The organism is Mastigocoleus testarum BC008 (assembly GCF_001456025.1).
Taxonomy (GTDB): Bacteria; Cyanobacteriota; Cyanobacteriia; order Cyanobacteriales; family Nostocaceae; genus Mastigocoleus; species Mastigocoleus testarum.
In genome coordinates, this window is sequence record NZ_LMTZ01000165.1 from 1 (window position 1) to 49,179 (window position 49,179).

A 49,179-nucleotide genomic window follows, 5' to 3' on the forward strand; every position below is an offset into this window, starting at 1 on the left:
AATTCGGGATAAGTCCTCTTCTAATCCTTTTGGTTGGTCATGGATACCTGAGTAACTCCTTACCCCGGAATTTTGAGGGGATACTATAAAACTTTGTGTTTAAAAACGTTTAGAAAATTTTTTTTCGCGCAAATATAGCCAAATAAATTTAGAAAACAGGAGCTACTTCTATCATTTTGCACTAGTTGACTGGGCAGTAATAACTTGCAGTAAATTTTGGAGTTTGAAATCATTCCAACTCAAAGTTTCAGAAGTTTCAATTCTTAAATCTCCCTGCTTAAGATGAGTTATTAACGCAGAATCATTTTTAAGGGTGTGAAAAAGAGCATCTGCAAGCTGTAATTGATTTCGGGGAAAAGTGTAGTAAACTCTATCTTTCTCAATCCTAACTTCTTTTGGTAAGGCTCCATTAGGAATTTTTCCTCCCAAAAATACTTTCCAACCTGCAATTAAAGAACGATAAATAATTGATTCAGTTTCAAACTGAGGAGATTTTGATAAGCGAATTTCACCTTCAAGGGAATCTTGGTTAAGAGTTATTTTTTCTGGAGTGAAATGTAATTGAACTAGAACTTTCTGATGTTCGATTGTTGCAGTTAATCCTTCTTCTGGGTGTGTTTGTAAACTTTTTAGTTGCTCAACTCTAGATTCGGCTTGTTGACACAGAAGTAAAACTGTTTTCTCCCTTAAAATCAATTGCTTAGCTTCTAAGCTAAATTTAATATATTCTTCAAGAGTTTTCTGTAATAATTTTCTGGACTCTTGAAATGTCGCTTTAAGTTTGTTAAATACGCTCATATTTAAGTTAATTGAAAAAAATAAAGCTCTTGAGTTTAGGGAAAGAATTTATTTAAAGTATAACTGTCTTGATTCATTAAATTGATAGCACTTCGGACTTACGCAACTGACATATTTTTATATTCCTAGTAAGCGATTTATCGCTTCTTCTTGTTACTAAAGTGCCAACTATAAACTGACTTATTAGATAAATCGGGGATCTTGTTCTTCACAACTTCCAAGTGAGAGACTCTAAAAAACTTGCCGCACTCCATCCTTGACCTGCTACTGCCACTGGAAAATGCCCTAATGGTGCATTGAGGGTGAAGTTTAGGTAAGAAGATAGCAGACAGCCATTGATTACACGCCAGCCTACAGCCTCGCAGAAACGTGCATAAATTTTATTATTATCAAATTCACCTAATTTGTCAGACTCTTCAGACTCTTCTTGCCAAATACGCTTTTGAACACTAAAACCAAAGCGCCCCTTACTATATTTAAGCCAAAATTTGTCAATAATGCGGAAGTCATCAGCAGAAACGTTGTTGGCATATTCTGAACTCATTTTATATTCTTGTTTAGATAGTTGAAATATTATTTCTGCTGTTTCATTGTCAGCTTCTTGCCAATTCTCAGTTGCAAGTAAATCACATAGTTTTGTATATATTCCTAACTCTTCTTCCTCTGAATTATCTATGATTTCCGATTCATCCCGAATTTTGAAGTAGTAATAGAGATTTGCTATCGCTAAATCGGAAGCTTGCTGTAAATTCTTTGGAACTAATGTTTTGTAACCAGCAAGAGCACCTTGTTCATTAATGTGGGCTTTATAATCTTCGCGCAGTTCTGGCTGAAACATAAATCTTAACTGGTCGCGGAGGGAGTAGAAGTGAGATTTTTCGCTTAGGTTTTCGTATGCAAGTTGTTCGGGTGGTACTGCTAATGCGATTGTGCTTTGATCGGTTTGTGGGGTGTCTTTATACTCTGAAGAATTGAATTCTGAAGTATTGAAATCAGCACTGCTTAAAAGTTTAAGTCCTGAAGGGGAGAGCGATCGCACCCAATTAACTTGGTTTTTCCATGTTTCCACAACTGCTAAATCATGGTTGCGAATGCGGCTAAGTTCTGGAAATAGAAAATCGAGTTCATCATATGATTCACACTTAGCGACCGTCATACAGGCGCGATCGCGAATATCCTCTTCTAAATGACCGAGTCTGTCGCTAACTGCTGATACTTCGTTTTGCACTTGGTAAGTAACAACAATTGTCTGTTCTATAGCCCAAGCACATTCTAATCGACGCAGTTGTCCTGCGATACAATTTTCTTCCAATAATTGAGGGTTTGTATAACCTGCTAATGCTTCAAATAACATTCCTCGTACTGCATCGATTTCAGCATTTCTACGATCATCATCTTTGATTTGCATCGCTGACCGAAAACGTTGCAAAGCTTGGGAAAACAGCCCATATGCTTGTACTAAAATTACCCGATGTTGTTCAAATTTAATATCTTGAGCTACTTCTTCAATAATTTGTCTAATTTCGGCTCCTTGCTTTTTAAGAGCTTGTTTTAAATCAATAAAACCATTTTTAACCTCCAAACGCATTTGCTCAACTTCTTTACGGAGTTTGAGGGTTTGCTGTAAATTAACTGCACCCAGCGCCACACTAGCTACAGTACCTACACCAATTAATGCGGTGGTAGCTTGCAGTACTCCCACGCTATTTTGTAAAGTTTGTAACCCAGATTGTAAAGCACCAATTTGTTGGTAGGTCTCTTGAAAACCCATGTGAGTTTGAATTATATTTGCTCCCTTCGTGACGAACTGGAGCGGAGAAATTAGAGGTGACAAGGGATTACCATCAACTGTAGCTGCAACAGCATGAGCAACAAATTTACCTGTTACAGCGTCTCGCGCCATACCAATAGGTATTCCATTGCTAAAAACTTGTGCATATTTTCCTGCTTCGATACCAGCTTCAATTGCAGGTGAGAAGTTAAACAACATATTAAATATTCTTTGCTTGTTAAAAAATTAATAATTTGTTTAAACCTAGCTGCTACTGATAAATAAAAGTAACCGTATTTACTCAGTACATAGATAAATATTCCTTAAAGACTGGGAATACTAAGCACGAGAAATTTGAATTTTGGTTTGGTAGATAAACATCATGGATATGTCACTAGTTAGCACTGAACAACAGTTTGCTATATCTTACGAAGAGTTGAAAAAATTTCGAGAAAATCGAATGACCAAATTAAAAGAAAAATTGTGGAGGAAGGACTCAAAAAGTTTTATGAGTCTCCAGAAAAAGTTGACGAGAAATTGAAGGTATTTATTAATACAGTATTTAATAGTAAAATTAAGTCAGTGAGCCACGTCATTGATCAAGCGATTTCACTCTACGAAAACCTCCTAGAACAACAAGAAAAAGCTCATCAAGGAACTTTAGAAGAACGTGAAGCTGATAAGACGTGGATTTCTCAAAAGCGTCAGGAACTTGAACAGGTGCATAAAGATATTCAATCAGTTACCAAACTTTAAATATTCTCCTTAATTACCGAGAAAAATTCTGTTCAACAAGCCTTGAAAAACTCTCAAAATTTCGCCTAACCCAATCCATTCCAACTTCATTATTAAGTTTGATATGTTGGGGCACATTAGGATAAAGTTTTCCCAAAATATCAGCATCCTGTTCTAAAACTATTTCTACAAGTCGTAGAAGACTTTTTTTAATGAAATGAGGAATGGGAATATGCGCCTTCATAAACATCAAAATAAATACACGAGAGTATTTTGATGATTCTGGAACATAAAAATGACACTCTTTGAGACTAAAAATTGGACTTTCACCGTGCATCACCGCCATACAAGGAAAAAAGTTTTCTAAATGAGCCTCAAGCACTTTTGGCATAATTAGCAGGGCTGGGTTTTTAATAATCTCACCAAATTTGGGATTTTTTCTCGGTTGTTCGACGTAAGCATGGGAATGAAAACCTTCGTCAATGAACTGCTTCAAATGTACTTCTTCAATCTCAAACAACTGGCGATGAGTACCATTTTGATGGTTATAGTCGTGCATGTTCAGCAGCAGAGTTAGGAAGTCGGTCCTAATACTGCGATCGCAAAAACCAATAAACTCATGTTCTGCTGCAATCTCATTCATAATGGTTGGAATCGGAATCTTAGGTTCACAACTACCATAGGACCAGATAAATTCCCCTTGAACGATTAACTCTAGTGGTTTTATCAAAGATTTAGTTGGTTTGTTGGAACCGGGTATAGTCGTGCAACCTGCAGCATCAAATTCCAATGCATGAAATGGACAAACCACCACACTATTTCTATCCCGATTAGTTGCGCACCATCCCTCCGATAGCATTGCTCCCATATGTGGACAAGCATTTGGTAAACAATTAATGTTACCCATGCGATCTAGCCAAAGGACATAATCTTTATCTTGAAGTGAAACTTTCACTGGTTGATTAGGCTTAAGCATGGCGCGATGTGCTAACAACCACGGTGCTCCTTGCAACATATTCATAACCTAGTACATATAAAATGTAAGTCTGTAGAGACGCGACAGAGACTAACGCCGACTTAGCAGGCTTCGTCGCGTCTTTAGATATCATGTTTCTACAATAAAATTAAATTTATTAGCGCCAATAATTAATTAGTTTAGCGTTGCAAATATAACCTTGTATCGCGCAATATTCCGAAAATTAGCGTAATCTTCCAACTAAATAAAATTTAGAGCGCCTTCTTAAATTCTCGAGGAGTAACGCCAACGTATTTCCGAAAAACCTTTGCAAAATGACTTTGACTTTGGAAACCAACCAACTGGGAAACTTGTATTACTGAAAATTCTTCGTCACAAGCAAGTAAATGCTTTGCTCTCTCAACTCGACATTTGGTCACATATTGATGAGGCGCTATTCCCATAGATTGCTTAAACAAAGTGGCAAAATAATGGGGACTCATGTGCACAACGTGACTCATTTGGGCTAATGATAAATTTTGGTCTAAATTATCGTTGATATAGGCAATAGCTTGTTGTAATTTCTGCTTCGATAGTCCACTCGCGTATTCTCTAATGATAATTTTTTGCGTCGAATAACGTTTCAACAAATGTATCGCCAGCATATTTGCTGCAGACTCTACATAAAGGCGACTATCAAACACACTAATTTCTAATTCTCTTTTAACTGAAAGTCCAATTTGTTGAATCAGTGGATCGTGAGTTTGTAGTTGCTTTAAAATTTCAACCTCATCAAAGCTAACCGATTCACAAGCAGCACGGAGGATAAATTCTGGTTCAAAGCAAAGAACAATAAATCCTAACTCCTCCTCGAACTCTACCGCAGGTGTAATTTGATTAGCTGGAAAAATGCCTACATCACCAGATTCATAGTATTTACGTTGCCATTGTCCATTGATATTAAATTTTGCCTGAAAATTATTAGTACCAATACCAATAACATGTTGGGGAGCACAAGTTTGAGAAACCTGCAAATTCAATTGGCGATGATAGGCGAAATAAAAACCATTCCACAAAAGTGATGGGCTATAAATAATCAGGGGTTTGGGTAGGATTTGCTTTATACTCTCTGGTTCGGCTGCATTAATTTTCAGAGGCTGCTTTCCCATTACTATTTACACTTCTGATTTTTATGTTTTTGGATTTTTATTTTTTTATTTAATTATCTCATTAATATAAATAGTGATTATTTGCGATCGCAACTGAAATTTTCCTGATTTCCCAAATTTTGCATCAATTCTCGAGGAAGATTTAAGTCAAAGATTAAACACATATTAACTTTTTTGTCGTAAATGTTACTTTTTTTAATATTGGAATGTATAAAATTTCAAAATACGTGTTGTATATAACACTAATGCATCAATAAAAGCCTAATTACATGTAGTGTATATCTACAAATGCAAATCAAGTTTTTGAAATATTTATTAATATAAGTATATGTATCTTTTTGTCTTATTCAGTTAATCAAGGTGCAGGAGTATTTGAAATCAGTCAGTTAGCCGCTCGATTTAATTATTCAGCAACGGAATAAATGGTCATGGAAAACCAGCAAAAACAAGATTCTAAGGATTTTGTAGGTAATCTCAAAAATGGAATTTGGTTATTTGGTGTCTCTAGTTGGTTGTTTGGGATTACAGACAGAAGTATTGCTTCTTTTTCCGATGGTTACCTATCTGCGTTAGATTTGACACAACTATTTACAGCAGCAACTTTCTTTGTTGCTTGGTTGTTTTTAAAACCAATGTCTAAGGTTTAGGGTCAGTTGTCAGTTAACAGTTAACAGTTAACAGTTATGAGATATCAAATATCAATTAACTGTTGGTGATTCACAATTCCCAATTCCAAGTCGCATATGCCGCAAGGCGTATCTCCAAAAAACTAGGGTAGTTCTCAGCTCAAATCAAAATTGAGATGTGAGAACTACCCTGAATTTTTAAAGTTAGGAATTTAGAGTTAGGAATTTTCCTAACTCTTATTTGATTTTGGTTAATTAAGCAAATGCTGCAGTTTTGACATCATTATTTGCGAGGATATCCTGCAATTCTTCCGCGTCAACGGTTTCTTTTTCAACTAACATATCAGCTAGTTGATCGAGAATGTGGCGGTTACCTTCTAAGACATCTTTAGCACGCTTGTAAGCTGAATCAACTAATTTGCGAACTTCTTCGTCAATTGAAGCTGCTGTTTCTTCAGAAAAATCACGTTCTGACATGATGTCGCGACCGAGGAACATGTTACCTTGCTGGCGACCCAGAGCAACTGGTCCTAAGCGATCGCTCATACCAAAACGAGTAATCATCTGACGTGCAACGCGAGCTACTTGTTGTAAGTCGTTGGAAGCACCGGTAGTAACTTCTTCTTCACCGAAGATGATTTCTTCAGCAATTCGACCACCTAAAGCCACAGCCATTTGATTTTCTAAATAGGAACGGCTGTATAAACCAGTATCCATTCTGTCTTCGCTAGGGGTGAACCAAGTTAAACCACCAGCACGACCGCGAGGAATAATACTGATTTTTTGTACGGGGTCATAATCAGGCATTAAAGCACCAACTAAAGCGTGACCAGCTTCGTGGTAAGCAACCAAAGTTTTGCGCTTCTCGCTCATTACCCGATCTTTCTTCTCTGGTCCAGCTAAGACGCGATCGATGGCATCATTGATTTCGTCCATCGAAATTTCAGTTAAATTGCGTCTTGCAGCCAAAATAGCAGCTTCGTTGAGTAGGTTAGATAAATCCGCACCTGTGAAACCAGGGGTCCGACGAGCAATTTTATCCAAGTCCACATCTTTCCCTAAGGTTTTACCACGGGCATGAACTTTAAGAATTTCGCTACGTCCGGAGTAGTCGGGGCGATCTACAACTACTTGACGGTCAAAACGACCGGGACGCAATAAAGCAGCGTCTAATACATCTGGACGGTTGGTTGCAGCAATAATGATGATACCGGTGTTACCTTCAAAACCATCCATTTCTGTCAGTAACTGGTTGAGTGTTTGTTCTCTTTCGTCGTTACCACCACCTAAACCAGCACCACGTTGACGACCTACAGCGTCAATTTCATCGATGAATACGATACAAGGAGCATTAGCTTTCGCTTGTTCGAACAAGTCACGGACGCGAGATGCACCCACACCCACAAACATTTCTACAAACTCGGAACCAGAGATGGAGAAGAAGGGAACACCTGCTTCGCCCGCAACAGCACGAGCCAATAAAGTTTTACCAGTTCCAGGAGGTCCAACGAGTAGAACGCCTTTGGGAATTTTTGCTCCTACAGCAGTGAAGCGATCTGCATTTTTTAGGAAGTCAACAACCTCGTTGAGTTCCAACTTGGCTTGATCGATACCAGCAACATCACCGAAAGTAACCTGGGTTTGTGGCTCCATTTGTACTCTGGCTTTGGACTTACCAAAGTTCATTGCTTGGCTACCAGGACCATTTTGGGCACGACGTAGCAAGAAGAACAAACCAACCAAAAGCAAAATTGGGAAGAAGAGGCTGCTGAGTACTCTAAACCAAACTCCTTCATCAGATGGCGGTAAAACAGAAATATCTACACCCTTTGCACTCAAGGTATTGATAAGTTGCGGATCGTTAACTAAATTAACAATTCTCTTTTCTGTATCATCACTTGGAGTAACTACGGCTGTAGTCCTATCCGAGCTAATGCTAACTTTTTCTACCTTACCTTCTTCGACTTTTTGAATAAATTGACTGTATCGCCATGTCTCTTTACCTTGGGGTTGCTTTTCAAAAAATGCTGTCCCTAAAGCAATGACAACAATAAAAAGCAGCACGTACAGCCCCGCATTTCTCCATCTTTTATTCACCGAGGTCGATCCTCCTATTAATTTGCGTATGAGGGCGTTTATAAGAAATATGTTAACTTATCTTAAGGTATACCAGAATGCCTACACATTATGATATTAAAAATCTCCGTAATTGTGGGAAGCAACAATGGTAAGGATTATATTTTAACGATCCTGCTCCTTGAATGACTTCACACAAGGGGATAATTTCTACTACGCAATTGCTGTATGCTAGTGCCTCCAAGCTTCTCACGAATTCTGGAGTAAATGCTTCTTCTTTCACCGATTGTCCTGAAACTTTAAGGCACTCGAACAAGTGCGATCGCATAATACCTGGTAAAATTCCAGCACTCAGTGGAGGAGTCCACCAAGTATTTTTTCCCCAACCCCAAAGATTCCCAGTACTCGTTTCCAGCCAATATCCCCGATAATCGGCGAAAATTGCTTCTTGAGCATTATATTTGTCGGCGCTCAATTTGGATAGCCAAGGAACTAAGTAATTTCCTGTTTTATGAATTGGTAAACTACGATGGAATTTGCTATTTGCCACGTAAGCTTTTACACCATTATTTTGTGATTCTTTTAAGTTGGATGGTAGTAATTTGCCAAATATCAATTCTCTACCATCAGGAAATATAGTAATTCTGAGAATAGGAAAGTGTTCTGCAATCGATTGTGCACCTTGACGTAATTGTTTCCAATCGGGTGAAGACCAACCAAAATCTTGTAAGCTCGAATTGAGGCGATCGCAATGTGCCTGCCAATTAGTTAATGGGAAATCGAGGGAATTATTATATACCCGCAAGGTTGTAAATACTGTTGCGCCATAAAGCAAACCTGGGTCGTAGATGCTTAATTCCAGAGTTTCAGACTCAATTAATTTTCCCCTGTACCAGTAAATAATAAAAACCTCAATTTGATATTGTTTTATTTCCTATACGACTAGCGCCATAAAAAACTTACATTACGCTTATGCGTTTGCATTGACGCTAATCTAATACCCAATCTCTAGTCCTGCTGAGAAAGCTTAATTTTATAGGTACCATCTGGAGTTTTTATTACCTTTCCTCCTAAAGCTTCTATTTCCATTATTGCTCTTTTGTGGGTCTTCTCATCAACACCTTGATTTAAGACCATTGACCAAGCAGCAATTTGAGCGTTTTTACTGTTAGGTTTACGACTAATGTAATTAGCCGTACGTTCTGATATGTATGCTGTTTGTCGACTCTCTGCATCAGAATGATTACTAGCCCAGTCTGCTGCTTTTGCAAAAGATTGCTGGGCTGCTTTAGAATCGCCTAAAAATAATAATTCATCTATACCCTTGTAACGCCAGACAAAATATGACCGTTTTGGAATCCAAGGAGATAGAGATTTTAATCCTTTATTAGTCAATACTACAGACCTTTCTGGCATTCCTGCATACATCGATGTACTGGTAGAAAGGGCAAGATAAGCTTGAATAAATCGCGGGTCGCGCTTAAGAATAACTTCAAAATACTCAGGACTAAGACTGTAACCTGTTTCAGCCCGGGTTTCATCATCACCAAAATACTGTAAAAAACCAAGATAAACCCAATTAGCAATGACATTATCAAAACCAAAACTAGGCAACTGTTTGAGGAGTTGCAAACGTAGTTTTTCTGACTGAACTTCTTGCTCCATCTCAAATACAGAGTATTTATTTTTACTTTTTGTTAATACTTGCATTCGTGGAAATTGCAGAGATACAATTCCGAAAATACTCAACAAAAATGCTAGGAAAGCACCTATAGCTTGACGAGAGAAAAATACCATTCCCGCTTAGTCGCAATTTATTATCCAATTACGAACTCATAGTTCCCGTATGTCATGGAAAACTAACAAATATAGCGCTTAAGCTTTTCGGATTTTGACTTTTACCCATGCATTGCGGAACTATGCGGAACTAGGCTTAGGCTAGTAATTGCCAACATTCCTGAGCTATAGCCCAATCTTCTTGTGTGTGAATAACTAATACCCGTATGGCTGAATCATCAGTTGCGATATCTTCATCTACTGGTTTTTGGGCATTTTTCTCAAAATCTAACTTCAATCCTAAAAATTTAAATCCTTCGCAAGCAGCTTGACGCACTTTAGCAGCATTCTCACCTACGCCAGCTGTAAATATTAATGCATCTAAACCTTGGAGGCTAGCAAGCATCGCACCAATCTCAGAACGTAAACGATGTATATAAATATCAAAAGCCAATTGCGCGCGTTTATTACCTTGGGAACTAGCTTCTAGTACTCCTCTTAAATCGCTGGATATACCTGATATTCCCTTCAATCCAGAAGATTTATTTAATATACGATCTAATTCATCTGCAGAGTAGTTTAATTCTCGCAACAGATGAATTAAAATTCCTGGATCGACTGAACCGGAACGACTACCCATCATTAATCCATCTAGGGGTGTAAAACCCATTGTTGTATCAATGCTCTGACCATTTTTAACAGCACTTAAAGAACAACCATTACCTAAATGACAGGTTATTAAGCGCAAAGATTCTAAGTCTCGACCCAAAATATCAGCAGCACGACGAGCACAATACTGATGGCTGATACCATGAAAGCCATAGCGACGAATTCCTCGTTCTACCCATTCATAAGGTCCGGGATAGATAGCAGCAGCATCAGGTAAATGAGAATGAAAAGCTGTATCAAATACTGCAACTTGTTTGATATTTCCCAAACATTTCTCGATTGATTCTATACCCAATAAATTCCCTGGGTTGTGGCTAGGAGCTAAAGCTTTGAGTCGAGCGATCGCCTGCTTCACCTCTTCAGTAATTACCACGCTTTGACGGTAATCTATACCTCCATGAACTACCCGGTGCCCGACGACATCAATTTCTGATAATTCATTAATTACCTGAGTGGGAGCGCTAGTTAAGGTAGCAAGTAAATAGGAAATAACTTCAGACTGAGAATCTGTAGAAATTTCTTCGCATAAAGTACTTTCAGAAGTTTTAATTTCAATTTCTGCAACACCTGAGCGATGAGTCCAGTCTACATTTGCTTTCCACAAAGGTTGGGGCGCTTTTGTGGGAAGAGACTCGCGACTAACTTCGTACAGACAACTCTTTTGGCTACTTGAACCCACATTTAATACTAGTATCTTCATTTTAGTTGTCACTGATAAATATATCTATATAAGGACTGTGGAGAAAACTTGAGGTGAACAATAAAAGTTTTACAAACCTCAATAATTTATTTTTTTCTCACTCTTGAAGTCTTTTTTAGAACTCTAATCACTGTGGTAAATATTTACTTTATCCTTTTCTCCTCTTTGAGATGCTACAGAAACACCCTTGAATTAGCCTTTTTCCACTGACTACATATTGACGGAGACGTGTTACGGTTCCATGATTTTCCGAATTAAATTTCCTTTTTTTATCTGTATCTCCTTGTATATATTCTAAAATTCGCTTCCAAATTAGAGTTTTGTGCCACCCAGAACCGTATTACAACGCTTCGCGACTCACTACAGCTTTCTAGCAAGTCTTACTATGGCGCTCCTGTCATCAATATCCATAGTACACATGTGAAAACTGTGGGGTGGTCATTACTTAGTTTAGCTGGATAAGATTTGTGTATAAGTAGTCACACATCTAAATTTATGCTGCTTATTATTTGATTCTCCTCAATTCACAATTTCAGGATTTTGAAGTTTCAGGATTTTGAAGTTTCAGAATTTTGAAGTTTTAGATTTTTAAAATTTCAAACTCTTGAAGTTTCAGACTCTTGAAGTTTCAGGCTCTTGAAATTTTAGATTATTTGAACCTCCCAATCTTTCTCCAGCACGGTCAGAAGCGACATGAAAAAAAATATTCATCAAGGTGAAAAGTTGAATGCGCATACTACACATATTGAACGAACTTCGCATTATTGGTAACGGTATTGTTAATGTTGCTGTGGACCTGTCGTGCTTACAAGCAAACACCGGTCATGACGTTGCTGTAGTTTCTGGTGGTGGAGAATACGAAACTTTGTTAGCACAATATGGTGTGAAACATTTTCACCTAGACCAGAGTCGAAAACCTATTCAAATAATGAAAGCAGCTTTAGGTTATCGCAAAATTATTCAAGAATTTCAACCAGAAATAGTCCATGCTCATATGATGACTGGGATAACACTGGCTAAACTTTTAAAATGTTCGTCTGGTTACGGTCTTGTCTCTACGGTACATAACGAATTTCAACGCAGTGCTATTGCTATGGGTTTAGCGAACCGCGTTATTGCTGTCAGCAAAGCAGTTGCTGATTCAATGGCGAAACGTGGCGTACCCAAACAAAATTTACGCGTAATATCTAATGGAACTTTGGGTAGCGTTCGCACACCCAAAATTTCAGAATATCAACCAATCAAACTGAAACATCCAGCAATTGTTACCGTTGCAGGTATGTATAAACGTAAAGGTATCAGTGAATTAATTGAAGCTTTCGCAGAAATTGCTAATGATTTCCCCCAAGCTCACCTCTACTTAGTGGGGAATGGTCCCGATAAGGAAATATTTGAAACCCAAGCTCAAAGTACTTCTGCTTGCGATCGCATACATTTTGAAGGCTTCCAAGCAGAAGCCCAACGCTACATGCTTGGTTGTGACATTTTTGTCCTTGCTTCCCACAAAGATCCTTCTCCCCTGGTCATACCAGAAGCTCGTGAAGCCGGTTGTGCCATTATTGCAACAAACGTTGATGGTATTCCAGAAGGTCTAGATAACGGAGAAGCAGGTATTTTAGTACCACCAAAAAATCCTGAAGCTTTAGCAAATGCTTTAAGAAAATTACTTGGTAGTGTGGAGAATTTGAGTAATTGGCGATTTAAAGCTAAACAAAATCTTGAAAGACTTACTTTGACGCGAGTGAACGAAGAAACAATAAAGGTGTATAGTGAATTAACAAATTAATTTTCAATATTTACACTAGTTTAAAATTGTTAGCTTAAATTTATTTAATTCAATTTATCTAATCCAATTTACCTAACAATTTTGATCTCACAATTTTAAGTTATGTATTCCAAATTCGAAGAATGGTAAATCCACAATTCTTCGAGTTTTTTTTGCGTTAGTTGGGATAGTTGATTTTTTTATATTGTCATATAGTGATAGGATTAATACAATCACAAAAGCAGTAAATACCGATCTGTAAAAAGTTACAAAAAGTAAATAAACACTAAAATTTGTACTATATACAACGGATGCTTTTCTATAACCTTGATGACTTTAGATGCTTCCTGATTCAATCCTGTTTCATTTCCACAAGATTGATGTAATTATTGCAGTATCTAAGATAGCGATTTATTACTTGTATAGCAGTTAATATTATTTCAGAAACTGCTATGTATTTTTAGTTGCACGTTCACAATGTTTAGCTACATGACTTTGAGTTCAAAAGACACAAAAATGTAAGAAAAAAGGGTAAGAGTTAGATTTTGCAAGAAGTTACATATTTTTCAACTAGAGCCAAAGAGAAATCTGTAAACCTGGAAAAATTTGAAATCTAGAAAGTCCGAAATCTAGAAAGTCCGAAATCTATAAATTTGAAATCTATAAATTTCAAAATCACGTCTAATGTGAATTCGATTTAACCTTTTAATATCAAGTGTTTCAAGGACCGGCGTAAATCATATTGATTATTTCCATGAATTTACGTTATTTCTGCTTCTAATTCACATAAGGTGTAAATCTAGAAATTTCCAAAACCATAAGTTTCAGACTTAATTAGTTTTCAGTTCCAAATTCCATAAGTTTTAGGTAGTAGCGGAAAAGGGAATAAATTAGTTCGGAATGAAACCAGACTATTTTATTTACCTTTGATTGTAGTGTTTACACGTAAGAGGAAGGGTGGTAAATCATGCGTAAACTGTTCAAAAGAATCCGGGAATCTGGCAGAGATGAAAACTTTTTATCTATGGTTGAAAACATAGAAGTACTTGCATCTAAAGCACTTTCTTTAGCAATGATTTTAGTGATACTCATTGCAATAATTGATTTATTTTTCTACCTTCTCTTCTTTCTAGAAAATCATTTATTTATTTCGAGTATAGGTAAGTTTAACAAAACATTGTTTACGACTTTTGGGTTATTTCTGAATATATTGATTGCCTTAGAAATATTAGAGAATATTACAGCTTACCTAAGAAAACATGTTGTCCAAGTAGAATTAGTAATTGTAACTTCATTGATTGCTGTAGCTCGAAAAATCATTCTTCTAAATTTGAAAACCACCACAGGTACTCATGTAATTGGCTTGGGGGTAAGTATTCTCGCTTTATCCATTAGTTATTGGATTGTTCGTAAAAGTAACAGCAGAAAAAGTTAATTCACAATATCCTAGCTCTACATAATTATTTATGTATTGAGAAGTAAGTAGATATAGATAGTGGCTAAAACTCATCCAAGAAACATGTTTAATATAAAATATAGTTTGTTCTTGGTTGAATAACTTATAAACTAATTATATTTACTTACTATACCTAAATAAAATATTTTAACAGCTACAATATTAAGATTTCAGATTAAATTAACCCACAATAAGTTATTAAATACGAAGCAAATTTAGGCATGACAGGAATATATCTAAGTTGGGCTACATTAAGAATATTTTGACGTTTGTAAGTTGTTTAGATATAAAAAATAAATTTTACTGATATTTTATTGCTTTTTTATTTCTGGAACCAAAATATTCAAATTAATCAATTAAAAGTTTTATTTATTGTTTTCTTGTTTCGTAGTTTTGATTTATAAATTAATCTGGATTTTTCTAACTAAAATTAGAACAATTTAAGCTCTCTGACTTAACATAAAATATATTATTTTAAATAAATAATATATCTTTAATAAAGGCTTTAGCTTATACTTTCAAATAAAATTCGTACTATTCCAATAATATATAGCAAATCAACACATCAATCCTATATTGCCCCAAGGTACTGTACGAGAGGAAGATTTGCAGGTAAATTATTAAAAATTACGATATCTCCATCAAATTAAGGAATATAAAGAAAATGACAGCCAAAAAAATCTTGATGCTTGTCGGAGATTATGTAGAAGACTATGAAATAATGGTACCTTTCCAGGCGTTACAAATGGTCGGACACTCGGTCGATGCTGTTTGCCCCGATAAGAAAGCTGGTGAGAAGATAAGAACTGCTGCTGTTCATGACTTCGAAGGTGACCAAACCTACAGCGAAAAACCAGGTCACAACTTCATATTAAATGCAACCTTTGCTGAATTAGAAATACAAACTTACGACGCATTAGTTATACCTGGAGGTAGAGCTCCAGAATATATTCGCTGTAAATCAAAAGTAATTGAAATTACCCGCGTATTCGCCCAAGCGGATAAACCAATTGCTGCTATTTGTCATGGATTACAACTACTAGCTGCCGCAGATTTACTCCAAAATAAAAAATGTACTGGATATCCTGCTTGCGCTCCCGAAATCAATATTGCAGGTGGTACATATATTGATGTGCCTGTTGACCAAGCTGTAGTTGATGGAAACCTAGTCACAGCGCCTGCCTGGTCTGCTCATCCCCAATGGCTGGCAGAGTTTCTAAAGCTACTAGGTACTCGAGTCGAGCATCACTAAAAACCTAGAATTAATTATTTTTCATAAATAGATATTTGATTAATTGGCAATTAATTATTGTCACTCTTACTGAAGAATTTAGATTGGATAAATAACTTGAAATTTTTTCCAATTAGTACTACCTATTGTCAATAAAGTTAAAGCTGATAATATTTATAGGTCGATTATTGGTTAAGTCACAATCAAAAACAACAAAGACTTTTTATTTTTATTTAGAATTTTTAATTTGTAAGCAATGAGTGAAGTTATAGTGTAGTAAGTAATGCTGCCATAAATCTGGTCGGTGCTAAATCCCAGTACCAAATAATTTTCAGTAATTGTTTAGAAATGCCCTCTAACTCAATGACAGGCAAAAACGCAAGACAGAATGCATTTCTGCGGCTAGTGTCTGGGAATGGAGTGACTGTTGAATCAGAATCTCATTATTCGCTACTTAATCATGAAGAGGTGGTAATTGGAAGAGACCCAAGCTGCCAGTTTGTATTGGATGCCCTTAAGTATCGCACCGTCTCCCGCCGTCATGCAATTATTCGCCCCCTCCCTTTGTCGCCCGATGGTCAATGTGATTGGGTCATTTGTGACTTAAATAGCGCGAATGGTACTTATTTGAATAGAAGACAACTTCAAGGCTCTCAACAATTACAACCTGGCGATCGTATTACTTTAGGTCATGATGGACCACAATTAATTTTTGATTACGAATTTCCAGAAGAGCAACCAGGGGTAACAATTCAAGAAGCAGTTACACCTTCCTATTTCTCAACAAGTTATCAAACTTCTACCAAAAATAATGATTCGGTTAGCTTTACCCAGCTTTTCCCTATTATTTCCACAGGTAAAGATTTAACTCGAAAAGCTTATTTGCTACCTGGAATTATCACAGTAATATTTGTTGTCTTAATGTTTGCGACTGTCGGTCAAGAACAGACAAATCAGATAATTGTTGCAATGTACATTGCATTTGCTGCTTATTACTTCATCTATCGTTTATGCGGCAAAGATAAACCTTGGTGGGAATTATTAATCTGCGTATTTCTAACGATGCTAATTTTACGCAGCCCTATTTTGCCTGGATTTATTCATATATTTAGAGAGCGTCTACCTGGTAGCTTACCTTCCAATCAAGAGTCAATCACTTTTACAGAATTGCTGATACGAATGTTTTTTGGTGCTGGCTTGATGGAAGAATTACTCAAAGCTTTACCACTTTTAGCTGCTTATTTAGTTGGTAGGGGATTACCATCTCCCTGGCGAGAACGAATTGGTGTGTGGGAACCCTTAGACGGCATACTACTAGGAACCGCTTCAGCCTTGGGTTTTACTCTTGTAGAAACTTTGGGTCAATACGTGCCACAAATAGCTCAATCTGTACAAGCAGAATTTGGTACAGAAGCTGGACAGTTAGCTGCTTTCCAGTTACTAATCGCCCGCATACTAGGTTCAGTTGCCGGACATATGGCCTATAGTGGATACCTAGGTTATTTTGTAGGCTTGGCTGTACTAAAACCGAGCAAAAGTTGGCAAATTTTATTAGTTGGGTATTTTACTGCATCTGGGCTCCATGCCTTGTGGAATACAACAGGAGCTTTATTTGGTTGGGTATTATTAGTAATTGTAGGAGTTTTATCCTATGCATTTTTAATGGCTGCAATCCTTAAAGCCCGGGCTCTTTCTCCAAATAGATCGAAAAATTTTGCCACCCGTTTTTTCAATCCCAAATAATTTAGTCATTTCATAGGTGTCGATGACTCAGCATTTACACCTATAAGAGACTAAAATTATTACTAAAATTATTTAATTTAACAGATTTAATTTTCATCCCCACATCGATCAAATAGGTATTTTACCCTGCTTGAACTCTGGCTATAAGATACAGCTAATAACACACTATTGCCAACTTATGCCTCAAAAGAAGATAAATGCCTCTTGCAGGCATTATTATCCTGTCGGATCAATTAGATAAATAAATATAAAAAGCTTAATCTTTTATTCTGGAGACTCAGAATCTTGTAGTTCTTGCAGCGCCTGATAAGCAACCATTAGACTTACTCTGGCTTGCTCAACTTCTGACAAAGCAGACCACTTGCGTTCGTTCAAAGATTTAAGTGCAGATTTTGTTGAAGGAGTTTCACCATCTCTCATCGCAAAAGCATAGGGACGTGCCATTACGTTTAAATCTTCTGCAGCCCATTCGGGTAATACAGCTTGGACGCACTTAACAAGTTGTTCTCCCAAAGATTCTCTCGACTTAAACGTATTTGTGGCTTCCAGGGCGATTTTCTCTAGCCATTCTTGGGGGACGTTTGCAGAGAAGGCTGAAAGTAAACTTTCTTTAAGATTAATCACAACCGAGGATTTTGTCTTACACTTGTAATACGAAGTATTGAAATTTTGTGACCAAAGATTATCTAATCGGTTGTAAAAACTACGGGAACGTTCAGTGATTTCCTCTTCTAGAACATCTTGCATGACAAACTGTTTTTCAACTTCGCAAAAATATTCTTCTGAATTTTCATCTGCTGGATTCCAAGGATATGAATTATCTTCAGCTTCTAACAAAGTGGAAAGTAATTCTAAATCTGTGGGCGAAGGAAGTGAATGCATGAAGGATTGAGAATTGTCATTGTTGTTAATCATCTGCGATCTCCTAGGTGGTTTAATTTGGGGTATTGACAGCTACAGCTTCGCGGACTTGATTTCCGTAAAGAGAAAAGAATTTTCTAATAAATAAGAATAATTTGAGGGATATGAAAATATAAAAACAATATCTAATCAATCAAGGGTGTTGTTACGAATCTTCGATTACAAATTCCCAAGGGTGAGAACGGGTACTACCAAATTTTAATTGTGTACCAGGTTCCAAGGTGACTTCTTGACGATGGATTTGTTGCCAACCATTGGAGCGTAATATCCAGGTTGTACCGTAGGTAGATTTTTCCTGTAAATAGTAAGTTCGCACAGATTGAGAACCATTAAAAATATTTCTGCATAAAATTTCAGCGTGATGTTTGGATACAGAAGGCGCTGGGATAACTATGTCATTTTCGATTGTACGACCTATGCGGGTAATAACAGGGCGCAATGTCCAAGTTTTACCATCGCCAGATGTTGGGCGTAAACAAGCTACATGAGATTGGGAAGCGAAACCAGGGAGCGAAGTTTCGGGAAGTTCTGTATTTCCTTCTTCAAATGTTTGAATTAGTTCGCCGTTAAAATCTGGATGCAAGTAAAGTACGGGTAAAGTCCAAGCGGGTTGATTAAATTTATAAATAGTCAGCAATTGTTTTCTTGCATCTGCAACTGCTTCATCAATAGGTTTGCGTGCCCGAATTGCTTGAGAAAATGCTTGGATAAAGGTGTGTGATTCGTGATCTGCAATTTTGTCTCGCATGCCTAGAACGGCAGGGACGCCCTGTCTAATCATCACCTCTGCCAGACTACTATAAGGCACTGCTTGGCGATCAATTGCTGCTGGTTGTGCACCCCAACAAGCATTGAATACAGCAAGTTTAACCCCCGTCCGGCTTAAAGCTTGAGCTAGTTCCATCCCATTGAAGGTGGAATCTGGTCCTAACAAGAGTAGACCTCCATCTGGGTCTGGTAATCCATGACCAGCATAGAAAAATACATTGTATACTCCGGTTTTTAGTTCAGAAATTAACTCTTGGGGTGTTGGCTGTACCAGTGACTTCACCATACAGGGAACATTAATATACGAAAGATTTCCACCTAATGTATTCCCTTCTGCAAGAGTTTGGCTGAGAATCTTAGCCTCTTCTTCTAACTGCAAATCATCATCTTCTCCCAAAACCAACAAAATATTTAACCCCGGATCTTTTCGCAAAATTGGTAGCGGTTCAACGTTGCATGTTGTGCGGCTGAATAATAAATTTTGGGACATCGACATTGGAGAACGACCTGCTTCTCGCTGCATAGTCTCCCAAGGAAGAGCAATCAAATCAGGGTCGCGAATTTCCAGACGAAAACGCAAACGGGTATTTTTACCGTTAGCGATACCACGACTGTGTTCTAGGCTAGCTAGAATATTCCCCTCAAATACCCAACGCCACAAACTGATACCTAAGTGCTGCATCAAGCGGCTGCTATAACTACCTCTTTGTCCGCGAGGAAGTATTGGCTCAGGATTGGCATCAGGATTTTGAGAAGATAAACCGCGTGGAAGATCTAGACGGCTGTGTCCAGAAAACATCTGACACCATTCTCCCCAAACCTCATTTAAACTTGCAGGCCATACACAGTCACGGAGAACGTTACCACTTGGATAAGGGGCATTTACCACCCAAATGGCAAAGTTATCTGTACCGGTATTTTGAAGACGGGAAATCGCCAAGATTAAGGATGGCATGGATTGGTCAAAACAAAAATGCTTCGGATAAATTCAAACAGATAAAATCAAAAAAAATAAGTTAAAACAAATAAATTTAACAGATAATCTTAAATAAAAACCTAAAAGGTAGAATTTTTCACCTTTAAGATTGACAATTAAAAATCTTACTCATATATTTTTAGGTTCCCATACCAGTTTATCTACTTTTTGGTGAAGTGAGGTTGTCATTTCCAATAACTGGTGCTCCTGTCTGAGATGGCGATTGCGTCTCAGATGGAATTATTAGCGGTTGAGTTGTTGTTGATTCCCCCGGTTTTGTTGGAGATGTTTCATTTTCCAGTAGTGATTTCCCTTCTGGGATATCTTTGTTGTTGAGTTTCAAACATGGACTGTTATTGGAATCTTTGAGATCTGACGGCTTTGAGATGCTAACAGATTTAAGATTAATTTTCCCAGACTTAATCCACACCTCTTCATCGAGTTTGATTGAAGATGAATCGTCAGTGAAACTAGGAGTGGTAGTTTCTGCTGGTGAAATCTCAGCTAGGGGAGTTTCCTTAGGAAAAGCTTCTCCAAGTGAAGTATCAGGAGACAGGGTTTCTTGAGGTACGGGAGCTACAATTGGACTCTCTGGAGAAAAGGTTTCTTCAGGCAAGGCAGCTACAATTGGACTCTCTGGAGAAAAGGTTTCTTCAGGTACGACAGCTACAGGTGGACCCTTGGAAGATGAAGTTGTATTCTCATCACTACCTGTATTTCCACCGATACTACAGACCCGTAATTTCAACCAATGTTCATCTAATACTGAATTTATAGATCCATTATTTTTTAAAGGTTCTTTGCTGACAACTTGCAAGACCGTTCCCTCAGGCAACATTACAGGTGAAAAATTATCTTCACTTATAGCACTATCAAGTGGTAGTTGTTTGCTAAACTCCAGTTTTTCTCTCGTTGTAAATTCCGAATTTACTTGTAACTCTAAATTCGGGGTTGGAAGGGTTTTAGCTGTACTTTGTTTAAGTTCCGGTTCTGGAGATCTTGTAGCAGCAGGTGCTGGGGATTTTCCCTTTTCCCAAGGCTCAGGTAGTTTAAATTGCATTATGAAATAACCTAACAATCCACCACCCAAGACAAGGATAGGTAATATCAATGTCAAAGGAATTTTAGCTTTCCTCAGAGGTATAGTATCGGGAAGAACTTTTGTTTTTTGGTTGGGACTGTTGGAAGGAGTGCTGGTATTTAATGTTGGTAAAGAATGGGCTGTGGAAACTGTTGTGAGGTCGGCTAATTCCGGCTGTAAAGCCGACTTGGGTTCGGAATAATTAACCTTGTAGTGTAGCAATGCGATGGTGACATTATCATGTCCGTTTTCTACATTGGCAATCTCGACTAATTTATTTGTTGCCGTCGCTAAATCTTGCTTGCCTGATAATACTGGTAGTATTTCTGTTTCCCAATGCTGTTCTACCCGGTCAAAATCGCTCAAACCATCGGAGCACAGTAAAAATATCCCATCTTCATCCAATACAAACCGCTGCACTGTTGGATGCAAAGACAAACTGGGACTCATACCCAGTGCTTGAACCAAGGAACCCGAAGCAACTTGTTTCAAAGCATCTCTATAAACGGCATATCCCAAACGTACTTCTCGCGACGCAACATCATCATCGAGAGTGACTTGATAACATCCATAGCGAGTTATCCAATATGCACGACTATCACCGACATGAGTCACATAAAGTTCATGACCTATAGGTAGCGCCATCACCAGGGTCGTACCCATGCGCTTTCGTCCTTGTCGGTTTTCGTTGTCGTTACGTTCGCTAATTTTATCGTTTGCAACGGCTACCGCTTTTTCTAAATCGCCCAGCAAAATTCCTGGTTCGATGTCTTCATCGGAAAATCTATTTAATTGTTGTAATTCTTGTTCTATGGTCTTTATTGCCAAATTAGATGCAACATTTCCACCTTCGTGCCCACCTATTCCATCACAAACTATACCCATAGCTTTAGATTCGGGGGGCTTACTCAATATTCCCTTACTTGAGGGATAACAAGCATCTTCATTACGTTGGCGACTAGGACCAGTATCCGTTTGAGTGGCGATTCTAATTTTTAATGATTGTGAATTTCCGACTTTTTTTAATCCGCGATCTAACAGTAAAATTAATTGTTCGCCAGATTTAACTTCTCCATCAATCAACAGATGGCATATTTCACCTAAAAATTCAGCGATCGCGTTTCTGGCAAATGGTAGTAGCCGGGAGCGCCAAAACTCACCAAGTTGTGCAAGGGTGACAATATCCTCATCTTGACGCAACTCCAACAGACGTAGGATTGGTCCTTCTACCCGCATTAAGTGAGTTTCCATCAGCGTGGAAGCAACCCCTTCACTCGCAAGTGGTTGCCAAATATTAGCTATTTGCCACAACCAATTGAGTTGGCGCATTGATGTTGCACCCCCCCAGGCTTTAGTTAATTCTTCTCGTAAACTTACTTCTAAATCAGAATCAATTTTCGGGAAAACTGGCGGATTTTCCAGAAGTAAGACATCTTGTGTGACACCCCCTCTCCTGAGGGGTAGTAACCCATATACCTGCGGAACCTGTAAGCGAAATGGAATTAATTTTAAATATGGTTTAATAAATTCTAGTTTTTCTACTGCTGGCGCTTGTACGGCTAAACTTGGTATTCGATCTAAAAGTACTGATTTAGCAACAACTAAATAGCGATCGGCTATGATATCACCAGGTTTACCCAGATTGACCTCATTTCCCACGACCCACAGGTAGCGTTTGCAAAGCGGTGTAGAGCATCGTTGGCAAAACTTGTGGCTTAGCGGGTTAGGTGCCTGACAAAGTTCATTGGGGCAATAAAGCGTTGCCGCGTCATTTTCCATAGTTTTCCCACCGATCGGCAATTAGCAATTCCTTCAAAAATATCATCTACGGCTTTCTCTACAGCCAAATTTTCCGTGTTTCGACCTGCTATGAGCAAAATATTAAATGAGGCTCATCTAACAATCTCGATTTCGAATGATAAGCAGTAATGAGCAAAATCAACCACCATATCTACCAACTCAAGACCTCCACTATTCATTTAAATATCTATTTACGTGCTTAATTGGCGAGCACCAGAGTAATTGAACAAAGCCTGTCGCCGAATCTTTAATTTAATATAAAGTGCATGTGACTTCAGAATAAGCCCACCCTAGCACAAAAATGCATATTGCCAGCTTCTATACTTATTTTATAAGTATCCGAGCAACAATAAGCTTAAATGAAAACAAAATCAAACTTATATAGGATTTTAATTATATAGAACAGATATCATTTGTTTTCAGCCATAGCCACGGAGATGGTACATAAATACACCCTCAAGTCTTAACAGCCAATCTAACACATATAATTACTAGTATTTGCAGGCAAGATAACAAAGAAAAAACAATTAATATTAACCTTATATATACAATCTGCTTTTACTTTCATAAATCTATTTGACTTCTATTTTTTTCAATTAAAACTATTTACCCATTGCTCTGAGGGAAGACTTATAATCCGCAGAATCTCATATTTCGACTCCTCTTGAGACATAATATGATTAAATCTAATTTTTTTAACAAAATTACCGGTTATTTACTTAAATCCACGATCCACGGGGAAATCAGTATTTATGAATGAAGGACTAAGCGGAATAATACTACTGTCAGAGGAAAGTATGCAACTATCAATCGGAAATGGCAACAACAAAATTTATTATCAGATATTTTGGTATTTACCATAAATATGATTATCTAACTCTAAATAATTGTGTTTTGTCAGCACTAAAAATTAATCATGTTTATATGGATAATTATCTATTATAAATATCAATTTAATCAAACAAATCTATTTGTTATTTAGAAAGATATAATCATCATTCTAAGCACTTATTATATAAAATATATTTTGCAATTTTAAATTCTTTCATTACTAAATGCCGAGATAGTTTCATCGGTAATCAAGGAAATGATTTAGTTAAAATAGAACATAAATTTTCTACTATCTAAATATTTGTGGTTTGATGGCCATAGCAATTTTAAATCATTCATCAAAACTAATATTGTAGAGGTATTTAATGTAAGTTCTCTGCAATATTTATCTATTTACAAATTAAATATGATTACTATAGTCTTAGTCTATTTAGATTCTTTAGTATAAATTAAGCAGCAATCACGTAACAGTAAATTTTATCTTAGGTATGCTTTGCAAATAGCATATTAACTGAATAGAATAGAGAATTAATTTCAAATTTTACGTCACAGACTAGAACCTGTGATGAAATGTTGAATGAAATATTCATTTTGATGCTTCAGATAAATTTTTAAAAAGTTCATAAGAGAAGCTTCAAATTGACTGTGAATACTATAAGGCAGGACAAACACAAGTATTAATTATTATGCGATTTTCCATTTTCCGATTTCTTCATCACTGGTCCATAAACTATGTTTCCATACAGCATATCTAGTTGAGATTGCCTTCAGCTTAAGTGAAAAACAAGGACTTAATCATACTTCATGCTATTATACGCAACAAAATAACCGAAAAATTAAATTAGTACTTAGTATCAAATATTGCAGACATGTGCGATATTGCATCTATCACAAACTTTAATAAAGGTGAACAACAAAGTATCAAGTCATATAAAAAATAATTAACAATTTTATAACTTATATCTTTAAATTAATTCTGCTAAATTAAATGTTTTTATTTAAATATTTTTGCTCTAATTTTGTAGAGATAATTAACTTATCCTCAGCTTAATTCGAACTTTCTGATATAAATAAGTACAACTTACCAACACTCCTTAAGAAGCGAGAAAAACATAAGACGTATAGATTAATAGTTATATAGCTTGCAAACGCCAAGATTAGTAATGAAGATTTAAAAATTCAGATCTTAGTGACTGAAAGCAAAACACTGGATATATAAAGCGTGCATAAATAAGACTATTTTTTTACTAGCGATCAAAATTATTATTGGTATTTATTACCGATAATGACCGCTTAGCGAACATTAATGCCGAACATTAATATAGAGGCTTATCTAACCTAATTAAAATAAATTCTGTATTATCTACCTGATTTGGAATACGACCTATACTATCGGCGTAGTTATTATCGTTAACAATCAGTAAATCTGTTGCGTTTATTGGTAGTACACTTTCGATTGTCACGAAGGGAAAGGCAAAAATACCATTGCGGGTGGCTTGACCGCCAACACCTTGAATGTCTTTAATCCTTAATAAATCTACTAATAACTCTTTTTTGACAAATCCTTGCGAATCTTTATTCTTAATATTTATTTTATAAATTCGTTTAAACTTAGCTGGCTCTCTAAATTTCCGATTATTAGGGTCGCCTTGTTCATGGTCTCGTTCGATAACAATAAATTCTTGATCACTGATGGCTGTTAGTTCCCCGATCGCGTGGCTACTGTCCTCTAATTTGTAAGCAAAAATCTCACTGGTATATTTTTTACTTGCAACATCAAATTCGTAAATTAGTAGACGTTGAGAGTTGGTATCTTCCTTGAGAGGACCTTCCAACATGGCATATAGTTTATCGCCACTGCGATTAAGAGCTAAGCCCTCAAATCCACGAGAACCACTAAGATTAGCTAAATTTTCTGCTTCCTTTCGCGGCAAGTCAACAAATTTTGGATTATCGGGAGACTTAATAAAATTTAATTTACCAACCCCCAATAGATTTGGTAAGGGAATGGGGATGTCCAAGAGTTCGCCATTTGGGTTCACGTGGAGCAAGAAGGGACCGAACTCATCTCCTAACCAATAAGTCCCATCATCTGCTTTTCGAAACGATTCAATATCAAAGTCCCCTCCAGTGAGCAAACGATTTTTACGGATAGCTGGACTAATGGGAATAGATTTATTGCTGGGATAAGTATTGCGATCAGCTACTATGGGAAATTGGAGTAAATTTTGCCTATCTTTGAGTTCTAAAAAACTTTTGCGGTTAAAAGATTTTAGTCGCGCTCCCGTTCGGAGATTGACAGGAAAAACTTTCCCTGTGACAAAATCTGCTTCCACTGCATAAATTCGCAGAACATAGTCAGGGGAATTACTTTTCCCTCCAAAACCATTATCTGAAACCAGCAAATAAGTATTTTTCTTCGGACCAGGGATTACAGCAGAAAAACCCTGAACTGGTTGAGCGTGGAGAAAAGGAACCGTACGTCTTGTTTTCTTGAACTGACCTGAGGTCGGTCCTGGAGCAAAAGTATCTGCAGCTAAAATTGCTCGACCAAGTAACTCAGCGCCCCAAGCACTATTCGTTGGCTGCAAGCAAAAAAATATTATCAAATACTGTACGAATCGTTCCCATGCCCAGAACCGAGAACTTTTTTGCCTCAGGAGTTCGCAGTCAAAACAGGTGAGAGCAAAGTTCAGGACGTTACAAAATTTAAATTGCAAAATTTAAACCCCAAAATTTAAATTACTAAACCTGTAACTCTGAACTTTTGTAGAAAAATTTTATATTCAAGATCTTTATACCTGAGATTCCTAGACTTAAGCAAGTAGAGGATATTCAAGCTTAAGGTCTTTAAGCTTTAACTTTCTGAGCTTTAACTCCTCAAGTTCTGAGCCTTTAAGACAAAACATTCTCAAGAATGAGATTCTCGAACTCAAAATTATTACTTATCTTCATCAACTGCTACTTGTGGTAGCCCCATACTGTAATTTGTAACGCGAGCAGTTAGATTATAACTAATTTCTCCTGATTGCAGTAGATTTCGGACATAATGCTCTAAATCAGAGCCAATACGACGTAAATTGTAATCTGTAAGGTCTGCGCCACTGTTAGCCTCTACTAGTTCATCAAACTTGTAATGAACCTTTTGCAGAGCATCTTCGTTCCAATTGAATTCATTGTCCGGGTCTATATCCAGAGTTAAAACTTGATTACTGGGTACGAGTTCTCCGTCTCGATCAATTTCCGCAGCGAAGATCCTGATATGTCTGGTCGTAGACTTAAGCAGCGTTGTGTTTTCCATCTTTGAGAACTGGGGTTTATGATTAATTAAACTGAAATTATTGTAGACCCTATCTTCAAGCTTGCCGACGTCTGATTCCTGGTAAATATAAATATTATCTATGGTTGTCGCTACCGAAATATGAAAAAACTTTTTGATTTACGTTCGAATAAAATTAAATTATTTACCTTGTGAAATTTTACTTTGAATCTGGTTTTTTGGGAAAATTACTCTTGATCTGGAAAATTATTTGTTGAGTTGTGAGCTAAATCAATTACCTTTCCCTCAATTTATTTTTTAATGGTCCTGAGATCGTTCAACTAGCTTCCGAAAACGTAAATAATTAATCGGTATCAATTAGTGAAACGAAGACTAAAGATAGACTGTTATCCTGTTGTCCAGTTTTTATTGAGGACGATCGCAACCAAGATTTTTCCTGCGATAATAATTGTCGTAAATAGTTTTGATTTTAAAAACAGGCCAATACACCTATACAATTTATCTGAGGAACTAGTTTCGTTAAGTGATTACTTTTTCTAGTTTTCGGCAAAAATTTTATTAAGAAGTGACTCAGCTCACATACATAAGGAGATTTATTTGTTCAGTGTATATATTGTCATTTCAAATAAAAGTAGTAACCAAATTCATTTATTTGTGAGTTGAATCTAGGTTATTAATAAATGCAAAAAATTAACATTGAGTAATTTTACGCAATCCTCTAACTACTAAGTTATAACTGAGTTTGATTAAAGATTATCAGCGTTTTCACTTACGTGCATTACCTAGCTTTTTAGTAAAAACTAAAACTGTTGTTGACGTTAAGAAAAACTTGATGTAAAAACCTTTAAAAAGCTCAAACAAGTTCACACAGAAACTTAAGCAGTATAGAATCTTAAAAATTGAATAATAGTTATGCTTTACTTAAGCAATAGATTCCATTTGTGTATCATGATCGGAATGCTGAAATTTTACTTAGGAGAAGACACTGGATAAAAAATGGGATACAAATATTCTTGAAGACAAGCGATCTTAAAATTGCACCTCTCTAAGATTGCAAGCAACATCAGAAAATTTTTGCTTTAATAAAGCTCCTTGCCTAAGTCACAACTCTTTACAGGAATCCTCAAAACTATGAACTCGAAAGCATTACCCCGTCAGATAAATAATATTGAGGTAGGTGTTTACGAATGTGAAGTACATCTCAAATTTAGGTTAATTGAGGAAAAAAGTCTGTTAAGCGATCGCGAGCAGCTGTTACAGGTATTACTTGATGCCTTAACTGAGGGTTCTGATGAATTTCTGGAAACATTACAAACTTATGTTAAAACTCGCGAAATCTCTGAACTAAAAGCATCTCCACAAATGCGACGTCAGTTAATGCGTCTACGTAATTCTGCTGACATTTGTCAATAGTTTTATCTTCAAGCCTACTAATATTAGCAAACACCTTGCTTGAGAATTGTGAATTTTTTTAAGCTTACTTGTTGCTTACTTATTTTCAAAATGATTAACTATGTTCAAATCAGAGTTAGCTTATTTCACCATTTCTCCTTTAATCTAGTGAGGATTTGCGATCGTTATCACCCTTAGCACTACGGATATATTTGGGTGTGCCTACTGACTAAGTCTTTTTCAGTTTCGTTTTCTATAGCCTTATCTTTTGCCTTGGGAAAGATCACGAATTACACAAAAGGAGGAAAAACTAATTCATCCATTTATTTAACGAGGAAGAGTTAGCAGTCGAAAAATAAAAGATAGACATTTTTATTCACGAAAATCTTAAATGAAGCTCTTAACGGACCCTGGAGTTATAATTAGCTCTAGTTTTGCCTAAGGATACTTTATTTGAGTTTTTGGTTTAAGCAATTATGGGAGTAATTTGACACTCAGGGAGTTGAAAATCTCTGAAAATGTCTGTTGCTCCCAAATCATTTAAATGTCAGGGATCCTTATCAAGCTATCGTCTTGTAGTCAGAGTCAGGGGGGCAGGGAACAAAAAAAATTGATTCAGTAATCATACGGGCAAAAGGTGAAATTATTTATTTTAATTTCCGTCTTTTTACTTGGGTCTTAGATTATATCATTTCTTATTAATTAATCTGAAGCAAAATTTTCTGTTCACCATTATCTTTTCTTATTGATTTTATCTATGCTAGTGTGAAGTAATTGATTAAATATTGATGAAACCTTTTTATTGCAAGCGATGTAGACTACAAGCAGGTGAGACTGGGTTATTTCTTGTATTTGAATTTAATATTTATTAAGTCCAAATAACCTTGTCCTTTGAATTGGATTAGGATTTACGCAAAATGAATGTATTTCCATCATTACTTATGACTAACGTCATGCAATAACTACATTACGCTTAGAAGACAGCAAATCTGTATGACTAAGGTCACGCTAAGACCGCTCAATAAGTAGAGCCTGCGGCGTCGTCGGTAAAGCCTCTGACTAACGTCACGCTGCACTAACCGCTAGGCGCGTTAAGCTTGCTGCGTTAAAACGCTAGCATCGCAGATGCTCATGTGGCTGAACACCATTATTTATTCTTATAATTATTTTTTCTTTAGGACTTTAGCTACAGGAAAATTCAAGTTCCAAGATTAAATATTCAAAATTTAAGCTTCAAGTCGCAAGTTTTAAAAGTAAAATTTCAAAGCTAAGGCTTCAAACTTAAAAAATTTTTATCTTAACCACTTTGTTAGGACTTCCCGAACAATTCTCAAAGCTTCATAATCTCAAAGCTTGATAAGTGAGTAGGTGAGAAAAAGTAAACTATGTAAAGAAACGTGAAATATTCGTATTTGGCTTGTAGTAGCGCTCGAGTGCTAAAGCGCTATTACAAACGAATTATGATTTTTCTTACTAACCTACTTAAACTAATGCTAAGTACTTTGATTTAAACTTGATAAATTCCAATACATAAGTTTTCTAGCTTCAAAATCCGCGCGATAGATCAATTCTTTAGGTGTTCTGAAGTCTTCTGCTAAATCCTAAAGTTCTGCAAAAAAGTTCTCCAAGAAAGTTTACAGCTAACGCTGCGCGAAACAAACAGCACTCCCTAATCAGCTAAACCATGTTCCAAAGCAAAGCGAACTAGCTCTGTACGACTATTGGTTCCTGTTTTGCTAAATAAGCGGCTGACATATTTTTCTACGTTGCGTACGCTGGTATCGAGACGACGTGCTATTTCTTTATTCATAAGTCCTTCTGCCACTAAGTTTAGGACACTTTGCTCTCTGGGAGTCAGGTCTATATTAAATGGAGGACTTGTCTGGGGAATAGCGTTTCTTTGTGTCAACAAAGCCTTAATTTGGGCAATTTGATTTGCTAATTCAGCAATATCTGGTGTTTCACTATCTTCATTTTTTGTTTGACTGGAACTTACGCGTCGCGTCAGTAAATTTTCAATAATTGCAACTAATTCATCTGGATCGAAAGGTTTGGGTAAATATCCATCAACACCTGCTTGATAACCTTGGATGCGATCGGAAGTCATTCCTTTTGCAGTTAGGAATATTACAGGTAATGAAGCAAAACGGGGGTCTTCTCTTAATTGTTTGAGAAATTGATAACCATCAACTTGTGGCATCATAATGTCGGAAATCACCAATTCTGGTGTATTTTGTTGCATCAACTCCCATCCTTCACGGGCGTTACTGGCTACTTGAACTTTGAAACCGCTTTCTTCTAAGTAATCTTTCACGGCTTCGCGCAGTCCCGGTTCATCATCTACCAGTAAAAGTTGTGCTGACATCTAGATTTTCCTTCACAGTATTTTTTCCAATTTAGCGAAATTTGATCGCCATTTGAATAATATATGCCTGGGATAGATATGATTTCCCAGATTTAATTATATTGATATTTGCATTTATCTTTGGCGTAGTTTGTGCATCAGTATTTAATAATTCTTAATTTTAATTTTTTTATCTATTAAAAAATTTTTTGGGTTAATAATTTTCTGGGTTAATAATTTTTGGGAAAATTATTCCTAAAAGTACTTGTAATTTACTAGGAATTATGAATCTAAGCACTGGATTATTTTCGCGTTTTCAGGAAGTTTAGCTTCTTTTTGACCGGAATAGCGAATCCTAGCAGTAAATAAACCGATAGGAGTGTTTAGTAAGTCTACGACCGAACTTTTAGTTGTAAGTATTTTAATGCTTTGTTGGGGTATTTCCTTTAATAACCAGCGTGTTAATCGATAGTAGTATTCTTTGTTTGGGATTTCTCGCATTAAATCTACACCGTGCAATTCGTGTAAATAGCGATTGGAACGTCCATATCTTCGCCATTGACTGGCTAATTCTCTAATTGAGGTGCGGTGACGATGTCGAACAATTGCATCAGAGACAAATTCCAAAGTGCCTAAATTTTGTTTGAGGATCCGCCAGCAAATATCAGCATCACCTCCGGTGGTTAAATAGGGACGAAATAAACCACTTTTTTCCAAAATTGTGCGTCTAATAGCTAAATTAGCAGTTTGACCGTATGCACAAAAAGGATGGGTAAGGGTATGTTTTTGAGATAATGTTTCTTGGCGATCAGCAAATTTTGCCAGTAAGTTTTTTTCTGGGAATGCGGTAATTTCTCCAGCGACGATCGCAACCTCCGATCTCATAAAAGGTTGGATCAATAATTCTAGCCACCGAGGTTGGGGACGACAGTCTGCATCGGTAAATACAATAAATTCTCCTCCTGCGGCTTGGATCCCTTTGTTACGAGCAGCGTAGGAACTTTGGATCTGATTTTCGCTTAATGGATGAATCTCTATCGGACAGTGTTCGGCTGCTGTTTCTAAAAAACTGAATGTGCGATCGCTACTATTGTTATCAACCAGCAGATATTCTACTAATTTTTTTGGGTAGGTTTGGGCTAACAAGCAACTGATTAATTCTGATAAGTCACTTTCTCCGTTATAAATAGGAATGACAACAGATATACGTGGGAAAAATTTAGTGCTTGTATTTGTCTGAGCAGAGTCACTAACATTCATAAATATAGGGATTGACATATGGACACTAATTTAGTATTCCCGTCGGAAAATTTAAAATCAGTAGCACACTCAGTTATCAGTTAATGCGCAATACTTACAGCACGCTTACGCTAGACCGCGCACTATTTTCTGTTCTTACTAAAAAATATCGCTACCAAGCATGTGGGAGAAATCACTTAAATCATCTCCTTTGCTGGTAACGTTACTTTCTCAACGCAATTAAAACGGAATTAAAGTTTTAGACTATTGAAAATTTCAGACCGCTCAAGTTTTAGACAATTAATTTTCCGGAAATAAACAACTGGAAATAAATAATTATATAGCGGATTACAACTAAGTGAGGGACGGTTCAAAAACTGAAAGTCAGTTATGAAGCGGATTCTACTCCTAGCTCCTGTCTCCTGCTGTGCTTACACTCCGCCCCGCTAACGTCCGTAAGGACGCGACCTAGCGTAAGCGTACTGTAAGTACTGCGCATAATTCTGCTATAAGTACTAATTAGTTAAATAGCTAAGTGTCTACAACTAAATGTCTATAAGTTAAATGTCTGAGCACCAATAGGTTGTTCCGAAGGCTTAGTTTCCAAAGGCTGAGCGAATTTATATTCTGATAAAGCTCTTAAAGCCCGGCTGTAATATGGGTCTTTCGTTGTTCCCAACAAATTCGGATTTGTATCGAGCTGACGTCTTTGTGAATCCGTCAATCTTAAATCAACATCCGGAGTAATTCCCTTGTGATTAATATCAGTTCCTTTAGGGGTGTAGTAATGAGCAATAGTAATTGCAACTCCAGAACCATCAACTAATTCATGGACTGATTGCACTAAAGCTTTACCAAAGGTTTTAGTTCCAATAACCACCGCTCGCTTATTGTCTTTAAGAGCTCCGGTAAGAATTTCGCTGGCGCTGGCTGACCTATCGTCTACTAAAATAGCTAAAGGTTTATTGGTAAGAGCGGTGCGATCGGCTTGAGTCTGCTTGCTTCCTCCTTTACGATCCACCGTGCGAACAATATCGCCATCATCTAACCACATTTTAGCTATCTCAATACTTGCTCCTAGTAATCCACCTGGATTACCGCGCAAATCTAATACAAATTCATCAACTTTTTTCGCTTCTAGCTCGCTAATCGCTTTTCGCATTTGCTCTGCAGCATGACCGCTAAACTCCCGCAAGCGAATATAACCTACACGACGCTTACCTTCTTCCCTTAAAGCATAATTCACAGTTGGTACTTCGATGGTTGTTCTAGTCAACTTCACGTTGAAATATCTTTGACCTTGACGTCCCACTTGCAAGGTAAGAATAGTACCGACCTTACCGCGAATTAATTTGGATGCTTCTTCCAAGTTCATCTGGCGGGTAGGTTTACCATTAATTGCTAAAATTTCATCCCCTGCTTTAATACCTGCTCGCATGGCTGGAGAATTATCCAAAGCTTCAACTATGGTTAATTGCCTAGTTGTATCATCAAATTCCATACGAACCCCAATCCCAGAAATTTCACCGGAAGTCTGGGTGGTTAAGGATTTATACTGGTTAGGATCCATAAATCGAGTGTAGGGGTCGTTTAGACCTTCCAACACTTTACGGATTGCTGTATAAGCTTCTTCTTGAGAAGTATAGTCTTTACTTAATAACCTACGTCTAACAGCTTGCCAATCTTGTTGATTAAAAGATGAATCTACATATTCACGATCTACCAGTTGCCACACCTGGTCAACAATCGCTTTTGGACTATCCTGTAGTGCAGCCTTAACAGAACGACACCAAGCTAGACCAAATGCAGAAAATGTAGCCGTGGTGGCTATAACTCCACCAAGAAAAGCTACTTGCAGCGATGAGTAGGGTTTCGCAGATTGGTTCATGTATATTTAGCTGGATTTATCGTATTGTTGACAGTTTAACAATCAAACTTCAGAAACATTTATAAGTGTTTGTGCTTAATAATTAAGTTTTTATATTTAATAATTAGATTTTTATCCATTTTATTATTCACTATTTTTTTTCTTAAACAGTGAAGAAATTGTTTTGGTTTAGCAAAATATGCTGCGTTTGCTGCAGCTAATGGGAAATATAAAAACTTTTTCATAAAACTACTCTACAAGTATATCCTGATTTAACAAGACATTGAATGTATTAAATAATACTTGTAAAGTATGTTATGACTTTAACGAGCACGAACTATTTTTGCAGCTAGGTCATATCCTTACTATCTTCAGCCTTAATAACAGCATCAGTCTGAAGGATGAAAGCCAGGAAGAAACATAGCTCGGTATTAGTGATACGGACATTATAGGTTAGAAATTTAGATGGTGAAGGTAAACACGCAAAATTTAAATTTTTTGTGTGGAAGTCGAATACTACTTCCGCATAAATCCTGCTAAAAAATGAGGCATAAATTGCTTAAGTCTAAATTTATTTGAATATAAATTTGGCGGTCAAATTTCCTTCCAACAACTTGAAAGTATTTTAGAGGATGTTTCAAAAGTCATATTATTTACCTAATACATCTTTGTTCCCCTTAAATCCCCCTTGGTAAGGCGGACTTTTGCCCACTTTTTAATGGGGTTGGGGAGAAAATCAGCAATAATCGTAGGTAACAAAATATGCTTAAAAAACTCTCTCTTAAGTATCAATATTTTAGCGATTAAGCTACTTTTTATAAGATTTTTTATGAGACGAAAAATTCGCGATCGTTACAAGACTTACCGAAAAAAAAAAGGCTGATAGCAAGAATAATATACATCGGAGTAATATTCAAAAGAATAATTCAAAAATACTGGCGTCAATTAACTTTTTTATTTTTTATTATTTTTGGAAGTTGCTTCATTGTTAGCTTCATGACCCTAATGTCCGCATCTTCTCAGCCCGTAGATGCAATTTTTGTTTTGGGTGGTAGTATTCAACGGGAGATTTATGTTGGAGTGCAAGCAACAGAACATCCCGAAACTCCTATTTTGATATCTAGCGGTTCTCAAGACCCTTGTATTAAACTAATTTTTCAAAAATATCTAGCAAGTATGCGGTCGCCAAGTTTACAGTCAACAATTATAAAAAATGTATGGCTGGAAAAGTGTGCTAAATCTACTTTTGGTAATTTTTACTATGGCATTCCAATACTGAAACGCTGGCGCGTAAAAAAGGTAAAACTAGTAACTTCTAGTACTCATTTACCTAGAGCAAAATGGATGGCTCAAATTTTATTGGGTTCCCATGGAATTTGGGTTGAGCCAGATATTATCAATGAAAAGGGCGTTCCGGGTAATCGGGAGTCTTGGTTAAAAACTTCTTTGGATGTAACCCGTAGTTTATTTTGGGCGATTGTTAGTCAATTTAGGGAACCGGAATGTGGAAAGGTGATAAGACTTGCAGATGTTGATATGGATGAGTGGGTGGAGCGCGGATTTAAGTGTGAGCGTCAGGTTCAGATTAAGATTCCTCAGCCTAAAAGCAAGTCTCAATAGCACGTATATACAAGACTCGAAAATGTATTACTTGGTAGTGAATATTACCATATTTTTTAGGTATACTCCTAATTAAAGGTTATTAACTGTAATTTAAACTATGGATTTGTTAGTAGCTTGGGGAGTAGCGCAGGCTGCAGGGTTTGTTTTTAAGCCAATTTTGCAAGAATTATCGAATATTGCTAAAGATGCGGCGAAAGATTGGACTAAGGATTTATTAAAGGGTATCCCCAGTAATGTACTAAAGCGTTTGCAAAAAGAAGAGATAGATATTGCTGTAGGTAAAGCTTTAAAGGAGTTTTTGCTACTGGTACAACAGGAATTAGAAGATACAGATCTTGAAGATGAAGAATTGAAGCAGTTTATCAAGCCGTTTAAAATATTTATTGGTAATAAAGAGATTAAAGAAATCTTAGGAAATGCTTTTACTTACGAATGCAAAGTTTTAGATACGAAGAAGTTAGAAACTAAGTGGTATGAATTAGATTTAAAAGTATTACCAGATGAGTTTAATTGGAAACGACTTGGTAAACGCTATCTGAAAAAAGTTAAAGCTATTATCAGAGAATCACCTGAACTCAGAAACGTTCTAGATTCTCAAAACCTAGAAGTTATTAAGGATAATACTCAAGAAGTAGCCGGAATTATCCCCGATTTTGATTTAAGTCAATATCAAGAAGGGATTAGAGAACGATACGGCAAACTACAATTAGATAGTTTAGATACTAGCGGTTATGCCTATAACGAACTAAAGTTATGGCGAATGTTTATTGTGCAAAATGTTCGGGAGGTACACTCAGTTTTACCGCAGGTTTATGAAATTCCGAAAGAGCATTTGAGACGACTAAGGGAAAGTCAGCAAGCATCATCAGAAATTGAAACAGAAGATTTAGAACGCTACAAGAAAATTTATTTTGAGCAGCCCATACGTTCTGTATTAGAAATAGTTAATAATAAACAAATTTATAAATATACAGTTCTATTAGGCGACCCTGGTTCTGGAAAATCTACTTTATTACAATATTTAGCATTAAATTGGGCAGAATCGCCTTTAAGTAATTTAATTGACCGGTCAATCCCGTTATTGATTGAACTACGTACCTATATACGACGACGGGATGAAAAAGAATGTAATGATTTTCTTGAGTTTTTTCATAAATGTAGTGGCGTAGTGCATCATTTAAACCAACATCAACTACAAACGTACCTCAAAAAAGGTAACGCCTTAGTGATGTTTGATGGGTTAGATGAAGTATTCGATCCTGCTAAGCGAGAAGACATTATTACTGATATTCATCGCTTCACAAATGAATATCCTCATGTGCGGGTAATTGTTACTTCTCGCATCATTGGCTACAAACCCCAAAGACTACGGGACGCTGAGTTTAAGCATTTCATGCTGCAAGATTTAGAATCAGAACAAATTCAAGATTTTATCCATCGTTGGCACGAATTAACTTTTAATGATGAAGCAGATAAAATTAGAAAAAAAGGACGATTGCAAAAAGCAATTGAGAATTCATCGGCGATTCAGGAATTAGCAGGAAATCCCTTACTGTTAACAATGATGGCAATTCTCAACCGCAACCAAGAATTACCAAGGGATAGAGCTGAACTTTACAATCAAGCATCGAGAGTACTACTGCATCAATGGGATGTAGAACGTACTTTAGTCGAAGATAAAAGATTAGATCCAACAAGTATAGATTGTAAAGATAAACAGGCAATGTTGCGTCGAGTTGCCTATTTTATGCAAACCAATGATAGAAGCTTAGCTGGTAACTTGATTAAAGAAAGCGATTTAGAAAAGATTCTTAAAAATTATTTAAAAGTTATAGAAGTTGATAAAGCTAGAGTTGCTGCAAAGTTAATGATAGACCAACTCAGAACACGTAATTTTATGCTGTGTTATCTGGGTGCAGATTACTATGCTTTTGTACATCGTACGTTTTTAGAATATTTCTGTGCTTGGGAATTTGTTTGGCAGTTTAAAGAAACTCAAACCCTGACAATTGAGAACCTAAAAGTAGAGGTTTTTGGCAAGCATTGGATGGATGAATCTTGGCATGAAGTTTTACGATTAATTGCTGGCATGATTGATGCCAAATTTGTGGGACAAATTATTCAGTATTTGATGAGAATATATGGAGAAGAAGAGAATTTTGTCAATCTGTTTTTAGCAGCTGAGTGTTTAGTAGAAGTCCGAAATAGAAAGGTTATTATGTCTGTTGGTCAGCAGCTATTATTGGATCTTAAAAGACTAATTAATTATGGTATATACAGAGAGTTAGTCAGCCCGTGTACTGAAGAAGATAAGAATAGAATTAGAAAGATTCGCACTCAAGCAATTAAAGCAGTTACTAATACTTGGAAAGAACGCCCTGAAATCTTCATATGGCTTGAAAATCTTACCACTACTCATGACTCTTCTGATATTCGACGTACAGCAGTACAAGAATTAGCTCGCGGTTGGAAAGATAGTCCCGAGACTTTAACGTGGCTTAAAGAACGCGCCAGCACTGATAATTATTCAGATGTGCGATGCGCAGCATTACAAGAATTAGCTTATGGATGGAAGGATCTCCCCGAAACTTTAACGTGGCTTAAACAGCGTGCGACCATTGATGATGATTCAGATGTGCGATGTGCAGCACTAAGAGAGTTAGCTCATGGTTGGAGCGATCGCCCCGAAATCTTAGATATGATCCAGCAGTGCGCTACAAATAATGATTCTGGAAGCGTAAGACGTGCAGCAGTACAGGAGTTAGCTGGTGTCTGGAAAGAACATCCCAAGACTTTAGCTATTATTAAGCAGTGCGTCACCACTGATGATAATTGGGGTGTACGGCGTGCAGCTATACAAGAATTAGCCCGTGGTTGGAAGGACTACCCTGAGACTTTAGCGATTCTTAAACAGTGCGCGATCGCTGATAATTCTAGTAGTGTGCGAGGTGCAGCAATGCAAGAATTGGCTCGTCGTTGGAATATTGTCCTGAAATTTTAGCTATTATTGAGCAGCACGCTACTACTGTCAAAGCGATAAATTGTAGCAATTGTAAAAATTTAAATATTTTTCCGCTCAGTAGTCAAATTCAAATTAACTAATTGCTGCGAATTTATTTAGCCCAACACGCCTTGGATTAAAATCCCAGGCTTATAGATAAAGTCTGATAAATCAGACTAGGTAAGGGTTTATGTCCTGCGGACACGCTATGCTAAGAGTGCGTTTTAAGGTACTTAGTATATGAGCCTGGAAATTTATGATGCTGTTGGCGAATTAAAAAGGGGTCTGACCCATCAGTTCTAAATTGTATTAATTTTCTGGATTTCAGTCCCTTGGAACTGACTTAGGATTTTAGCCCACAATTTATTACAGGACATAAAAACAACGCAATATTAATGTTTTGAGGGCGAGGGGTTTAACCCTGTGAGAATTGACCAACAGCATCATTTATTTCAAGGTAGAATTTTGGATTTAATGATAATTTATTTCAAAACGAGAATTCGAACTCAATGAGGTTGTTGCAAGTTGCTAGATTTAAGAAAAAAATATAGCTAATTCCCACTAATCCCTAATCGCCAATACCCTTTATCTCCGACGCAACAACTTGAATCGCTGACAAGGGAACCGCAGCAAAATACTGTTGCTGAAACTGTTCTTCCTTAATCGCAGCCAAAAACTGATTAATTGCTGTTTCCAAATCCTGGGATTTAGTAGATAATTTTTGCTCAAACTGCAAATTCCTGTCTTGTCTTTGAAGAGAAAAACCTAACAAACGTAAAGCTTTCAAACCTAACTGCAAAGAATAATCACCAATATCTAGTTTTTCCAAAAGTTGGATCCGAGTCACTGTTTCACGGGTACGACTGAGATATTTTGCAATTCCAACTAAGGTTAACCAAATTTGACTCGGCGATTGAAATTGAGGTTTTGACCATGCGATCGCTAGTGGTTGTCCTGCGTGGAGCGATCGCCGCAACCAAGCGCGTAGGTCATCCCAACTTCTGGGACATTTTTCTACTACTAGGGTTTTAGTAAGAATTTCATCTTCTTGCTTTTGAAGTTCTGCTATTTCAGGATTTCGCCAGTCAATTATCGATGTGCGCTGTTGAATATTAAAAGCAGAGTCAAGCGCAGGACGAACCGCAAGCAATCTGACTTCATAACGTCTCTTATAGGTGTTGTAATCAAGTTCGACTAAACAATCACAACGTCCCGGAGGAATTTCATCTTTATAATGTCCCCACCACACACCAGGGAAGGGTTTATTTGTGGATTCGTCTTTGAGATTAAATTCACTTTTGATGTATTGTACTTTCTTTCCCCGCGAATCTTGTTGATTGCGATGCCAAGTATTTTCAAACCAGCAGTTTTGAATTAGGAGTTTAGGGACGGGGTTTCCCATTCCGCAAGGTTCAATTAATTTCAACTCGAAAAATAATTCTTTACCTAAGTCTGCGACGTTAACTGTTAAATCTACTTCTATGGTAGGGGTGAGGACAGTACCCGCTAAAGTCTGACGCAACTGTTGGTTAATTGCTTCGGTAAATAAAGGAATATTTTCTACTGCTAAACTCAAACCTGCAGCAAAGGGATGTCCGCCAAAACGATGCAATAAGTGGGCTTGGTCTTTTACTAGTTTGTATAAATCTACCCCATTGATTGAGCGGGCAGAACCACGGGCGAAAACTTGTGAATCATCGTTTTCTTCTGAAGATGTTGGAGCTTCTGTACTCAACAAAATAGTCGGACGACCTGTTTCCTGTGCTACTTGTCCGGCGACTAAACCCAAGACACCCACAGCCCATTGGGGGTCGGACAAAACAATCACGCTGGTAGTTGATAAATCTAATTGATTTAGTTTTTGAGTTACTTGGTTCGCAACGTCTTTTTGCAGGGACTTACGGCGAGTATTAGCTAACTCTGTGAATTCGGCTAACTCTTGAACTCGATCGCGATCGCGACTTGTGAGTAATTCCACGCAAAAAGATGCATCGCCTTGAATTCTACTCACAGCATTAATTCGCGGACCCAAACCGAAAGAAATATCTGTGGGGCGATCGCCATTTCTTTGACAAAGTTCTAATAATCTTCCTACGCCCGGTCTGCGTCTGGTTTCTGGAGTCAGTTTAAAATCCTGCTGCAGCTTGTTAATTCCCACTTGAGCCAGATAGCGACAATCTCCACTCAACTGTACTAAGTCTGCGATTAAACCCACAGCAACTAAATCTAATAAGTCGGATAGTGGGTGTTGAGGCTCTTGAGGTAAGGTTTGGTAAAGTGCTTCTACCAGTTTGTAAGCTACTGCAACCCCGGAAAGATGGTAAAGTGGGTGTTCCTCAGGTAAATATCGGGGATTAATAATTGCTTTTACTGGAGGACGTTCCGGAGGTAAGGTGTGATGGTCAGTAACTATAACATCTATACCTAATTGATTTGCATAAGTAATTTCACTAATATTAGTGCTGCCAGTATCACAGGTAATAATTAACTGACAACCTTGCTCAAAAACTCGATCTATTCCCGCAATATTTAAACCGTGGGATTCCGTAAACCGATTGGGAATGTAGTAAATCAACTGGGTATGTTTGCAAAAAAACTCTCCCAAACCATCCCATAAAACAGCAGTGGAAGTAATACCGTCAGCGTCGAAATCTCCCCAAATACAAATTTTTTCCTTAACTTCCCATGCTTTTTTTAAGCGTTCCATCGCCAGTTCCATTTCCTGTGCAAAAGCAAATGGACTCGCAGGTTTATAATTTGGGATTTTAACGAAAGCTTCCAACTGAGCAAGTTCGCGAATTCCTCTTTGCCATAATAACTGGGCTGCAAACTTCCCATCACTAGCAGATAAATACTGTTTTACAGCTGTTTGGAACCACTCCGGTAATCTTTCTGTTGGTTTTAAAATCCACTGTTGCTGTTGTTCGAGCATGACAATAAAGAGAATTATTCCTCAATTGTAGGATTTTCATTTCCAATCACAGGAATCGAAACTTCACCAGTAATTGTATCCGCTTTGCGGCTACGAACAGGACGCGATCGCTTATAACCTGCACGTTCGGCTTTTTGATGTTCATATTCTATAAGTTTGCTGTAGAATTCATGCTTGCCTAAATTCATTGATAAGACAATATGTTGGCGAACATCACCAAAACCTTTACGCTTAAAAAACTTCACCGCAGGTGTATTCGCTGGGTCGGTATCTACCAACATAAATCTTGCCCCATCTTCAATCATCCGGGCAATAATTCGATCGACTAACTTGTCTGCAACTTTCCGACGTTGAAACTTGGGACTAACTCCCAACCACAAAATATATCCGTAAGTCCAGGAAGCCTTAGTAATAATCGTTCCTAAAACAAATCCTGCTAGTTGTTCGTCAATTTCAGCAACTAAACAATATTCTGGATCCGTATTGTAAAGTCCAATTACTTCCCACTCATCCCAAGTTCGATATAAATAAGGATATAGATCGCTAGTAAATAATTCTTCACCCAAATGAAAAACTGGGGCGATGTCATCAATACCTAACTCGCGCACATAAACCGCATTAATTTGCTCAAAACTCATAAAATGATTTAATAAAATATCTACCCCTCAGGTATTTTTACTCAAAAACCCTGAATTGGCAGTACTAAAAACCCAAGAATATTTGATTCAAAGAGATACTTCTTCAATTGTAGCGAGATTTGCTAAAGTCGTATCTGCGTGCTTTCAATTTTTCAGTTTCTGAAACAGAATTTCGCACGCAGCCATTAGTTAGAAACCTATCTCAGCAAGCCGAATCTATGAACGAAGAATGCTCACGCCTTTCAGACTGAGGAGTGTCAAAAAATTTGTGTCCCCAATTCTAGATAACCGGGGTTTTGGTCGCCTTCCTATAGTGGAGATGTACTAATTGAACCAAGCCGCAAACTGGAAAAACTGTCCTCGGAAAACCTGTAATAATCTTTGCCAAACACTCGCATCTGTTTGTTTGCCAAACTGTAAATAAGGAGCAGCAGCAGTTCCCTGCACCCACAATACTAAATCAAATTTACGGGGCTCAGTAAAAGCTTTATTTAAATTAACCCCACGAACTTCACGCTTTCTCCAGAATGGGATTAACTTTTTACCTGCAAGCAGATTGTCAGCTTCATCAAGAAAACTCAACCAGCTATCAATCATTGGTTGAGTAACTACAGCATTGGGAATAACTGCTTTCTGTTTGGGGTTGGGTAACCATTCGCGATCGTTATCAGTTTCAGCTAAAATCAATTTCCAGGATTGGCGACTTAAAGCTGTCACTGTTTGCAAGTTTCGTAAAGCAGCAGTCAAGCGCTCTGGTTCTACAACGGGAAAATTAATTAAGTGAATCAATGCGACGAAGTCACTGATATTAGCAATACTAAAGCCAAATGCTTGCCTTTCACTAGTCAAAAATGGGTAAGGAATTTGTGGTTTAGCAAACAATAAATGAGCAGTAGAGTCAAATAATTTACTTGTATCGTGAGCTAGAACAAACTGAACCATTGCAGACAGCAAATTACAATATCCTTTGAGCCAAACTACATCTCCTGCATCAAATGCGATCGCAAAATTTCGTGCAGTTGTTTCTGTTGCTCGTATTCCTGTAAGTAAACTAAAGGTTTTCCAAAAAGATTCATTTGCTTCCAACTTTCCATCAGCATTGAAATCCATTCGTGTTAGACCAATGCGTAACGGTAGTTTAACTTGATCGTCTTTAATTGGTTCCAGAGTATTTTTGACTTTATCTAGATCGTTGAGTAAGTTTTGCAGAATATTTCGAGTATCTTGGTAAGCAACTGGCTGTGGTTGAGGATTGGCAGGAACTGGAAGACGTAAAATTGGAAAGAATTGGGTGACAGCATTTTGTTGTAAACCATAACGGTACAGAGACTGCATTAATCTTTCAGTTCCACCCATCAGTTGTACTACTCCCAATCCAAAGCGTGTATTATCATCGTTTGGATTTTCAGAGAGCTTAGTAAGAAGAGCTGCTTCTCCCTGTTGAAATTTAGCCGTTGTTAAATATTGCTCAATGGAGGATAAGGAAGTTGGTGTTGCTGATTTAACTAATGGTACAAATGGAAATACAAAGGTAATTATCAGTAATAAAGAACATATAAACAGGCGTATAAATTTTTGTTTCATTAATTTTGGTAGCTAAAAGTAACTTTTACTGTAAGACCGGCGAATTAATTACTAACTGACCTGCTTCTAGTAACTTCGATACTAATTTTGCCCCCAAAATCAGGGATAGGTGCTGCTACCTTAGTTAAAGTGACTTCGACCTTTGTTAGGCGATCGCTCTGCTGGAGAATGGAATCAGCTATCGTTACTGCTAACTTTTCAACTAGAGCAAATTTGGATGTTTTAATCAGATGCTTTATTAAATCAATTACGCTTCGGTAATCTAGAGTATCTTTAATATCGTCAGTACTAGCAGCAGTTGAAATATCTAAATAAAGACTAGTGTTGACTTCAAACCATTGTCCCAATACCTGTTCTTCTGGTAAAAACCCAGTGTATCCATAAGCGCGGATTTCTTTTAAATGAATGCAGTCCATTTTAGTTTGTGAGTTGTTTTTAATTAATATAGGACTAAAAAACCAAGATTTTGAACTGAACAGCGTGGGGTCTGGAGTCTGAACACTATTAATATTTCCTTGCTCCCTTTTATGCCAAAATATAACCTTCCAATAACCTGTACGCTTCTACATAGATAATTTTTTGTTAAAAGTAACTTGATGACAATTAATTTTAGAAATGTAAACGAACTGTGGGCGTATGTTTTAGCGGAAACCACAAAGCGTTTGGGGCTATGCTGTGCTGTTATTTGTCCGGGTTCCCGTTCCACACCTTTAGCAGTTGCTTTTAGTCAACAAAAGCCCGACATTGAAGTTATACCAATTCTTGACGAACGTTCTGCTGCGTTTTTTGCTTTGGGAAGAGCAAAGGTCACCGGTAAACCAACTGTTCTAGTATGTACATCGGGAACTGCAGGAGCAAATTTTTACCCAGCCATAATTGAAGCAAAGGAAAGCCGCGTACCACTTTTAGTATTGACTGCTGACCGACCGCAAGAATTACGGGATTGTCATTCTGGACAAACTATAAATCAACTTCGACTTTACGGTAATTATCCTAACTGGCAAACTGAATTAGCTATACCCTCTCCTGACTGGAGAATGTTGGCTTACTTACGACAAACAATTATTCATGCTTGGGAACGTTCCTTATATCCAGTTCCAGGAGCGGTACATTTAAATCTTCCTTTCCGCGACCCTCTAGCACCTACACCCGATTTTTTTGACTTAAGTGAGTTCACTTCCAAACTAAAAACAAAAGAACTGCAAGCAGAAGAATTTTTTGCACATTTAGATCTTAATCTCGATTTACCAATTACTAGCGATCGGTTAGCTAGCAACAATCCAAATAAATTAAGTAATACTGGGCGAATAGCTATTAGTCAAAAAGTTTTACAAGCATTGGGTTTGCAAACATCACGAGTTCTAATAATTGCTGGTGTTTCACAAACACAAAACGCCAAAGAATATTGTGAGGCGATTTCTAGATTAGCTGTTTCTTTGAATTTCCCAGTACTTGCTGAAGGTCTTTCTCCAGTAAGAAACCACAGCAACCTCAATCCAAATATTATCTCTACCTATGACTTGATTTTAAGGAATCGCCAATTAGCACAGCAACTAGTACCGGAAGTAGTGATTCAAATCGGCGAAATGCCGACAAGTAAAATTTTACGTAATTGGTTAATATCTAATGGTGCCAAACGTTGGATAATAGATCCTTGCGATCAAAACATTGATTCATTACATGGAAGAACTACTCATATACGTACTGCAGTAGAAAATATTCAGGTTCCTGAACCTCAAGCAAAAGATCCAAGTACTAACCCATATCTACAAATGTGGCTTGCAGCAGAGATACAAGCGAGAAAAAATATCGATAAAACTTTGGCTCAAAAGTCAGATTTATTTGAAGGTAAAGTTGCTTGGCTGTTATCGCAAGTACTACCACCCCATACCCCACTCTTCATAGCTAACAGTATGCCGGTAAGGGATGTAGAATTTTTTTGGAAACCGAATTCATTGGGTATCAAACCATTTTTTAACCGTGGAGCCAATGGTATTGATGGTACATTATCCACCGCTCTGGGAATATCCCATGCTCAGCAAAGTAGCGTGATGTTAACGGGGGATTTGGCTTTACTCCACGATACTAACGGTTTTTTGTTCAGCAACAAGTTTATTGGACATCTGACAATTGTATTAATTAACAACAATGGTGGTGGTATTTTTGAAATGTTAGATATTGCTAAGTTTGAACCACCATTTGAAGAATTATTTGCAACCCCCCAAAACATTGATTTTACTAAGCTGTGTGCGACCTATGGTGTAGAACATGAGCTAATCAGTTCTTGGGAAGATTTACGTCAAAGATTAAATCCTTTACCAACTAAAGGAATTAGAATTTTGGAAGTACCAACAAATCGTAAGGCTGATGCTAAGTGGCGCAAGGAGAATTTAGAAAAATTTGCAGATCGAATTTCTGTTTTGAGTGATAATTCTTGATTTTCCGAAATCGATACAGAGCAGATGTAGTTATATTTAGAGCAAACACGAACATATTATAGATAACTTCTATCACTTGCCATAGAGGACATACCTCATTATCAACGCCCAGTTTCCATCACTGGGCTTTTGGCTTAGGAACAACACATAAGGAGAAGTCAAAAATCAGAATATGACCTACTCCGGTATGCTGTCGCGCTTACGCTCAAAAAGTATTAAATCTCTGTCTTGATAACTGATATCTCGAACTCTTCAAAAGAGTTAAATTTCTTTTTATTTCAGATCGACAGCATATCATTATACTTAACATAAATAAAAATCATGTATTAAATGTAAAAATTTAATTAGCTAAAGTTACAATTAATCCTCAAACAGGCATAAAAGGAAAAAATATTTTATTTAAGTATAGATTTGTAAATTTTTGTAAACTATTTATCTAAAAACTTTTATTTCCAGGAATCATAAGAAGTTAATTTATCCTTAAATGTTCAAATGGTTCATCAAGAACCTAAACTTTTTTGCCAGGTAGTTTAAGTTGCATAAATATGCATCAAAAATGCCCATGAAATGCTTTGTTATTTCCTGTTGATTACATGTTTTTGTAGTGTGTACCCTAAATTTATATATCTCGGCAAGACACCTATTTTTCTCGGAAAATTCCGTATTATCTATAGGTTTTCCACAGTTAAGTACAGCGATTGAGGTATTCTTGTACAAAGCTTGCTACTGGTTTCACGTGGCATTAATAAGACTAATACAACCGAATGCAAGTAAGTATAAAAAGCTTCAATATTTCTAGAAATTATACGAATTTTAGAAATTATATAAATTTTGGAAATTATGTGATTTCTGGGAAGTATGTGAAACACAAGAATTTGACCATGAATTAACCTGATTTTACCCTCTAGAAATTACCGAAGCACAAGTTTATAGGTCATGAATTATAGGTGATTAATTATAGGTCATGAATTATAAAGTCGTGAATTATAGATCGTGAATTATGAGTCATGAATTTTTAGGTTATAAACTTCAAGCCATGAATTATCAGGTCATAAATTTCTAAATTTTGAGTTCCAAAAATCGCGATCCTTAGCAAGGAATAACAAATGCAACAAAATATCAAGCAAACAGATGTACTACGCAGAATAACAAAATACATCCGCCAAAATTTAGAATTACAAGTTATTTTGACCGCAGCAGCAGCGGATTTACGTTCGTTTCTGGGAATGGATCGGGTAAAAGTTTGTAAGTTCAACCCAGATGGTAGTGGTCAAGTCATTGCAGAGTCTGTAGACGATAATTGTTTACCGGCTATGCTAGGGTTACATTTTCCGGGAGATGAGATTCCAGCAGAAACTCGTGAATTGTATGTCAAAGTAAGAGTACGTTCCATCGTAAATGTTGACACAAAAGAAATCGCTCAAAGTGCCGTTTATGATTTGGAAACAACAGAGATAGTCCCTGAAGAGATTCGCTATCGTCCTGTAGATCCATGTCATTTGGAATATTTAACAGCCATAGGAGTTAAATCTTCTCTTGTATTGCCCATTATACATGACGAAAAACTCTGGGGCTTGTTAGCCTGTCATCATAGTCAACCGCGTGTAATTTCAGAGTCAGATTTGGAATTGGTGCAGATGCTTGTCGATCAAATATCAATCGCGATCGTCCAAAGTAACTTACTATCTCAAATGCCAGAGAAAGCTGCCCGAGACAGTAGTCTCAGGCACATTGTAACCTTGCTACATTCCTTGTCTACTGTAGAGCTACAGCCAGCTTTAGCACAGGCTATTGTTGCATTCGGTGGTTCTGGTGGAAGACTTTGTATTAGGGAAAAAAAGCAAAGTAACTATCCTGAAGATTTTATAAGCTGCTTGAGTTCTAGTAATTATCTCAAGGTTTATACCTACGGGAAACAACCTGTAATGCCGGAACTAGCAAAATATAAATTGATGGAGCAATATAGTATTTGGCAAGAACGTTATAAGTTTGGCAACTATGATGATATTTGGGCAATTTCAGATATTTATCAAGTACATGGGTTGCGTTTCCTACAAGTTGCTTTTCAAGGTTCTAAAGTTCGTAGCATCTTAATGATTCCACTACATCACCGTCAAAAATTATTAGGATATTTAAGTATTTTTCGGAACAAAGTTGAAGAGGAAACTGTTTGGGCTGGAGAGTTTGACTCAGATCAACGACAATTATATCCACGTCAGTCACTTAATGCATGGCGAGAGTACAACAAAACACCAATTTCTCAATGGTCTACAGAAGAAATTCAACTGGCGAATGAGGTAGGTAAACAATTTTCCTTTGCAATTCACGAATATCAGCTACAACAAGATTTACACAAGCAAACAAATCATTTACAACGTTCAATACAAAAACAGGAGACATTGGTAAGAGCTTTGACTAAGATGCGGCAAATTTCCCAGTCACGCTTTTAATTGCTCGAATTAGCTACTGATGAAAAAACTTAGAATACGCTTGTATTCTGAGTGAATAATTTTGATCCCATCTTCCGCACCCTAACTGTCACACACCAAGGGGATGAGATTTTTTAGTACATATTTATTAAACAAGACTTAGATATTCATGAGACTAATGGGAAGTTATCTCATTAAATTTGGGATCTATCAAAAAGTATTTTGAGTTGAAGTCTTTGATGAGGCTAAAAAGATTCTTAAAAAAGTAAGAAAATATTTTTGCTCGAAATAATAATGTGAGAATTTAAACAGAATTGTGTTGTAAAATTCTGTTTTTATGTTTGATATAAAAGATGTTGAAATACAAAATATAGACCATTTAGGGATAGTAGCAGGAATCGTAGATTCCATTGGATTAGTAGAAATAATTAATGATTTATTAGGGTCAAAACCAGGAGAAAAAGTCAGTGCAGGACATGTTGTCAAAGCAATGATTTTAAACGGATTAGGATTTGTGTCTAAACCGTTATATATGTTCCCGAAGTTTTTTGAGCAAATAGCTTGT

The 49,179-nt window shown here is 37.0% G+C and carries 33 protein-coding genes; 12 read left to right on the forward strand and 21 right to left on the reverse strand.

What is annotated here, in order from left to right:
• Nucleotides 1-171: 171 nt before the first annotated feature.
• Both BC008_RS44205 and BC008_RS44210 read right to left on the reverse strand, forming a co-directional pair.
• The gene (locus BC008_RS44205) at nt 172-798 is read right to left on the reverse strand and encodes a hypothetical protein (protein ID WP_027841862.1); all 627 of its coding nucleotides are present in this window, start codon (nt 796-798) and stop codon (nt 172-174) included.
• 208 nt (nt 799-1,006) lie between these two features.
• Nucleotides 1,007-2,788, reverse strand: coding sequence for a GUN4 domain-containing protein (locus BC008_RS44210; protein ID WP_072207829.1), 1,782 nt, complete (start codon nt 2,786-2,788; stop codon nt 1,007-1,009).
• A gap of 264 nt (nt 2,789-3,052) precedes the next feature.
• On the opposite strand from BC008_RS44210, the gene BC008_RS44215 reads away from it, so the two are divergent.
• Nucleotides 3,053-3,325: a hypothetical protein gene (locus tag BC008_RS44215; RefSeq protein ID WP_027841863.1), complete on the forward strand. Its 273-nt coding sequence runs from the start codon at nt 3,053-3,055 to the stop codon at nt 3,323-3,325.
• A gap of 13 nt (nt 3,326-3,338) precedes the next feature.
• On the opposite strand, the gene BC008_RS44220 is transcribed toward BC008_RS44215, so the two are convergent.
• Both BC008_RS44220 and BC008_RS44225 read right to left on the reverse strand, forming a co-directional pair.
• A complete protein-coding gene (locus BC008_RS44220) occupies nt 3,339-4,325 on the reverse strand; it encodes a Rieske 2Fe-2S domain-containing protein (protein WP_027841864.1) in 987 nt (328 codons plus the stop codon).
• A 206-nt stretch (nt 4,326-4,531) separates the two neighbouring features.
• Complete coding sequence (locus BC008_RS44225; protein ID WP_036264891.1) at nt 4,532-5,428, reverse strand: AraC family transcriptional regulator; 897 nt, start codon at nt 5,426-5,428, stop codon at nt 4,532-4,534.
• A 428-nt stretch (nt 5,429-5,856) separates the two neighbouring features.
• Here BC008_RS44225 and BC008_RS44230 point away from each other — a divergent pair, with 428 nt between their 5' ends.
• Nucleotides 5,857-6,075, forward strand: a complete 219-nt coding sequence (locus BC008_RS44230) for a hypothetical protein (protein WP_027841866.1) — start codon at nt 5,857-5,859, stop codon at nt 6,073-6,075.
• Nucleotides 6,076-6,309: 234 nt separating this feature from the next.
• Here BC008_RS44230 and ftsH3 read toward each other — a convergent pair whose 3' ends face one another.
• The 4 genes from ftsH3 to BC008_RS44250 all read right to left on the reverse strand — a co-directional run bounded on the left by ftsH3 (nt 6,310) and on the right by BC008_RS44250 (nt 11,275).
• Nucleotides 6,310-8,151: an ATP-dependent zinc metalloprotease FtsH3 gene (gene ftsH3 / locus BC008_RS44235; RefSeq protein WP_027841867.1), complete on the reverse strand. Its 1,842-nt coding sequence runs from the start codon at nt 8,149-8,151 to the stop codon at nt 6,310-6,312.
• An 88-nt stretch (nt 8,152-8,239) separates the two neighbouring features.
• A complete protein-coding gene (locus tag BC008_RS44240) occupies nt 8,240-9,031 on the reverse strand; it encodes an aminotransferase class IV (RefSeq protein WP_058184817.1) in 792 nt (263 codons plus the stop codon).
• Nucleotides 9,032-9,138: 107 nt separating this feature from the next.
• Entirely contained in the window at nt 9,139-9,927 is a 789-nt protein-coding gene (locus BC008_RS44245; RefSeq protein ID WP_027841868.1) for a hypothetical protein, read from the reverse strand.
• 136 nt (nt 9,928-10,063) lie between these two features.
• On the reverse strand, nt 10,064-11,275 hold the full coding sequence (locus BC008_RS44250; protein ID WP_027841869.1) for an acetate kinase: 1,212 nt from the start codon (nt 11,273-11,275) through the stop codon (nt 10,064-10,066).
• A 727-nt stretch (nt 11,276-12,002) separates the two neighbouring features.
• Between BC008_RS44250 and BC008_RS44255 the strand changes: the two genes are divergently transcribed.
• From BC008_RS44255 to BC008_RS44270, 4 genes are all read left to right on the forward strand, one after another.
• On the forward strand, nt 12,003-13,061 hold the full coding sequence (locus BC008_RS44255) for a glycosyltransferase family 4 protein (RefSeq protein WP_027841870.1): 1,059 nt from the start codon (nt 12,003-12,005) through the stop codon (nt 13,059-13,061).
• Nucleotides 13,062-14,007: 946 nt separating this feature from the next.
• Nucleotides 14,008-14,475: a phosphate-starvation-inducible PsiE family protein gene (locus BC008_RS44260; protein WP_027841871.1), complete on the forward strand. Its 468-nt coding sequence runs from the start codon at nt 14,008-14,010 to the stop codon at nt 14,473-14,475.
• Nucleotides 14,476-15,160: 685 nt separating this feature from the next.
• Nucleotides 15,161-15,748, forward strand: coding sequence for a DJ-1/PfpI family protein (locus BC008_RS44265; protein WP_027841872.1), 588 nt, complete (start codon nt 15,161-15,163; stop codon nt 15,746-15,748).
• Nucleotides 15,749-16,090: 342 nt separating this feature from the next.
• A complete protein-coding gene (locus tag BC008_RS44270; protein WP_027841873.1) occupies nt 16,091-17,470 on the forward strand; it encodes a PrsW family glutamic-type intramembrane protease in 1,380 nt (459 codons plus the stop codon).
• 264 nt (nt 17,471-17,734) lie between these two features.
• Here the strand turns inward: BC008_RS44270 and BC008_RS44275 are convergent, their stop codons facing one another.
• From BC008_RS44275 to ndhM, 6 genes are all read right to left on the reverse strand, one after another.
• Nucleotides 17,735-18,385: a hypothetical protein gene (locus BC008_RS44275; RefSeq protein WP_027841874.1), complete on the reverse strand. Its 651-nt coding sequence runs from the start codon at nt 18,383-18,385 to the stop codon at nt 17,735-17,737.
• 151 nt (nt 18,386-18,536) lie between these two features.
• The gene (locus BC008_RS44280; protein WP_027841875.1) at nt 18,537-20,114 is read right to left on the reverse strand and encodes a CHAT domain-containing protein; all 1,578 of its coding nucleotides are present in this window, start codon (nt 20,112-20,114) and stop codon (nt 18,537-18,539) included.
• A gap of 178 nt (nt 20,115-20,292) precedes the next feature.
• The gene (locus BC008_RS52565; protein WP_058184820.1) at nt 20,293-22,875 is read right to left on the reverse strand and encodes a PP2C family protein-serine/threonine phosphatase; all 2,583 of its coding nucleotides are present in this window, start codon (nt 22,873-22,875) and stop codon (nt 20,293-20,295) included.
• A 56-nt stretch (nt 22,876-22,931) separates the two neighbouring features.
• Nucleotides 22,932-23,093: a hypothetical protein gene (locus tag BC008_RS51040; protein WP_201026240.1), complete on the reverse strand. Its 162-nt coding sequence runs from the start codon at nt 23,091-23,093 to the stop codon at nt 22,932-22,934.
• A 2,070-nt stretch (nt 23,094-25,163) separates the two neighbouring features.
• Nucleotides 25,164-26,438 carry an esterase-like activity of phytase family protein gene (locus BC008_RS44290; RefSeq protein ID WP_235596023.1) on the reverse strand — a complete coding sequence of 425 codons (1,275 nt, stop codon included), beginning with the start codon at nt 26,436-26,438 and terminating at the stop codon, nt 25,164-25,166.
• A gap of 350 nt (nt 26,439-26,788) precedes the next feature.
• Nucleotides 26,789-27,148 carry an NAD(P)H-quinone oxidoreductase subunit M gene (gene ndhM / locus BC008_RS44295; protein WP_027841876.1) on the reverse strand — a complete coding sequence of 120 codons (360 nt, stop codon included), beginning with the start codon at nt 27,146-27,148 and terminating at the stop codon, nt 26,789-26,791.
• A 1,110-nt stretch (nt 27,149-28,258) separates the two neighbouring features.
• Here ndhM and BC008_RS44300 point away from each other — a divergent pair.
• A complete protein-coding gene (locus BC008_RS44300) occupies nt 28,259-28,540 on the forward strand; it encodes an Npun_R1517 family heterocyst differentiation transcriptional regulator (RefSeq protein WP_027841877.1) in 282 nt (93 codons plus the stop codon).
• Between the two features lie 1,648 nt (nt 28,541-30,188).
• On the opposite strand, the gene BC008_RS44305 is transcribed toward BC008_RS44300, so the two are convergent.
• The 3 genes from BC008_RS44305 to ctpB all read right to left on the reverse strand — a co-directional run bounded on the left by BC008_RS44305 (nt 30,189) and on the right by ctpB (nt 33,990).
• On the reverse strand, nt 30,189-30,884 hold the full coding sequence (locus BC008_RS44305; RefSeq protein WP_027841878.1) for a response regulator transcription factor: 696 nt from the start codon (nt 30,882-30,884) through the stop codon (nt 30,189-30,191).
• Nucleotides 30,885-31,145: 261 nt separating this feature from the next.
• Nucleotides 31,146-32,123: a glycosyltransferase gene (locus BC008_RS44310; RefSeq protein WP_027841879.1), complete on the reverse strand. Its 978-nt coding sequence runs from the start codon at nt 32,121-32,123 to the stop codon at nt 31,146-31,148.
• Between the two features lie 532 nt (nt 32,124-32,655).
• Nucleotides 32,656-33,990 (reverse strand): carboxyl-terminal processing protease CtpB, encoded by a 1,335-nt coding sequence (ctpB, locus tag BC008_RS44315; protein WP_027841880.1) that lies wholly within the window; start codon nt 33,988-33,990, stop codon nt 32,656-32,658.
• 975 nt (nt 33,991-34,965) lie between these two features.
• Between ctpB and BC008_RS44320 the strand changes: the two genes are divergently transcribed.
• Together BC008_RS44320 and BC008_RS44325 are read left to right on the forward strand one after the other, a co-directional pair.
• Nucleotides 34,966-35,589 (forward strand): YdcF family protein, encoded by a 624-nt coding sequence (locus BC008_RS44320; RefSeq protein WP_082650754.1) that lies wholly within the window; start codon nt 34,966-34,968, stop codon nt 35,587-35,589.
• A gap of 100 nt (nt 35,590-35,689) precedes the next feature.
• Complete coding sequence (locus BC008_RS44325) at nt 35,690-38,593, forward strand: NACHT domain-containing protein (protein ID WP_027841882.1); 2,904 nt, start codon at nt 35,690-35,692, stop codon at nt 38,591-38,593.
• Between the two features lie 568 nt (nt 38,594-39,161).
• On the opposite strand, the gene recJ is transcribed toward BC008_RS44325, so the two are convergent.
• From recJ to folB, 4 genes are all read right to left on the reverse strand, one after another.
• Entirely contained in the window at nt 39,162-41,525 is a 2,364-nt protein-coding gene (gene recJ, locus BC008_RS44330) for a single-stranded-DNA-specific exonuclease RecJ (RefSeq protein WP_027845572.1), read from the reverse strand.
• A 14-nt stretch (nt 41,526-41,539) separates the two neighbouring features.
• Nucleotides 41,540-42,163: a GNAT family N-acetyltransferase gene (locus BC008_RS44335; protein WP_027845573.1), complete on the reverse strand. Its 624-nt coding sequence runs from the start codon at nt 42,161-42,163 to the stop codon at nt 41,540-41,542.
• A gap of 324 nt (nt 42,164-42,487) precedes the next feature.
• Nucleotides 42,488-43,747: a hypothetical protein gene (locus BC008_RS44340; RefSeq protein WP_235596024.1), complete on the reverse strand. Its 1,260-nt coding sequence runs from the start codon at nt 43,745-43,747 to the stop codon at nt 42,488-42,490.
• A 44-nt stretch (nt 43,748-43,791) separates the two neighbouring features.
• On the reverse strand, nt 43,792-44,163 hold the full coding sequence (gene folB, locus BC008_RS44345; RefSeq protein ID WP_027845575.1) for a dihydroneopterin aldolase: 372 nt from the start codon (nt 44,161-44,163) through the stop codon (nt 43,792-43,794).
• Nucleotides 44,164-44,343: 180 nt separating this feature from the next.
• Between folB and menD the strand changes: the two genes are divergently transcribed.
• From menD to BC008_RS44360, 3 genes are all read left to right on the forward strand, one after another.
• Entirely contained in the window at nt 44,344-46,185 is a 1,842-nt protein-coding gene (gene menD / locus BC008_RS44350) for a 2-succinyl-5-enolpyruvyl-6-hydroxy-3-cyclohexene-1-carboxylic-acid synthase (protein WP_027845576.1), read from the forward strand.
• A 1,106-nt stretch (nt 46,186-47,291) separates the two neighbouring features.
• On the forward strand, nt 47,292-48,635 hold the full coding sequence (locus tag BC008_RS44355) for a GAF domain-containing protein (RefSeq protein WP_058184824.1): 1,344 nt from the start codon (nt 47,292-47,294) through the stop codon (nt 48,633-48,635).
• 316 nt (nt 48,636-48,951) lie between these two features.
• Nucleotides 48,952-49,179, forward strand: a 228-nt coding sequence (locus BC008_RS44360; RefSeq protein WP_153009509.1) for a DUF4277 domain-containing protein, incomplete at its 3' end; no start/stop codon positions are given.

Bases quoted from the DNA above. Each gene is read 5' to 3' on its own strand.
- BC008_RS44205 (WP_027841862.1), bottom strand. From the start codon at position 798: ATGAGCGTATTTAACAAACTTAAAGCGACATTTCAAGAGTCCAGAAAA.
- BC008_RS44210 (WP_072207829.1), bottom strand. From the start codon at position 2,788: ATGTTGTTTAACTTCTCACCTGCAATTGAAGCTGGTATCGAAGCAGGA.
- BC008_RS44220 (WP_027841864.1), bottom strand. From the start codon at position 4,325: ATGAATATGTTGCAAGGAGCACCGTGGTTGTTAGCACATCGCGCCATG.
- BC008_RS44225 (WP_036264891.1), bottom strand. From the start codon at position 5,428: ATGGGAAAGCAGCCTCTGAAAATTAATGCAGCCGAACCAGAGAGTATA.
- BC008_RS44230 (WP_027841866.1), top strand. From the start codon at position 5,857: ATGGAAAACCAGCAAAAACAAGATTCTAAGGATTTTGTAGGTAATCTC.
- BC008_RS44245 (WP_027841868.1), bottom strand. From the start codon at position 9,927: ATGGTATTTTTCTCTCGTCAAGCTATAGGTGCTTTCCTAGCATTTTTG.
- BC008_RS44250 (WP_027841869.1), bottom strand. From the start codon at position 11,275: ATGAAGATACTAGTATTAAATGTGGGTTCAAGTAGCCAAAAGAGTTGT.
- BC008_RS44255 (WP_027841870.1), top strand. From the start codon at position 12,003: ATGCGCATACTACACATATTGAACGAACTTCGCATTATTGGTAACGGT.
- BC008_RS44260 (WP_027841871.1), top strand. From the start codon at position 14,008: ATGCGTAAACTGTTCAAAAGAATCCGGGAATCTGGCAGAGATGAAAAC.
- BC008_RS44265 (WP_027841872.1), top strand. From the start codon at position 15,161: ATGACAGCCAAAAAAATCTTGATGCTTGTCGGAGATTATGTAGAAGAC.
- BC008_RS44270 (WP_027841873.1), top strand. From the start codon at position 16,091: ATGACAGGCAAAAACGCAAGACAGAATGCATTTCTGCGGCTAGTGTCT.
- BC008_RS44275 (WP_027841874.1), bottom strand. From the start codon at position 18,385: ATGATTAACAACAATGACAATTCTCAATCCTTCATGCATTCACTTCCT.
- BC008_RS44280 (WP_027841875.1), bottom strand. From the start codon at position 20,114: ATGCCATCCTTAATCTTGGCGATTTCCCGTCTTCAAAATACCGGTACA.
- ndhM (WP_027841876.1), bottom strand. From the start codon at position 27,148: ATGGAAAACACAACGCTGCTTAAGTCTACGACCAGACATATCAGGATC.
- BC008_RS44300 (WP_027841877.1), top strand. From the start codon at position 28,259: ATGAACTCGAAAGCATTACCCCGTCAGATAAATAATATTGAGGTAGGT.
- BC008_RS44305 (WP_027841878.1), bottom strand. From the start codon at position 30,884: ATGTCAGCACAACTTTTACTGGTAGATGATGAACCGGGACTGCGCGAA.
- BC008_RS44310 (WP_027841879.1), bottom strand. From the start codon at position 32,123: ATGAATGTTAGTGACTCTGCTCAGACAAATACAAGCACTAAATTTTTC.
- ctpB (WP_027841880.1), bottom strand. From the start codon at position 33,990: ATGAACCAATCTGCGAAACCCTACTCATCGCTGCAAGTAGCTTTTCTT.
- BC008_RS44320 (WP_082650754.1), top strand. From the start codon at position 34,966: ATGACCCTAATGTCCGCATCTTCTCAGCCCGTAGATGCAATTTTTGTT.
- BC008_RS44325 (WP_027841882.1), top strand. From the start codon at position 35,690: ATGGATTTGTTAGTAGCTTGGGGAGTAGCGCAGGCTGCAGGGTTTGTT.
- recJ (WP_027845572.1), bottom strand. From the start codon at position 41,525: ATGCTCGAACAACAGCAACAGTGGATTTTAAAACCAACAGAAAGATTA.
- BC008_RS44335 (WP_027845573.1), bottom strand. From the start codon at position 42,163: ATGAGTTTTGAGCAAATTAATGCGGTTTATGTGCGCGAGTTAGGTATT.
- BC008_RS44340 (WP_235596024.1), bottom strand. From the start codon at position 43,747: ATGAAACAAAAATTTATACGCCTGTTTATATGTTCTTTATTACTGATA.
- folB (WP_027845575.1), bottom strand. From the start codon at position 44,163: ATGGACTGCATTCATTTAAAAGAAATCCGCGCTTATGGATACACTGGG.
- menD (WP_027845576.1), top strand. From the start codon at position 44,344: ATGACAATTAATTTTAGAAATGTAAACGAACTGTGGGCGTATGTTTTA.
- BC008_RS44355 (WP_058184824.1), top strand. From the start codon at position 47,292: ATGCAACAAAATATCAAGCAAACAGATGTACTACGCAGAATAACAAAA.